Genomic DNA, 57671 nt, shown 5'->3' on the forward strand with positions numbered 1-57671 from the left:
GGCCCCTCGGACCGCGCTTCGCTAACCATCAATTGCTTGCCCGCAGGGTCCCATATTATAGGCACCTCCAGGTTCGGCGTCGAACCGACCTGCGACATGGCGCCGGTACCTGCATCCATAACATACAGTCCGGACAAGCCTCGACTCAGGCTGAGAACGGCAAACGCAAGCTTGCCGCCGTCCGGAGACCACGCCGGCTGCCGGAGCAGCCGCCCTGTAGTAACAAGCTGGCCGTCCGCGTCCGGCTGCTCCGCAGAGATCATGCTCAGAGCCTCCTCATTCGTGCCCGATTGCTCTGCTACTGCAAGACGCTTCCCGTCCGGAGACAGAGAGAAATCGGCGACGCCGCGGCGCAAGATTATCGAGTCTTGGCCGTCGGCTCCCACCCGCAGCAGCCGCAGCGACGCATCCAAAACAAACATGGTGCCATTTCGCGCTTCCACCTTCCGGATCGGCTCATTCGTTCCGGGGATGTCCATGTACCGGATCGCTCCGTTCACCGCAATCGCTGCCACACCGTAGGTCTGCACTCCATTACGGTTTTGTACGACAGGGGTATAATATTCTGCCTCATCGGCCCAGGAGCCCTGCGTCCCGCTAATCAGGTAAGACAGGCCCCCCTCTCCGACCGTTAGCCGCAATGGAGAAGGAGTATTGCCGGTCAGACCCGCTATCTCGAGCACCCCTGTATCGTAGCGCAAAACGACAGCGTGTCTTGTATCGGGAGACACTTTTATTTCCGCGGCTGCGGCAATGCTCGCAGGCGTCCATTGTCCGGTCTGCACATTGCGCCGGTTCACCACTGTATGGGGACTGAAATTGGCAGCACCAAGCATTTCCTGCTCCGATAGCCAGCCGTATCCGTACCATCCGTCCAGACGGTCTATGCGGTCCAGCTTGATCTGGTCCTGCTTCGACGGGGACGGAGGCTCGATGACCTTCATCGATTTCCCTTGACCTCCGTTGCATGAAGCCAACATCATGACTATGGCCAAGAGCCCGCCGATCCGAACCGCCGTCTGCGCGGCCTTGCTCCTCCTATGCCTCCGCAGAGCATGTTCCTCCTTTCTGTATCGCTCACGACCCAGTATAGCCGCCGATGTTATCGTAAAGATTGCGAATTGTTTCGAACTTGTAAACAATCCTCCCGTTTATGTTACGGGGTTATGCAACGGGAACGAAATCGTGACCACGGTGCCTTGTCCCTCCGCCTCCGCGCTGCCGATCCGGATACGCCCCTCCTGCCGCTCTACCCACTGCCTAACGAGCGTAAGTCCCAGCCCGCTGCCGCCGGATTGCCGCGCGCGGTCTTTATTTACCGTGTAAAACGGCTCGAATACCCGCTCCAGGCTCTCTTGCGGAATGCCTACACCGGTATCCGCAATTTCGATTTCCGCCTGATCTCCTGCGATCCGGCTGGTTACCGTGACGTTGCCCCCGGCCACGTTATATTTAATAGCGTTGTCGATCAAATTCATGACGATGTGTACCATTTGCTCCTTATCCGCCCAAATGCTTACGGGATGCAGCTCCAGGTCCAGCCGGACATGGAATTTTTCCGCTTTTCCCCTTATGCGGGAGACGATGTCTTCGAGCAGCCCCTTCAGGTCCACCTGCTGCGGATGATAATCGAATTCATAGGTGTTGAGGGCTGCAAGCTGCAGCACTTTGTCGACCAGCTCGTATAGCCGGCTGGACTCTTTAGTTATCGCTTCACTGGCGTCGCGAATCAGCCTCGGATCGTCATCGTACATCTGCAGCAGGTCTGCATAAGCTTTAATGGAAGTCAGCGGCGTCTTGAATTCATGGCTAATATTGTTGATAAAATGCTTCTGCTGCTGCTCCAGCGCTTGCACCTTGGCGAGCGAGCCGCTCAGCTTGCCCTGCTCTTCCTTCAGCGCCTCCAAGTGAGAGCGAATGGATTCGCTCATTGAATAAATGCCGCGTCCAAGCTCGCCCAGCTCGTCCTTCCGTCTTAATACAGGCTCCGCCGGATGCTCGCCCTGCCCGATCCGGTCTGCCGCTGCCTTCAGAAGACCGATGGCATTCGCCTGGCGGTTCATATACAGCCACCCCCAGACGAAGCCGATACCCATAACGACGGCACCGCAAATGAGAAACAGACCCAACAGGTTTCGATAGAAAGCATGCTGAGCCTGGAGAGAAGCTTGAAAATGAACGACACCGACCTGGCCTTCCGGACCTTGAAGGGGGCCTAAGTAGTCCATGGCATCCCCTTCCGTTATATAAGCCACTTTGTTGTTCAATGCGTGCCCGAGCGCCTCCGTTACGTCCCGTTTGGCGGCAAGCGGCAGGGAATCGCCTACGGGATTGCCCAACGCATCGTAGACGACCGTTCGCATGCCGCTTGTCGTCCCCAGCTCTACAGCGAGCTTCTGCCCCTGCAGCCTCATGACCTCCCCGGGATCCACGCGCGTCCCCGTCACAAGCAGCTGCGTAACGTACGTATCCGCAGCTCGCAGCTGCTGCTCCAGCGCGCTCTCCGTTTGGGCTTGCTGGTAATCCGCTACTCCCCGGAGCACCAGGACGGTCAACCATCCGACCGTGAACAGAAGCAGGGCGGCTATGAAGCCGGTAAATTTCCATCGCAGGCTGATTCGCGTCACAGGGAATCACCCGCCGCTTTGTAGCCTACCCCATAGACCGTCTGCAGCAAGTGCTGCTGGTCTTTGCCCAGCTTCGACCGCAGCCGTTGAATGTGAATGTCCACCGTCCGCGTCCCTCCGGCATAATCCATGCCCCATACTTGATCGAGCAGCTCTTCCCGTGTAAAAACCCGCTTCCTGTGCGTCAGCAGCAGGGCCAGCAGCTCGAATTCCTTCGGCGTTAGCGGCAGCTCGGTCCCGTCAAGCAGCGCCGCCCGCTGCTCCACCCGGAGCGTCAGCCCGCCGGCGGTTACTGTAGAGCCTTCGCCCGAAGCCTCTTCCTGCTTCTCCATCCGCCTGCACAAAGCTTTGACTCGGGCAACCAGCTCCCTCATATCGAACGGCTTGGTCATATAGTCGTCCGCTCCTAGCTCGAGCCCGACAATTTTATCTACAATGTCGTCTTTGGCCGTGAGCAGCAATATCCCGATATCCTTCCGATGCTCCAGCTTTCGGCACAAATCCAGGCCGCTTAGCTTCGGCATCATTATATCCAGAACCATTACATTAGGGCGGAACGAATCCGACTTGCGAAGCGCCTCCTCGCCGTCACAGGCGACCTCCACCTCGAAGCCTTCCCGTCTCAGCGCATAGGCGACGGCGCTTGAAATCGCCGGTTCATCGTCCGCTACCACCACTTTGAAGCCCATCCTGTACCCTCCCGCGTGAATGCTTTGTTTCCTATTATAGTGCATTACCGGAAGATACCAAAAATAGAGGAGCCTACCGGGCGTTCAAATCAATCGGAACCTCCCAATGCAGCGGAATCCGCTGCTCCAGCGTATCGCATGACAGCTCGAGCCGCTCCGGGATACTCTGAAGCCCACGAACAAATATCCATGTGCGGGAATGGTAGTTTCCTTGCTCATCCTTTTGCAAATGAACGTAGTCGTCCGATTGCAGCTCGTGCCCGCCGCCGTCCACCACCCTCCACGGTCCGAAGTTGATGACGTCCGGCCCGAGCCGGCTCTCGAGCTCGATGAACACGCCCGGCCCCTCGATAGTCGCCGTAGTGTTGGCGAGCGGAATGATTTCGGCGGACGGATCCGACTTGATCCGTACACGGTTGACAGCGATCGTCTTGCCTTCATATGCTGTGCTGACGGGACCCTGTAACAGCCGCTGCGGCTCAACGCTTATCGAAACGTTCGCGGGCTCCTTCGTGTACAGCCCTTTCAGCTCCAGCGTCAGCCTCTTGCTGTCGGTGAACGGGAGAAACACATGCCGGTACATCGAATTGGCTCCTATCTGAATGCCTTTCTCATAATTGTTTACACCGTCCAATCGGAGCATTTTCAGACTCGGCCCATCCCATGCGGCGACCACCTGCCCCCGGTCGTTCTTGATCCGGTAGTACAGCTGGTGATATTTGGCCCTCATATCCCTCTTCGCCGGGAACCGCTCCGCCGTTCGCCGACTCCATGCCTCCGTCTCGGTAATGTCCATATACAGCTCCGCTGCGCTAGGTCCGAGACGAAGCTGCTTCACATCAATGGCAACGCCCTCCGGTGTCGTATATGACCGGTTAATAGCGACGGATCGGGATACGCTCTTCGCCTTCCTCAAGTCGATGGGCACACTCAGGCTCCAGCTTCCCTTCGTTTCGTCAATTTTCAGCAGAGTCATATGGAATACGACCTGATCCGGAATTTCGCTCAGGCTGCGGAACTGTCCGTCCTGCAGAGGGTCCAGCAAAAACAGCTCGAAAAACGAATCCGCCCCGGTACGCGAGGTTTTAAAATCGAACGGTATCTTGTTGCCGGACATATCCGTCACCTCTACCTCATTACGCTCGCCCTTCGGCGCAAGGAACCCGTCCTCGATAGACTCCGCGGGGATCGTCCGGCCGTCTCTTTGCACTCCGTACATGACCGAGATCCGGAACGGATCGGCCAGCACTTCTTTTACCGTCACGGCAATCCCCTGATCTTCGGCCGTGAGATATACCGGCGCCGCGAAACCGGTCTTGGCCGCCTGCTTGGCCCCGGCGTCCCTCTGCACCCACTGGAACAGCGATTTGAGCCCGTCCGCGAACGTCGGGGACACATAGGCTCCAAGCGCAATTGCAATAGCCAGACAAGCTGCAGCAATCGCCGCCTTCTGCCACCGGCTCGCTCTCCAAGCCGCATTGCGGACCGGCTTCTCCGCCTCACGGACTCTGGCGGAAATGCCCGCCATCACATTCAAGGTGAACGATTCGTTCAAAGGAGGCGCAATAACGCCTGCTTCCCCTATTTGATCGAGCAGCATGAAATCGCCCCGGTACCGATCCAGCTCGGTACGGCAAGCGGGACAGCCTAAGAGATGCTCCTCTATTTGCGCAGCTTCCTCCGTTGTCAGTTCTTCATCGAGATAACGCATCATTTGATCAAAGGTCAAGCAGTTCATACTCATTCCCCCTTTCCTCGTTGACAGCCATACTCTCTCGCAGCTTGATCCGCGCGCGATGAAGCCGGACGCGGACCGTATTTTCGGGGATTTCCAAAATTTCGCCGATTTGCTGGCAGCTGAGCTCCTGCGTATGCTTCAGCAGGACAACTGTCCGGTACATTTCGGGCAAAGCAAGAATCGTCTCATGCATCCTCTTCAGCTTTTCTTTTTCCATCAATATCGACTCCGGCGTATTCTCGTCACGGATGGTGATGTCTTCTACGTCGACACTGTGCCCTCTCCGTTTGCGGCGCCGAAACTCGTCCATACATTGGTTGTAGGCAATCCGGTACAGCCATGTCCAGAACTTGCTCGCGCCCGTGTAATTGCGCAGATGGAAGTACGCTTTGATAAATACCTCCTGCGCCACATCCTGCGCGTCCTCCGGCTGTCCCATCATTCCCAATATAAAGGTGTACAGCTTATTTTTATATTTATCGACCAACCGGGCGTATGCCTGATCGTCGCCTTGCAGAGCATGCTCAATCAGGATCAAGTCTTCCTCCATGGATAATCTCCTTCTCTTTCGCCTCTTCTCTTCCGCTTTGTGTGCACACCAGCTTAAACGTTCAGTATACCTATAACGTTACAAGCTTGGGAATTTTTTCACCGCAATATCGGCTGAAAAATAGACAAGTAAATCGTAAATAAAGACAAATCGATCGTAAATTAATCAATCCCATTTGTGCTTGTACCTGTTTATGATTAAGTCAAGAAACGGGAATTTCAGCTTTCACATAGATTGGATGGAGGGTATTATGAAATTCGACAACGGAAAAGTAAAAGACGTCCAGATCGCCTATATCGGCGGCGGCTCGATGTATTGGGCCAAAAATCTGATCGCGGATCTGGCGCTGGACGACCAGCTGTCCGGGACGGTTCGGCTCTATGACCTGAACTACGCCAAAGCCAAAAGCAACGAGAAGCTGGGCAACTCGGTATCCGACTATGCCGAAGCCAAGTCCAAATGGACTTACAAGGCTTATGAAACAATAAAGGAAGCGCTCACCGGTGCCGACTTTGTCTTTATTTCCATTCTTCCGGGCACCTTCAACGAAATGTACTCGGACGTCCACGAGCCGGAGAAATACGGCGTTTATCAATCGGTTGGAGATACGGTAGGTCCCGGCGGCTTGGTACGGGCGCTGCGCACGATTCCGATGTACGTGGAATTCGCCCAAGCCATCGAGCGCTATGCTCCCGATGCATGGGTGTTCAACTATACGAACCCGATGACCTTATGTACGAGAACATTGTACGAGGTATTTCCTAAGATCAAGGCGTTCGGCTGCTGCCATGAAGTATTCGGCACGCAGGGCTTGCTTGCCCGGATGCTAGGTGACTTGGAGGGCATCGAAGGCGTGCACCGCAGCGAGATTAAAGTGAACGTCCTCGGGATCAACCATTTTACATGGCTTGATCATGCCACCTACCAAGGAACGAACCTGTTCCCGCTGTACCGCCAATTTGTAGAGAAATATTATGAAGAAGGCTATGAGAACAAGAAGGATGCGTGGGTAACGAACACGTACACCGCCGCCAACCGGATCAAATTCGATTTGTTCAAACGGTACGGATTAATCGCGGCTGCAGGAGACCGCCATTTGGCCGAGTTCATGCCGCCATGGTATTTGAAAGACCAGGACACGATACGCAAATGGAAATTCAGCATTACGACGGTGCAGAGCCGGATGGACAAGCATGTGGAGACCGAGCAATGGTACAACAAGCTGATTTCCGGCGAAGAGAAGCTCCCGCTGAAGCATTCCGGCGAAGAGGAAGTGCGTCAGCTCAAAGGGCTCATCGGCATTGAGGAATTCGTAACGAACGTCAACCTGCCGAACACCGGACAGATGAAAGGCGTTCCTATGGGCGCAGTAGTCGAGACGAACGCCGTATTCTCCTCCGACAGCCTGCGTCCGGTTATCGCCGGTGAGCTGCCGGTCGAGGTGAACAATCTGGTGCTGCACCACATTTTGAACCAGGAAACGACGCTGAAGGCGGCGCTGAGCAAAGACAAGCATTTGGCGTTCCTCGCCTTCGTGAACGATCCGCTCGTCCGAATCGACCGTGACAGAGCCGAGGAGCTGTTCCACAACATGCTCACCAACACGAAGAACTATCTTCCGGGCTGGAGGCTGTAATCTCACAACTATTGCATGCGGGCATTCTTGTAGCCGAAACGATGGCGATAAGGATGCCTGCTTTCTATTTCCCAAGGATTTAGCGAACGATTTGTGAAGATCGGAACAAATACGCCTGTTTTGCGTTAATAGAGTAGGGGATGGAAACATTTTATCAAAGGGATTCACCCTTCGCTGCCGAATGGTTGATAGACGGCACAAGATGCATGCGAAGGAAAGAAACAGAAGCCGAAGGAGGATACGCAATGTACGCAGTTCAAAGAATGACCAAATATACCGCACTGATCATGATGGCCGTGCTCTTGTGGTGTACGAGCCTTGTGCTGCCGGCGCCCCACGCCTTGGCGTTCAAGTACGGTTTCCAAGGAGCTCCGACGGATACGGTTGGCGTGACCAGACCGACCATCGTATTCTATTTCCAGACGGATATGACTCAAGCGCCGTCAACCTATACGATGTCTTTAAACAATAAGAACGTCAGCGCCGTGTATGATGCAGCCAACGGAACGTTCAAGTATACGCCGGATACCGATTTGCAGCCCGGGGAACACACGGTACGCATGCTGATTACGTACAAGGGCTACGAGCCGATAGAAAAATCATGGTCCTTCACCGTGGCGAAGGATGCCCAAAAGCAATTCGCCTCTGCGGACTCGGCACAGCTGGAGGCGTTCGCCGCATTGAACGATTTCAGGGTGCTGTACGGGCTTCCTTCTGTCAAAATGAACGATCAGCTGAATGCCAGCGCTACGGCACACGCGAAATATTTGGATGCCAACGAAGTCAAGCAAAGCAAAGGAAGCCAGGAGAGCCTCCACCTTCAAACTCCAGGGAAACCGCAATTCATTGGCAAAACCCCTCTGGAGCGCGCCGCCTACTTTGGTTATACAGCTAAAGTGGGAGAAGATGCCGCGTACGTTACCGGCCCGATAAAGGAGGCCATCGATCTGCTGTTCGACGCCCCTTATCACCGGACTCCGTTCCTCGATCCTAATGTGACAGAGGTCGGCTTAGGCAGAGTCGGAGACTATACCATCATCGAATTCGGCTATGCGACCACACCGGTCAACCAGCTCGTCGTTTCTCCGGCAGCCGGTGACCGCTATGTGCCTACTACGTTCGAAGGCAACGAAGACCCGGACCCGCTCCGCATTCATTCCGGTTCGGTGTATCCGGTAGGCTATCCGATTATGGCCCAATATTACGGCTCCGATACAGATAAGGTGAAGCTGGCCAGCGCCGAGGTGACGGACGGCAGCAAGCAGAAGGTTGATACGTTCGTTAATACGCCGGATAACGACGACAGGCTGACGAATGCTTTTATTATTATGCCGAGCAAGCCATTGAAGCCGAATACGACCTACAACGTGAAGCTGAGCTTGCAGGTCACCCATGCTAATGGAACGACATCGACCGAGTCGAAAGAGTGGAACTTCACAACGGAGCCTACGCCGGGACTGGGCAGAATGAAGCTGCACGACAATGCGGCAGCATACAAGAGCTCCGCGCTGACGCCCGTACCATTCCAGCATACGGCTACCTTCGGCTTGGACGACAGCATCTATCGCGTCGATGGCGCGAGCTTCCCTATGAAGCGGAAGCCTGCGATAGACGAGGGCTTCTCGTACTTGTATATCCGCGATCTTGCCGCCGCTCTGGGAGCCGAGGTCGATTGGGACAAAACGAAGCGCGCCGCGATTTATACGAAGGACAACCTGACGGTGACTCTGTACACGGACAAGAGCGAGTACGAAATCAACGGCCAGCTGAAGCAGACCGGCACGCCTGCCCGGCTGATCGGAGAAAACACGATGGTTCCCGTCCGCTTGCTGGCCGAGGTGCTAGGCGCCAAAGTCGACTATATCGATGCGACCCGCACGGTGAAAATAACTTATTGATGTGAGAAAAACGTCTATCGACGTCCTTTCACAGAGGAGCGACCGCGTTAAGAGGTTGTTTTTATCGCCAAATAGAATTTTTACATCCGATGACCTCGGAATCTTATAAATTCTATTGTGGTAAAAAAAACTCCGCCTGCAGCGACTTGCTGCGGACGGAGTTTTTCGTTTGTTCGTCCCGATAGAGCCCGTACTAACCAAATGACGTCCGAGCCCGTTACTGTTATTTGCTGCCATTATACTATCTCCTGCAGTTATTGGGTACTCTTTTATCTCCTTGGCCAATATATTCGCCGCTGCAAATGCTAGAATCCGGGCATATCCTGATAGTACCTTCACCGGGGAGGTGAGCAGCTATGGGCAAAAGAAAACGACAAAAATCCATCAATAACGCGAATGCGGAAATCGATAAAAGCCGAACCAAGTTCAAGTCTAGGCAGAGCGCCAACGCCTCTGTGAACCAAGGCGGCAACGCCTTTGCCATCAACGCCAATGAATTGGGCATTATCCGAATTCGTCCAGGCTCGCACTAATGCTTCGCTAAACCAACGATCCGCCTGCTGCTGAAAAATAAGCCGGGTAAATTGGGCGCTGTGCCGGTTTATCCGGTTTTGCATTGAACTGAGAACAATTATCACTTATCTTCCATTGTAGTATAGCTGAAGTACAGGTTCAATCGGCAAACAGCCGTGCGGGAGGAAATCTTCAGACTCAGGAGAAAACGCCGAAAAACAGCAGGGGAAGGGACGTCGAAGGCACGATCAAATCCAACGGATATGGGTCGCAGATCATAGGACATGCTGTGGATAATTATCTCTGTGGATATGTTGACAAAAGAAGCGCTGCTTATACATAATCCGCTCTTATGGGCTGTGAACACTGTGCATAAACTTGTGGATAAAGGAAAAAAACTCAAAGTCCGGATCCGGTCCGAGACTCTGAGTTTCTTTTTTACTGCTGCGGAGCCGACGTTTTCAGCCGGTTCAGCTGCTCCTCGATCAGCGCGTTGCGGGAGGCTGCAGCCGCCGCTTTCATTGATTCGGCGATTTCGATTTGCGCTTCCTTCTGCAAAATCGTCGCCTCAATACGCTGGAAGCCGCGCGATGCGGAGCCCGTATCTACACCCGAGCTGAGGCTCGGCATTGATGCAGCGGCCTTTGCCTCCGTCTTCCGCGCACGGGCGGCCAGCTCCTCGCGCTTCGCCTGCATCGCTTCGTACTCCGCCTTCGCCTTGTTCAGCTGCTGGGCCAGCTCGCCCGAACGCTGCCTGGACTGCTCGTAGGCTTGTGTGTATTCCGAAGCTTTTTCCAAATAGGTCAGCTTCGCTTCCAACGCTTGACGCGCTTCGACCGAACGGTCGTCCTGTACGGCTTGAGCCGCTTTATGCTCGCTTTGCTCCGCAAGACGGTTGCACTCGGCGATTTGCTGCTCCAATCTCCGTTCTGCGGCCGCTTCTCTAATAAGCGCCTGCTCCACAGAGTGGATTTCTTCCTCCATGCTCCGCAAATAGTGATTCATCATCATGACCGGCTTTTCCAGCTTGTCCAGCGCCTCATTCGCCGCCGCTTTCGATATGTCGAACAATCGTTTCAATACTCCCATAGTTTTTATCCTCCTCATAATTTGGCTATTAAAATGAAATTATAGAACGTAGTAGCGTTTTTCCGTCAGCAGGCTGGCGATGAAATACAGCAGTACGGTAGTCCCGAAGCTGCAAAACGCTGCGATAACCATCAGGATGCGGACCAGTGTGGCGCTGATGCCCAAATATTCGGCCAAGCCTCCGCATAATCCGGTCAACCGGCTGTTCGTCGAGGAACGGTACAATTTTTTCATATGAATCTTCTCCTTTTCATCTATTATCATCATTCGTTGTTAACTTTTTCGTGAGGCTGTTTCTTATGTCGCTTGCTTATGTCCTTATTGTAGTATGCGGGAGCGCCCTGCAAAACGGACCGGCGACGGTATTTGAGCCTAGCCTTTAGACGGGGGACCGTTCTGACCTTGGGCGGGATGTTGGGCAGCGGATGCCAAAACGGCGTCCTGCGACCCGGTCCGAATCTGCATTTAAACGTCCATTATTGTCCGCATGAAGCCCAGCCGAACGCAAAAAAGCCCCTTCTTTGCAGAAAGGGACTTCAAAAAATGTTCTGTTCAAACGAAATGCCGTTCATGCAGGAATCGGTTTTACAAAAATTAATCAAGCCGTCCGGCTGCCCATAGGCATGCCGACAAAATGAGCTTGCGAACCTCGGGATGCTGCAAGGAATTTGCATTATGTCCGGGCATGAGCGATACGATTCGGCCGCGGCCCTCATGACGGACCCATGCCGCGGGATAAGCGACTCCGTCCTGCCGGTATTCCACAATCACCTGCTTCTCCGTACTCTCCAGCATTGCGTATCGATAAGGCTCGTCCTCCGACTCGAACGGCTCCAGCTCCCGTACAATGGGGTGGAGAACGGCGTTACCCTCTTCTACCCGCTGGAAGGAGAGCTTTTGATAAGGCGGGTGGCCGATAAAACGCGCGCCGATCAGCTCATGCAGCTTGTCGTAAATGCTTAGCGAGACGCCGGTATGGAGCACGACCAAGCCTCCGCCGTTCCGTACGAACGAAATCAGCCCTTCCGCCTGTTCCTCCGTTACCGCCGCATCCCATCGGTCCGTATAGGCGACGAGCAGCTCATAGTCGCGACTCCGTTCGGCCAGAAGCACATCATAATCTTCGGTGAACGAAACGTTCAACGGACCGGAGAGCATCGTCTCCAGGTCTTTCTGCACCCTGCTCAAAGGATGGTACTTCATCCTCTCCTCGTCTCCCAATACTACAGCTCTTATTGCCTCAACGTTCGATAATGTCATGGTTACCCTCCTAATTGAATATTTCTGCAATCCGGCCGGTCCCATCCGGCAAACATCATCACACCTATGTATTCCGCAAATCACCGCCATTTTCCTTTGAGAACCAGCCCTTGGCCTTGTACGTTCTTTTCTGGAGTCACCACAACGGCCTCAAGGTGTCCTACGCTGTGGATATCTATTTTTGTGGATATGTTGATAGTGACAGGCAAACTTATGCACACTCTGGTCCCGGAGTCTGTGGAGATTGTGAATAACATTGTGGATAGTAAAAGAGCACATAGGACAATAAATTAGCCTATTGAGCAATTCGCCCGGTTGGTGTAAGATCGTCCCACGAGTGCCGAACGGGCCCAGACTTTTCACCCAGATCCGAGACCTAATCATCGTCCAAAGCGAAAGCGTCTCATGACGCTGCGGCTCTCTCCTGCTATCCGACACGTTTCATAAAAAGAAAGGGAAGTGACCCCATGAGTAAAGAAGCCCGTCCTGCTGTACAAGCGGCCGAGTATGCTCCCTTAGCGGAGCTGACATTGGAGCATGCCGCATTAATTCAATCGATCGGCCAACCGGCCGTGCTTCGGCCCGGAGACGCTCTGCCGGCACTGCGCGTTCGTGCCGCCGCTGCCATAAGCGTCACGGTGGAGCTTGTGCACGCTCCGGCAGAGCGTATCATTGCCCGGCTGCCTGAAATAGCCGTCGCTGAAGGCCAAGATCGCCTGCTGCCGCTCGAAGGCGCTGTCCGGGAACACGGCCTCTACGAGATCCGTGTGCAGCTGGACGCCGCCGGCCGGGCGCCTGCTTACGACAGCTTCATGTTCGCCGTCATGAGCGAAGAGAGTCTGGCCCCGGACCAAAGCCGGCTGGCCTATATGAACGAGAGCGGGAACCTGTCGTACGTTCCCGACTTCAAAGGCAACCGCATTGCCGATTTCTCCAATTGCGGCTATATGGGCGGCGGCGTCCGTCTGCCGGAGGCGCCGGTCCGCCTCGACATCGCGCCCTCGCCTGAAGAGGGCGATGACACCGAGCGCATCCAGCGCGCTATCGACGAAGTGGCCGCCCTGCCGATCGGCCGCGACGGGCTGCGCGGCGCGCTGCTGCTGAAGCGAGGAACGTACCGTATCGCCGGTACGTTGTTCATCCGCGACAGCGGGGTCGTGCTGCGCGGCGAAGGCCAAGGCGAGGACGGAACGGTCCTGCTCGCCACAGGCGCAACCAAGCGCGACCTGCTGCAGGTGACGGGAGGCGGCGCCCCACGCCCGCTGCAGGAGACCGCGACGCCGATCACCGACTTGTACGTTCCAGTCGGAGCAAGGACGTTCCACGTCGCCGATGCCGGCTGTTATTCGATAGGCGATACGGTATCCGTAATCCGGCACGGGAACGCAAGCTGGATTTCCGCGATCGATATGGATACGATCACCCCTCGTCCTAATGCCGGGGGTACGAAGCAGTGGGGCCCGTTCGATCTCGCCTTCGACCGCGTCGTTACCTGTGTTGAAGGGAACCGGGTCACAGTAGACGCTCCGCTAGTTAACTCGGTAGAGCACCGCTGGGGAGGCGGCACTCTCGTCAAATACGAAGCGCCGGACCGCATTGAGCAGGTAGGCATCGAGAACCTGCGCGTCGATTCGGAATTTAATCCGGATATTAAGGACTCGCAGGTGGATGGCAAAGCGGATTTTACGGAGCCTTATTATGCTGATGAAACGCACGCCGTCAACTTTGTCGTACTGAACTACGTTCAGAACGCTTGGGTCCGCGATGTGACCGGGTATCACCTGGAACACTCGCTCGTCACCATCGACCGCTACGCGAAATGGGTGACCGTCCAGGACTGTACCGTCCGCGACATGGTCAGCATCATCACCGGAGGCCGGAGGTACTCGTTCCATGTGACAGGCCAGCTGAATCTCGTGCAGCGCTGCGATACGGAAACCGCCCGTCACGCCTTCGTATTCGACTCGCATGTGTGTGGTCCGAACGTGTTCCTAGACAGCGAATCGCGGATCGATTTCAATGCGAGCGAGCCGCATCACCGCTGGTCTGTCGGAGGCTTGTACGATAACGTCAAGGCGGTGATCTACATTCGCGACAGAGGCTGGATGGGCAGCGGACACGGCTGGGCGGGTGCCAACTACGTCGCCTGGAACACCGAAGGCGATCTGACGCTGCAGCAGCCTCCCACAGCGCAAAATGTTTCGGTCGGACACGTCGGCCCGCAGACGCCTCCGTTCCTGCCGAACAAGCACGATATGCGCCCTCGCCAGGACGGCTTCTGGGATCGCTACGGACAGCACGTCAAGCCGCGCAGCCTGTACCTGCAGCAGCTCGCAGAGCGTCTCGGCGAGCAAGCGTTGCGGCAAATTGCCGATCCGCAGCAATACTGAGCACGCTAAAAAGCACCGTTCCCTGCGTGGGAAACGGTGCTTTTTCTAACTCTGCTGCCGCATGGCTACAGCTTCGCCGACGGCTGCTGCTCTGCATACGGCGGCGCAACCCGGCGAAACGCAGGCTTCCGCCCGTACGTTCCCGCCCTCCAGAGCCACTCTGCCGGCCCCATCCGGTAATGGCGGAACCATACCTTACTTACCGCGATTTGCGCCGCGAAAATGACGATACAGTACATGGTGCCTGCCCACAGCGGAATCTGTCCCGCGTAGCTCCGTACGAACTGCAGCACGATCATCGTAACGATCGTCTGGGTCAAATAATGGGTCAACGCCATTCTACCGACGGAAGCCAAGCCTTGGAAGCGGCTTTCGCTGTACCGGTGAAGCAGCCTCAGCAATGTGCATACATAGAAGACAGCCATCGTCTTGCCGCTCAAATACGTGAAATGGTACATCGCTTCAGGATAATAAGCGTCATACGCTCCAAAATACCGGAGCATCGGAATGAACAGCACAGCCGACACCGCGAGAGCGATCCATTGGACGCGCCGTACGACAGCCGGGTTCCACCGGTCGCGGTCGAACCAGCCCTTTTTGCCGGCATACACCCCGAGCAGAAACAGCCCCAACACCTCGAAGCTCCTCAGCAGCGCATTGGCGATGCCGGCACCGAGCAAATATCGAAGCCGGTCGCCCATATCCGGAAGCTGTGTGAACAAAGGTTTACTGATCTCACCCGAGAGACTGCTCTGATAGACGGACACCGACACGAGGACAATCAGGACAGTAAACAGTGCGAGCAAGGATAAGGCCCAGATCAGAACGGTTTTGGGTGTGCGCTTGTAAAACGGCATCAACAGAAACCCTATGATGGCATACGTATACAGCACGTCCCCGAACCAAAGCAGCACCGCATGCGCGATTCCGAACAACAGCAGAAGCAGCAGCCTGCGGGCAAACAGCCTCTTCGGGCGCAGTCCTTTCCGCTCGGCGCTCTGCATGAACAAATAAAATCCAAGCCCGAACAAGAAAGAGAAGATCGTATAAAATTTCGTCTGAAACAACATGTCGTACAGCAGACGAATGACGGCGTCGAAGCCGGAATGAACCGGGATAAAGGAGCCTCCGCTGCCGATCATTTCAGGAACATTGACGATGAAGATGCCCATGACCGCGAAGCCGCGTATGACATCCAGCGCAACAATCCGCTCTCCGGCGGGCTGCAATGCATTCATCGACCCAACTCCCCTCTCTATCCAGCTTTCCGGCTAAAGCAGCTCCGGATCGGCTTTCTTTCTCTACTTGCTCCTTGTATCTACATCGAGAATATCCAGCATGAAGACAAAGATCGGAATCCCGAGAATTAAGCCCCATACCCCAAGGTAATGCTCGGAGAAAACAAGAACGATGAACGTATAAAACATCGGCAGGTTCATTTTGGCCGACATCAGCTTCGGATTGAGAAGATATCCTTCAAACACATGCAGTATAGCGATCATGGAAACGACATAGATGATCATCACCAAGCCGCCGATATTATAGCCGATGATGCATAATGGAATGAGTGAAATGACAAATCCGACTACGGGAATGAGGCTAAGCAAGAAGATCATAATGGACAGGGCAAACAAGTATGGAAAGCCCAGCACCCACAGTCCGATCACGGTAAATACCGTATTGCAGATCGCTATTAATACTTGAGCTTCGATTACCTTGCCGAACGAGAGAATGAACTTTTTTCCGAAATATTCCAGCTCCTCGTACAGCCAGGAAAGCTTGCTCGTTTTGAAACGGGACGTGAAGGCGACGATTCTCTTTTTTTCGAGAACAAAGACAAGACTCAATATGATGGCGAGCACGAAGGTCGTACCCCAATTGCTGATTCGGAACACATATTCAAAGCCCTGCTTGACGTAGGATTGCAGATTGAGGTCTTTCAAGGTCCGGTAAATATATTGGGAAAATTCATCCTGGGGAACCGGCATCACGGTCAGTCCAACCAGAATATCTTTGATTTGCTTGATCTGAACGAGCACCTTGGGCAAATAGTTGACTATCGAAATGACCAGCGTAGTAATTAAAATCAAATAGAGCAGAATAACGATAACCTTGCTGTTAATCTTTATATATTTATTGATTCGCTTGGTCAGCGCTTCCTGAAGACTGTTCATAATATAAGCGATCAGGAAGGTCAACAGAACCAGGTTAAGCATGTCCCTTATGCTGAACAGCAATAAACATATAATGGCAAGAATAGCAAATCGCCGAACCGTTAAATTAGCAAAAAACCGCCGAACCGTTTCCATCCATTCATCTCCATTTCAAGTAGTCAGCTATTTTGTCCTACCTCCTAGTTTACAGCAATGAAAATGGTCATGGCAATTCCCGCTTTTTCGACAAAAAGAAGAGCCGCCTCCCTCCCGGGCCGATGGCTCTTTAGACCTAGCTCACGGAGCTTCCGAACGTGACTTCGCTTTTGCCTGCGAGAGGAACCTCTATCGTAATCTGCGTTCCGGCGCCTACTTCACTTTCTATCCGCATACTGCCGCCGTAGCTGTCCAGGATTCGTTTGCACACGGCAAGTCCCAAGCCTGTCCCGCTTTTTTTCATAGTGAAGAACGGAGTCAAAATTTTATCCAGCACTTCCGGAGGCATCCCTTTTCCGGTATCTCTTACGAGCAGCAGGGCGGTTCCCTCTACGGCCTCCGAGGCCAAATGCAGCTGACCTCCCGAATCCATCGCTTCCAGCGCATTTTTGACAAGATTCAGCACGATTTGCTTGAAATGGTCTTTGGACACCTTGACCCAAACGGATTCCTCTGTCATTTGAAAAGATAATTGTACGTTATACATATGAGCTTCCGATTCGATGAGAGGAATAATTTCTTTGAGGATTTCGTTCAAATCGTTCGTTTCTTCAATGATTACCGTCGGTTTGCCAACGATCAGCAGCTCGCTTACGATGGTATTTATCCGGTCGACCTCATTCTGGATTAACGAGAAATAATACTGGTCCTTGCTGTCCTTATACTTGGCGCTGAGCAAGGAGATGAACCCTTTGATCCCTGTAAGGGGATTGCGGATCTCATGCGCGGTGCTTGCGGCGATCGTTCCGATCAGCTTCAGCTTTTCCGCCTCATTCTGCTTCAGCTCCTGCGCCAGCTTCTGCTTGCTCCTGTACGATTGGATCAGCATGAATAAAATCGTCGCGACAACAAACGCCGTCAGCAAATGAAACAGGAAAGGGATCATAACCAGCCCTGCGTAATCGAACGAAACGACCGATTTCACTTTCCATGGAACGACTTCCAGCTTCATGTAGGACGCTGCCGACTTGGCCTCGGGTACCAGGTCTTCCGATTGAACCAGGATCAGGTTATTCTCGTCAATCAGCTGTACGAATTCCCCGTTCGACAGATCGTTAATGACGTTCTCCATCTCGTTAAGCTGGACGCTGCCGATCAGAATACCGCTCAGCTCCCCGAAATGATTCCTTACCGGCGTAGCGAGGGAAAAAATATATCTTCCGGTCACTCTCCCGAAATGGGCCTCCGAAATACGGGTTTTCCCCGTTTGGATCGCTTCCTGGACGTAGGGACGGTCTATCAGGTTCACCTTATCCGTCAGCACATTGGAGCTGACAATGATGTCCCCTTCGGTATTCAGCCAGTAAAACCCTGAGAATCTCGCGTCTTTGGTATGCGTTTTATATAAAACTTGTTCAATTAACGATAGGTTGTCTCCCTGATCGCTCATAAGGACCGCCATACTTTCCAGCCGGCCTATCGTCTCGCTTATGAAGCTTTCGATATACAACGCCTGAAAGCTGGAATGGCTGCGCGCTTCCGCCTCCAGCTCGGCATGTACTTGCTTCGATTTGTAGTCTAAATAAAACGGGCTTAGGAGCGCCAAGGGCAATAAGACTATACATACGTACAAGAAGAAATTCCTTTTATTAAAAGCGCGTTTAAGCTGCTTGTGCATAGGGAACAAATCTCCTTAGCTCAGGTAGGGATATGTGTATCATACCATCTGCCCTGGGGTGCAACAATAATATTCGACACGGTCTGTTTTAACTTCTTATCAAATGGAAAAAAAGAAGACCACCGGTCCGAAGACCGATGGTCCTTTGAAGTATGCACTGGGGGTCGCCCCTTATCCGCTGGCAAACGTTCCTATCCGATCGGCTTCCTGCCGGTCAGCGGTCAGGCAACCGTCAAAATGACAGGTGCGCCCCTCGTAATAATGATGGTGTGCTCGTGCTGCGCCGCCAGGCTATGATCGGGCAATCGAAGCGTCCACCCGTCCGGCTGCTCCAGAACATAGTCGGCGCCGGTGGTCAGGAACGGCTCGATGGTGATGACCTGCCCCGCTCTCAAAGTCCGCTGATCCTGCTTGTTATATACGGGAGCGATCTGCGGTGCTTCGTGAACGGAACGTCCGACGCCGTGGCTGCACAGGTTTTCGATGACGGCATACCCTCCGCGCTTCGCCTCGGCCTGGATGATCCTCCCTACCTCGTTCAGCTTCACTCCATGCCGGAGCGCGGAGATCACTTTCATCATCGTATCGTGGGTATGCCGGCACAGCCGCGTGACGTCCTCGCTGTAAGGAGCGACCTGGAACGAGTGGCCCGTATCGGCGACATAGCCGTTCTTTTCGGCGCAGACGTCGATGTTGATCAAATCGCCCGGCTGAATGACCGTATCCCCTGGAATACCGTGCGCGATATCTCGATTGATACTGATACAGGTATGTCCGGGAAAATTAAAGTTGCGCTTCGGTGCCGAGAAGGCGCCGTGGCTTTGAAGAATGCTGCCTCCCAGTTCATCCAGCTCCTTCGTCGTCATTCCCGCTTTGGTATTTCGCTTCATCTCCTGCAGCGTAACCGCTACAATGCGGCCGATGTCCTTTAGCCCGTCTACATCCTGTTGAGAACCGATAGTCATATGCATCCCTCCCGATATTCGCTTGCATATTAGCTTATTCCACAAGCTTCCATATTGCTTCTAGCTTACCGTACGGTAAGTAAAATGTCAAGCGGTGCTTCGTGAATCTTCGAACATAGAGAGAGGATGCAGCGCTTTATGACCGCACCCCATGCCCTGCTCCGCCCTATCCCATAGCTGCAGCAAGACGGGGACGGCTGTTCTCTTCCCCCATATACCAGAACATGCCCTGGTCCGTCATCACGGACGGGTAGCCCATTTGCCGCAGCATGGCCGTAATGTTGCCGCGATGATAGGTGGCGTGGCTGACCACATGCATGACGATTTCGGCATAGCTTGTTTCTCTGATGTAAGCGTAAGGGTTATCCAGGGTGATCGTCCGGTCCATATCCTGCTGCTCTTGAAAAAAGGCTTTGTACTCCTCCGCCAGCTCTGCGTACAATCGTTCCATTTCCTCGATGTTTCGGGCCTCCGTCTCATTTTTAACCGGCCCAATCTCGGCCATGGCTTCCCTTATGCTTCTTCCTTTCATCACGTCTAACCACAAACGATCCGTATTATATACATGAGCCATCACCGTCGAGACGGTAGGGAAGACGCTTTTGACCTCCATTTCGTAAACTTCCTCCGGAAGCTGCTTTACATGCGCGAGCATCGTCTTGTTCGCCCATACATGATAGATATACATATTTACAGCGTTCGTCGTCATTTGGAACACTCTCCTTAGCGGTTTATTGTATATGGGCTGCCTGCCGGCCCTGATCTCTTATCTTGATTTCAGTGTACAAAAAAAAGTATGACAGCTGCGTGTCATACTTCGGAATACCGTTTCATCATATTTTCTATTTTCGCTTTGACGGCTGTCCTCAGCTCCTGCGGCCGTACCACATCTGCGTCCTCGCCAAAGCTGAGAATGGTCGATATCAGCCAATCCGCTTTCGCGGAGCTGTAAATTTTCAATCCCATTGTGAGCGAGCCGTCCTCATGGAACGTCTTCTCCGCATCGAAAAAGAAATCCATCGCCCGTGCCAGGCTGTCCGAGGAAAAATGGAGGACGACTTCGTCCATGTCCTCTGCGCGGGTTTCCCATGAACGCCTGGCTTCCTTCGGAGCCGACTCCTGGTGATAGTCCGCAAAGTACTCGGTCGACGAGACGAGCTCCGCCATCCGGGATATTCTGAATTCCCGGTAGTCCTTGCGTCCCCGGCAAAAGCCGTACAAGTACCAGGAATTGTATTTATACATGAGCCGGATCGGCTCTACCGAACGGCCGGCTCTTTCGTTCTTCGCGTTGATGTATTCGAACCGTACGACGCGACGGTCGGTAATCGCGGTTCGCAGTACACGCAGTATCTCGTTATAAGCGCGCCGGTTGCCGATGTCCATCGACAGGCTCGGCGTCTGGTGATTTTGGATCGTTTGCAGCTTGTTGATCGTTTCCATGGCGCGGTCGTCTTCGAATACGGTGGACATACTGTGCAAAATCGTAATGAGCGAGCCGACGTCGTAGGAGCCGAGCAGGCTTTTGTCCATCTTGTATTCTTCCATGATGCCGTAGCCTCCGTTGACGCCCTGATACGATACGACAGGGATGCCGGCGGCGCATATCGCCTCGATATCGCGGTAAATCGTCCGTTGCGATACGTTATATTTCTCAGCCAGAGCCGAGGCCGACAGCACTTCGTTGTTCAACAGCATGTAGATCATGGAAATAAGCCGTTCTAATTTCATTCCGTTCCCCCTTTTAGATGGATCGGACGGTCAAATCCCGAAACGCTGCTTCGGCCGTGCCCGTCTTGCTATGTGCCGTCACAGCAAGCCCGAGCAATACGTCACGGGAGAGCTGCGTACGGTAAATCGAATACGGCTTCCACTCCGAGCCGTCGGCGCTGTAAAACGATTGCAGGCTGTCCCCGGACCGCTGCAGCCTCAGCCATGTATGCGGATACTGTACGGGGAATGCCGGCGGCTCCGTCGTATAGTCGTCGGGGTAGATGGCAGCGGAGCCGCCTCCGGCTGCTTCGCGGAATTGGAATTCGTAGCCTCCGTTATTTTTGTTGCGGGGGCTGTTGTCGGGAAATACTTGAAAGAACGCATGCGCACTGTCGGCCACGAGCGACTCCCGAACCATAATGCCCGCCTTCGTATACAGGTCGGCGCTGCTTAAGCTCTCCAGCCGAACGGTCACTTCGAAATCGCCGCTGGCCTCGGTGTATGCATAATGAAATTGATCCGATTTGCCCCATATGTCCTTCCCGCCCGCAACCACGTTGCAGCCGCCCGGCACCTCAACGGTAGAGCCTTGAAACTCCGGCTCGCCGATATCTTGTCCTGTAAGCTTGGCTATGCTCATTGCTATCCCCACTCTTCCCATACAGATTGGAAAACTATTTCAAATTATAGCAGACAGCTCGAGGGGCAACAATGCAGCAATCGGGAGCGAACAGCCCAAAAAAAATAGCATCCCTATGAAGGGATGCTTAAACTCTATACTTGGCCGGATGTCTCCAGCCGGATTCCTTTTCCAAGCCGCTCCGCTTCGCGCATATAATAAGAAGCGACGCCGATATCGAACACCGACAAGCCCATCGGGTTGAAGAACACCGTCTCCTCGCGATCGTATTGTTCCAGCGCCTGGCGGCATACGACATCGTTAATCGTGATTACATCCGATTCGTTCAAGCCGCAGCGCAAATGCATTTGCTCGATATCGGTGTTCTCCCGGCATATCTCCTGCCAATCGTCTACTACGATAGCGCGCAGACTAGCCGCACACTCCGGCTTGTAGTCTCTGAGCGACACGTTCAATAGCAGCGATCCGGGGGCAGGCGCCTCGTCAATATAGCGTTCCGCAGCAACGGTGCATGTCGCCATGACGTTGGATTGACGGTACACCGAACGCCAGTCGTCGGCAACCATCGTTATCGATCGGACCCCTTCCGGTATCGCTGTCCGGTCGACTCCTTTCATGTCGTACAGAATGACCTGCTCGAGCTGCTCGCGCCATAAGGAGGAGAACATCTCCAGATGGAGCCGTCCGATCGGCCCCCACCCGATTATGCCGAGTCGGATGCCGGTCTCCGGTCTGGCCGCCATATAGGCGCGGGTCATAACCCCGCTGACCGCTGCGGTCCGCAAGCCGTTCAACAATCCGCTTTGAAAAAAGGCAAGCGGTGCACCGGTAGCGGAGTCGTTCAAAATAATCGTATTATGAGCACGCGGAAGCCCGTGGATATAGTTGTTCGGGAAGCCGGCAATCCACTTGATTCCCGCCATGTCGACGGAGCCTCCGACGTAAGCAGGCATGGCTATAATCCGGTTGATCGGATCGCGAAAACGCAAATAAGGCTTCAGTGGATGAACGCAGTCCCCTTCTTCTTTAATCCGGATTACCGTTTCAATGACGTCGACCAGCTTCCGCCAATCCGTTCCGATCTCGCGCAAATGGCCATCGTGCAAGTAAATCATAGTTCGCCTCCCAGAGATGAACGCGGGTCGAAGCCAATTTCCTGTCGTACCCATTCGTCGTTATATACCGTGCTAAGATATCGTTCTCCGCGATCCGCCAATATCGCAGCGCATACCGCCCCTTCCGGCAGCATAGGACTCATCCCGCGAATGGCCGCAATTACGCCGCCAGACGATGCGCCCGCCAAGATCGACTCGTACCGGACCAAATCCCGGCAGCCCTCCACGCAGTCTCTGTCGGACACATAGACGACTTCGTCTGCCATATCCGGCATGAATAGCCCCGGCACCATACCGGCTCCGAGCCCCGGAAATTTGCGCGGGCCCTTCTCCCCGCCGAAAATAACACTGCCTGCCGCATCGACCGCCACAATCTTGGTGGACCACTGGCGCTCCCGGATATATTCCATACATCCGCGTATCGTCCCGCAGGAGCTAACCCCGCAAAACAAATAATCGATAGGCCCGAGCTGCTCCCCAATCTCGGTCATCGTCGTCCGCGCGTGGGCCAAATAATTGTCAGGATTGCCGTACTGATTAGTCCAGTAAGCATTGGGAATGGTGCGGACCAGCTCGCCTACTCGGCGGATCCGTGCCGTTAAAAATTCTCCTGTTACGGGGTCCGGTTGATCTACTAAATCAATTTCCCCGTGAAAGCTGCGAATGATCTGCTTATGCTGCTCCGTCGTCCGGGGGTCGACGACACATATAAAACGAATGCCCAAATACCGGCATAATTGGGCGAGACTGATTGCCAGGTTGCCCGAGCTTGATTCAATAACGACGGTATTGCTAGTGACTTCTCCGCGACGTACCGCCTCTCTGAGCATATACAGCGCGGGTCTGTCTTTGGCGCTGCCGCCCGGATTCATCCACTCCAGCTTGCCGTATACCTGAAACGGCGCATCCTTGAACAACTGCTGGAGCCTGATTAATGGAGTCTTGCCAATGGCCTCGACGATGCCTCCCTCAAGCTTCACCTTCATTCCTCCTCCATGCTCTCCCAAGCTTTAGAGAAACCGTTACTCATAGCTAATTTTCTTATTTTTTACCGAGCTCCGATGGACTGCATCGTCGAAGCTCTCACCGATGACCTGGATTCCGCCCAATATTCCCGCCTGGATCATCATGCCGATTTCGGGAATCCGGTTTTCTACATCATGACGAATGCTCTCGAGCACCGCTTCCGGCACATTATCCCCATGCACATGGACGCACAGCGCATTCCCCGCTACCTTTACCCGAACCGCCGCCTGCTGCAAATGACGGTAGACGACGTCCTCGATGTCGTAGATGCTAATTTTTTCCCCATGCTTCAAATCCGGGCCAATTCGTTTGACAATACTTTGGAAGCTTTGCTGCAGACGGCCGTCTACCGTTATCGGACGAAGGTCGCGAACGACGTCGTAGGTAACATAGCGCAGCGCGGGAAAAGCTTCCCTCACCTCGGAGGTAAGCACAAGCACCTGCTCCTCCGGATCCGACAAGGGCTCCAGCCCGTCCCCTATCGACTCAGCGCTAACCCCTTCCGCGATGATTCCCTCCGCAAATAAATAACGCTCATGCTCGTGCGAATAATACGCGATAGTCCCTATCTCAATGGACCCGTACGTATCCGTAATATCGCGAGCATCGATCCCTAACCGTTTGGCCGTTTGAGAACGCCAGCCCGGGGAGGCGATTTCTCCTACCAGAACGACACGGCGGATACCGTAAGCCGCCGGATCCTCCGATGCAAGGAGAATGCGGTCCAAGATGGAAGGCATCGTATACAGCACTTCAGGCCTGAAGGCGGACAGCTTCTCAATATGCTGCTCAATGGGAGAACGGAACGATATGGATTCGACTTCCATGCCCAGTCGCCGAAATACATCCACCGCTGTCGCTTCCGCATGTCCTGTGCCCATGTCGGCCAACGCCGACCGGTATACCTCGCTTCCCAGCACCGCCCGGAATACATCGAGCTTAATCCGGACGTATTCCTCTTCATCCCGCTCCGTGTAATAAATCGCTTTCCTGCGCCCAGAGCTTGTACCCGATGTTTGATACTTATAGAGGTCAGTTCGCAAAGCCAGCCGGTTATCGGCCGAATAATAATGAGCTTCCAGCATCGAAGCGTTCACAAGCGGCAGCTGCTCCAAAGCGGAAGGCGGCCCCTTGCTCGTTAGTTGGGAGGCAAGGTTGTGCGCATACCAAGGGAATTGTCCGGTCATGCGATCCACGATAAGCTGAAGCCGTTCCGGCAAACTCATCTGCTCTTCTTCCTTTCCCTTCAATGTTAGCCTATATCTTGTACTACATAGGACTGTATAGCATATGTGACTGACTCCCTTTGCGTTCTGCATTTTGGGGCAAGTCGGCCAACTATGGGTGACAACCTAACACGCAACGAATGCCTGCTTCGTATGATGTATGGCTAGTATGACCATATGCTCTGAGGAAAGAGGTTGCATGAATGAAAAATAACCGGATTCTCATATCAAGCAAGCTGAAGAAAACGCGCGTCGTTTTGCGGGATCACCGCTTGGCTCGCTATGTCCCGTCCACCCGAACTTACAGCAAGGCTCGCCTGCGGAAAATGCTGGATCGTTATCATCTCGTCTATATGAAGCCGAATCGGGGATCGCTCGGAGTCGGGGTTATGCGGGTGGAGAAACGAGGAGGTACTTACAAGTACCAGGCCGGCACGAAGAAGCGTACCTTCTCTTCCTTCCGTGCTATGGTTTCATCGCTCCAGCAACGGGTCAGAGGCAAATCGTATTTGGTGCAAAAAGGGATCCGGGTGCTGAAACGCAACCGGCGCCCCTTCGACTTCCGGGTTGTCATTCAGAAAAACCACCATGGTGTATGGGAGCCTACAGGTGCGGCCGGTCGTGTTGCCCATCCACGCAAGGCGGTGACGAACGGCAGTCAAGGCGGAACGATCTTCTCCGTGCAGAAGCTGCTCAGGCCCCACGCCGGATCGTACCGAAGCTACAAGCTGATGAAGAAAATGAATCGGATCGCAAGGCTTACAGCCACCCAATTCAGCAGAGCTTATCCGGCCGTGCACGAGCTCGGGCTCGATATTGCTGTCGACCGCAATCTGTATCCATGGATATTGGAGGTTAACACGAGTCCAGATCCCTGCCCGTTCACAAAGCTCCGCGACAAGTCGATGATTCGGAAAATTGTAGCCTACGGCCGCGCTAACGGCAGAAGATACAGTCTGCACTGCAGCAGAGCCAAATCCGGCCGCTAACAGGTACGGGAACAAAACCTCTCCGCCGTTTGGCGGTCATTAAAGGGCAATTGGCACGAAGCTGACAATAAATGGGCAAGCACCTTTTGGGCGCATCGGTAATACGATATGTTATGTCACTAGACATTAGCCCAGACAGAAAGGTGTGTCTGATCATGAAGGGAACTACCCGGAACTATTATGCAGGCGGCAACACCGCCCGCGGCTTTACGAGCCTTTTTGAAAGCTCACTGCAAGGATTGGATCGGATTTTTATATTAAAAGGGGGACCGGGCACCGGCAAATCGACCTTGATCCGTTCCATCGCCGATGATTTGGTCAATAGGGGCTATGATATTGAATTGATTCATTGCGCCTCGGACAACGGCTCTTTGGACGGCGTCATCGTGCCGGAGCTGAAGGTAGGCATTGTCGACGGCACCGCCCCTCACGTGATAGAGCCCCGGCTGCCGGGCGCTGTAGAGCAGTATGTCAACTTGGGGGAAGCATGGGATTCCGCCCGTCTGGGTGCTCACCGCTCTACCATCGAACGATTGAACGGGGAAATAAGCCAGGCTTACGAATTCGCCTATGCCGGCTTTGCCGAGGCGCTGCGCATTCATGACGAATGGGAAGCCTTTTATATCGATAACATGGATTATCAAGCAGCCGATGAGCTGACCGACGAATGCAGAAGCCTGTTGTTCGGCGACGGCAAGCTGGATAAGGCGAGCCGGGTGGATCACCGTTTTCTGGGAGCGGCTACGCCGGCAGGGGCGGTTGATTTCGTCCCGAACTTGACCGAAGGGCTGTCCCGGCGTTATTTCATCAAAGGCCGTCCCGGATCGGGCAAATCGACCATGCTGAAGAAGCTCGCTTCGACCGCCATCGAGCGCGGGTTCGATGTGGAAATATACCACTGCGGCTTTGACCCTAACAGCCTGGACATGGTCATTGTGCGGGAGCTCGGCTTCGCCATCTTCGACAGCACGGCTCCTCACGAATATTTCCCGGACCGCGAAGGCGACGAGATTATTGACACCTATGTCCGCTGTATTAAGCCCGGAACGGATGAAGCGCACGCAGATGCCCTGGACGATATCAAGCAGCGTTATTCCGCTCAGATGAAGCAGTCGACGCGGTATTTGGCGCAAGCGAAGTCGCTGCACGACGAATTGGAGCGCATTTATATTTCGGCCATCGATTTTCGCATTGTGGACCGGATAAGGGAGCAAATCCGCGCCGAAATTACCAGCCTGATCGCGGTGGAAGGGTAATCGCACGGAAACCATTGGATAGCGCGGTCTGAATGTCCGCAACAAAAAAGAGCTCTGTGACCGCTTCCCGGTGACTGGAGCTCTTTTCCATTAATCACACCCCGGCCGATACGCCGGAATTGCGTACGGCTTCCTCCAGCCGGTCTTTTTGCAGCGGCTTGACTACGAAATCGATGGCCCCGCTGCGCATAGCCTCAAGCACCATATCCTTTTGCCCCATGGCCGAGCACATAATCACCTTCGCTTTGGAGTCCATCCGCTTAATTTGCTTCAGGGCTTCTATGCCGTCCATTTCGGGCATCGTAATGTCCATCGTCACCAGATCCGGCCTTACCTTCTCGTATAAATTCACAGCTTCCAGACCGTTGCGGGCTTCAGCCACTACATTCATTCCTAATTGCTCCATCAATCCGCGCATCACCATGCGCATGAACGCGGTATCGTCCACTACCATGACCGCCGCCATCCCTCGTCCCCCTTCAGCGCTGGAATTCCTTAAGCATCCAGTTTTTCAAAAACTTATTTTAATTTTAACAATGGCCTCTGAACAAAAAATGAACAAATCGCCATGCTGCGGCTCGCTGCAGAGTCCCTCCGCTTGTCTGTTCAGAAATTGTTTAGTTCCACGCGTTATAATGTAATTTTATAGAAACCTTTTCCGTCGCCATCGTCTCCGCGCTGCTTGTTATTCTAAAACCTGTCGCTTTTGAGGAGTGTTTAGATTATGCCAGTCGAAGGATGTACTATATACCATAGCTTGGCCCTCTCCGCCCCTGTCATTGTCCTGGGCTTGTATCATGCCTTCCAGAGCCCCTCGCCTTACCACGGTCACAGACACAAGCTGCTTCTGGGTACAGGGATGACGGTTATCGGCTCCATTATGCAGATCTATCCTTATTGGACCGGACTAGCCCCATTCCTGCTTTTTGGCGGAGCCTGTATGGTTGTCTTCCCTTTGCTCCTGATATGGAGAGCCCTGTTAACCGACCGGCGCCAGCTGGAGAGGATGGCCTATACGGACACGATGACCGGACTGCCTAACCGCAATAAAATGAATATGGATTTGGCCTCCCGCAAAGGCCGGGATACCATTGCCATTCTGTTTGTCGATTTGGACCATTTCAAAGCGATCAACGACACGTTCGGGCATCATATAGGCGATCGGCTCGTTCAGGAGGCAGGGGCTCGACTGCGCAGATTCGTCTCGGCAAAGCAGCAGGTTTATCGTATCGGCGGAGACGAGTTCGCATTCATTCTCATCGATTGCTGCGAGGAGCAGGCGGAGAGACTGGCGGATCGGATCGTACGTCAAATGAAAGAACCCTATTATCTTATGGAGCAAGAGCTTCATATTACGGCCAGTATTGGAGTCAGCATCGGTTCGGAGCAGAGCGCCGACAGGTCGCTTCTTATCCAACAGTCGGACCGTGCCATGTACAAGGCCAAGAGTATGGGCGGAAACCGGTACTGCATGAACAACGGCCCAATTTCCCCTTAATGGGCCTGAATCCGCCCGCCCTATCTCCATAAGGCTCAAGGCCTGGGCCGTAACCCGCGTTTCTCCTATATGCCTCCTCTACCCTTCGGACGAGAAGGAATCCTGTTCGATTTTGTCGAATTTCTCCATTATGAAGAAACGTACTCTGAAAACAACCCTTATCGTCGTCGCCTTTCTGATGGTGCTCGCTGGTGTCCGGATCGTTTGGAACAGCCAGCTTGCTATTCCGGATCACCCTCATGCCGCCCAGGGCGTGCTCGATTTGCGCAGCTGGGACTTTAGAGCGCATCCTATTGTCAAGCTGGACGGCCAGTGGGAATTTTACCCCGGTCATTTCGTACCGCCCGGACAGCCTTCCATCGCCAACAGGCCGGGTAAGCAGTATATACAGGTCCCTGGAAGCTGGACATCGGCTTTTCCGAATCCGGAAGCCTCGTACCGCTACGGAACGTACCGTCTGCAGGTTCTCGTTCCAGACGGCATGGAAACCTCCTTCGGCATCCGCACCACTTCTATCCGTTCGGCATCGAAGCTGTTCGTCAACGGGCACCTGGTCGGGCAAGCGGGGAATCCGGCGGCTGACGAAGCACAATATGTATTCAGGAACATTCCTTATTCCGGCGCTTTTACGCATGATGGGACTACGCTGGACATCGTCCTGCATACAGCTAATCCCGACTTTGTCGGAGAAGGAGGCATCCTTCAATCGATCCGGTTCGGGGAAGCTTCAGCCGTAAGCGGCTATGCAAGATTTTTTACAGGCTCTCAGCTCGCGGTCTGTCTCATTTTTCTCATCCACGCCATCTATGCGGTGCTGCTGTATTTTATCGTCCCGAAGCAAAAGCTCTCTCTTTCCTTCGCCCTGCTGCTCGTAAGTGCCGCGGTCTCCATCCTTGTCGACGACGAGAAGCCGCTGCTGACGTGGTTTCCGTTTAGCTACGAATGGTCGGTGCGGTTGATTTATTTGTCCTATACAAGCATCGCTGTCTGCTTGCTCCAATTGGGTAACCAATTGTTTCCCCTGCATCCCGGATACAGAATCTTTCGTCTATTGCAGCTTGCAGGTGCTGTCTATATTGCATTTATTATGATCGCACCGGCATCGCTTGTCTCGAAATCGATTCTCTTCCTGCTGGGGTTCGGTCTGTTAACGGATTTTATTTTTGGTGCGCTTATGCTGCATATGGTTATGAGGAATAAAGAGGACTCCATCTTCCTGCTGCTCGGAATTACGGCCGTTGTGTCCAGCGTACTCTGGGGCTGTATGAAAAATATATTCGCCATGGACGTCGGGCACTATCCGTTCGATATGGTCGCCGCCTTAATGGCTTTTGCATCGTACTGGTTCAAGCGGTATTTCCGGGCATCCACCCGTACCGAATCGCTCGCTATCCGGCTCCAAAGGGAGGATAAGCGCAAGGACGAATTCCTAGCCAACACGTCGCATGAACTGCGCAACCCGCTTCACGGCATTTTGAATATTGCACAAACCGTTCTCACCAACGAACAAGACCGCATGCAGGAGAGCAACAAAAAGCATCTGGAGCTGCTGATTACCGTAAGCCGTCGCATGTCCTACTTGCTGAACGACCTGTTAGATATGACGAGGTTAAAAGAAGGCCGCATCCGGCTGCACCTTCGGGACGTCGATGTCCGGTCCGTTGCCTCCGGGACCCTGGACATGCTCCGGTTTATGACCGACGGCAAGCCGATTCAGCTCCGTCTCGAGATACCGGACGCCTTCCCGTATGTAATGGCCGATGAGAACCGGCTGGTGCAAATGGTGTTCAATCTCGTTCATAACGCGATCAAGTTCACGAACGAAGGCAGCATCACAATCGGGGCGTATACCAAGAACCGACAGGCCTTCATCTATGTAGCGGATACCGGGAGAGGTATCGATCAGGACGCTATCGGCAGCATGTTCCAGCCGTACGAGCAGGCGGAAGAGGTCGTAGCGGCAACGGGAGGCGGTCTTGGGCTCGGGCTGAGCATATGCAAGCAGCTGGTCGAGCTGCACGGAGGGACGCTTACGGCAAGCTCCGTGCCGGGGCAGGGCAGCGTATTTACGTTCAGCCTGCCGCTTGGCGCCGGCATCCCGGCGGACGAGCTCTCGCACGCTCCCGAGGCTACTGCGACGGCACTGGCGATGGCAGAGCCACCGCAGCCGTACACGGGGTTCACCGAAGCCGCTCCGGCTGCGGCGCCGTCTTCGGCATCGTCCGGTCTGCAAGAATCTGCTGCTGCCGGCTCCGAGGGTCCTAATCTGCTGGTCGTTGACGACGACCCCGTCAATTTGAAAATACTGGAGGGCATGCTGTCCTCCGAGGGGTACAGCATTCACACCGCGGCGAACGGCACTGAAGCATTGTCTCTGCTGCGCCAAGGCAGCTGGAATCTGGTCATCGCCGACGTCATGATGCCGCAAATGTCCGGCTACGAGTTGACCCGCACCCTTCGTGCGCGCTACTCTTTGTCCGAGCTGCCGATTCTCCTGCTAACGGCTCGCAGCAATCCGGAGGATATAACGACCGGCTTCATGGCAGGGGCTAACGATTATGTGATCAAGCCGGTAGAATCGTACGACCTGCAAGCGCGGGTACGGTCGCTGCTCGATTTGAAGCTGTCCATTGAGGAAAGGTTGCAGATGGAAGCCGCATGGCTCCAGGCGCAGATCAAACCACATTTTTTCTTTAATACGATCAATTCGATATCCGTTTTGAGCGACCTGGACACGGAGCAAATGAAACGGCTGCTGGAGACGTTCGCCGATTACTTGCAGCAAAGCTTCGACTTCCGCAACTCCCGGCAGCTTGTCCCGCTGCGGCACGAGCTCGATTTGGTCCAGTCATACTTATCCATTGAGAGCGTGCGCTTCGGACCGAGGCTTGCGATTCGGTGGGAAGTGGAGGAGAGCCTGGACTTCCGGCTCCCTCCCCTGTCGATACAGCCTCTGGTAGAAAATGCGCTCGTCCATGGCATCCTGCAGAGTCCGCAGGGAGGAACCGTAATAATCCGGATCACAAGTAATCAGGACTATGCCGAAGTGGAAATTACGGATAACGGACCGGGGATGAGCAAGGAGCAGCTGGCCTCCATTCTCGATGGTCCGCTCGGCAAAGAACGGGGCATCGGATTGTTTAATACGAACCGCCGTTTGAAGCATCTGTACGGGGAAGGATTGTCTGTCCGGAGCATTCCCGGCGAAGGAACGGGCGTGATGTTTCGAGTATATCCGCTTGCTCTGCAGGACTCCTAGTCCTCTTTGCAGCGGGAAATGAAAAAGCACCGGCCTTCACGGACCGGTGCTTTTTCAGGCTATACATCATATTGCAGCTGCTTCTTCGCCTGCACGATGAAATCGAGCGGCGTCGGGATCGTCTCGCGATTGTACTCGATGGCGCCGATCTTCAGCACCAGCTCCACTCTGTACTTCTCTGCATATTCCCCCTGGTTCAATTCATCTACTCTTTTTCTTAACCGTTCGATGACGAAATCCGCACCGGGCCTGTCCGTGAACAAGAGCATGCCCCAGGTCGGGGTGTCTTTATTGAACAAATATAAAGCATCGTTCGTCCGAATGCTCGTCTGGCTCACCTTCGAAATTTCATGCACCGCTTCCATCAAGTGCTCCTCGCTGATCATCCGCCTGATTTCGTCCCAATATTTTACACCGATGACCAGCAGGGTAAGCGGGATGTTGTAGCGGACCGAAAGAGCCATGAAAATCTTCGCGTCGTTTTGAAAGGACAGGCTGTTTTTCAAATTCGTCCTCTCATCCATCGTAGCGAGCGATGCATTGGCCTTCTTCAGCTGCTCGTTCTCTAGCTGAAGCTGCCTGCTGGCGGATGTGAACATCCAGGTCAGCAGAGTGAAGATTGGGGTCATAACCAGCCAAAAGTAGCTTTGCGTACTGATAGAACCGCCTTGAACGACGGTCTGGTACAAGGTGAACGTACCGTAACCGAACACGAACAAAATATTCAGAATCAGACCTGTCGTCACCGTCGTAAAATAAGTCACCACGGCGATCAGAAACGCCACGTTCAAGAAGATGATGTTCTGAATGTAGCGGTTAGGGTCCGCCGCCATGAATACGATGGTAATAAAGCATGCGATGAACAGCAGCAGGAAAGCGCCGTCCGAAACGAGACTGCCTGGATATCGCCTCATTGCTCTTTCCCCCGCTTCTTCCTGTATTTGCGAACCATAAGAATCAGCGATAAGAGAACCAATACGATCACCAGTATTACGGCAACCATGAAGCCCAGGACATCACGCCGTTCCAAAATATTGCCGATCGTCGACGGCCCTTCCGGCTCAGCCTGCTTCTTGAACCGGAACGCCTGCACGTTGCCGTCCTTGTCTGCAACGACCCCGTCGCCGAACACCTTCCAGAGCGTTCCTTCCCCGGCCAGCATTTTGGAGGCCAAATACGTATATTCCGCCCCGCTGCCCGTTACCGCCAACAGACCGCTGCCCGCTTCATAGGGGGAATCGATCAGCTGCAGCGTCCCGATCCGTTTCCCGTAATCGGCGTCGATGCTCATCTTCTCATTGGAGACGAATCCCCCGCCGTTCGGATCGTACTTGAAATACAGCTTATCGTTGTTGTCTCGTATGATCTTATTGTCGCGGTAGCTCCCGATGGCAATAACCTGCCTGGCCTTCAAATTGTCGGCGCTCACCGCGTCGTCGAAGAAGCGGACCTCCCCCGTGTTCGTCTGCGCATATTGGCCGAGCAGGTTGAACAGGTTCGTCAAGGTAGCGTACGTATACGATTCCCGTTCCTTCGGCAGGACAACGGCAACCTGATTGTAGCTGCCGTCCCGAAGAAGCGGATACGGATAATTATTGAGCAGCAGCTCGGCACGGTCTTTGGTATTCAGCTGCAGCATCGATTTTTTGTCGATAAATGCCCATGGCATTTGATCCTGCGTATCGATACATCCCGCATCCTCCAGCTCCAGGTCGAACGCGACCGTGACGGAGAAATTGCCGGAAATATTCAAGTCTTTCGGTATCGTCATTTCCATATGGTCGCCGTTGGCCAGCTCGGTAGACAGCTTTTTGCTGCCGATCGGCGTCTTGTCTATTAAGACGGTGACCATGGAACGGCTAAAGTCCAAGTTCCGCGCATAGCGGAAATCAAGGCTCAGCTTGCTGGCGTCGGCGATAGAGCGGTTGCCCGGCAGCGCGATGAAATACGTTTTTTCCCGGTGCAGCGCCCCGGTCAGCTTGTCGCCCGCCTCCGTCAAAGTTACGTTACGGCTCACATCCACCTGCGGTGTGGCGACCTCCGTGGTCGAGTCGACCACCTTCGTATCGGCATCGAGCTGGCCCAGCAGCGATTGATTGGCCACGAGCCGCCCGGCCTTGATCAATAAGCCGGGGTCGCTCGACGTTATGACCAGCGTCGGCTGATCCGCCAGCCGGACCAGCTGGATCAGCGCCTTGTCCTGCACATCCGATCGGCTGAGCAGCGGCTTAAGAGACGGGGACAAGTTGTCATACAGCGCTATCGCTACGACGGCCTGCTTCCCTTTCAACGTCTCCTCACTGTAAGGCACCAGAGGGATGACCTTGTCTTTGACCGGGCTTGCTTTGGCCAAGCCGGACAAGGCATAGACGGCCGCCTCCAGCTCGGCAGGATGCCCTTTCTCGGACACGGCGACGGCATTTAATCCGTCGTTGGTCGTATCTGCCCCGATGAAGTGCCGGTTGAAGTCGCGAATGCTATTCTTCATCGCTTCATTGCTATGCTTTACGTTGATGGCCGAGCTATCCAGAATATGCAGCCAGTTATCCCTATTGGTCGTCGGCAAGCACACGAGATTCGGGTTCGGAACCGTCGTTTCGAGGTGCCCTTGAATCGATAATGTATTTACCCCCGGCACAATCAATGCGGCTGGAACGGTTACGTTCAAGCGCTGCATGTCCGCATCGCCGACGGTCATCCGGAACGAGTGGAACGGGCTTCCGTTAATGAGTAACGTTACGCTGGAACGCTCCGTCTGCGTCAACGTCGACGTTTTATAATCGAGCTGAAGCATTACCGAATCGACCTTCCAATAGTCTTCGACCCGGAAAAATTGCTCCGTCGATGTGAAGCCGCCCGATAAGGAGGTGTCGGATAGAACCGTTCCATAGTTTTTCACAAGGGGGGCGGAGCCGTCTGCCGCTTCGGCGGCCAAAGCCATTTGCGGAACCAGCAAGGACAAGCAGACGCTTGTTATCAATAGCAGTCGTTTCATCTAAAATGTTCCCTTCCCGCGCTAGAAGCGTTCGGTTTTATACCATTTTGCCTCTCGCTTAAATACCAAGTCCTTCAGGTACGTAAAGAAGCCGTAAGCAGCGACAACCATCCATAACTGACAGTACGACACATACATGAGCAAAATAATCCAGACATTGGATAGCCTCATTTCTCCCTTTTCCGTAACGAGAGTGATGAAGGTCCCAACGACAAACAGCGTTATAGCCAGCATCCACAAGAAGGAGCTGAAGCTGGCGATCGTCGTCGTAACATAGCCCAGTGCATTTAGAATAAGCAGCATATCGGACATGATCAACGAGGTTAGCAGCAAGAAATAAATCGATAGAAAATATAAAATATCAAAGCGTACCTTCGACGCCGAACGGTCAAACAGGAGGGGGATGTTTTTCACGATGACGTAAATGTTTCCCTTGGCCCACCTCGTCCGCTGCTTGAACCACACTTTGACCGTCTGGGGCTCCTGCTCCCAAGTGACGGCCTTCGGCTGAAACTTGATCCGGTAGCCCATCATATAAATGCGGAAGCTGATCTCCGTATCCTCGGCGATCGCCTTAACATCCCAGCCGCCTATATGCTCAACGATTTCGCGCCTCATGATAAAATTCGTTCCGGGGATCGTGCACAGCTTGAACAGCTTCCAGCGCCCCGCCTGCGCCATCCATTGGAACGATAGCGTCTCCACGTTAATGAACCGCGTTAACATATTGACATCCCGGTTTCGCGTCCGGAATTTGCCGATAACCGCCCCTAGCGAGGCATCGTGCATGATTTCCGATACAAGATAGAGCAGCGCCTTTCTCTCCGGCGTATTATCGGCGTCGTAAATCGCAATCAGCTCGCCCCGGCTTTGCGCGAAGCCCAAATTCAAAGCGTTCGACTTCCCTTTGCCCCCTGTCACCGCATCCGTATTCAGGACGATCATATTGCGTCCGGGATGCTTCGACTGCAGATTAGATAGCAGGACGCTGCTGTTATCGGAGGAGTTGTCGTTAATGACAATAATCTCATAACGGTCATGAGGGTATTCGAGCCCCAGCAGCGATTCGACGGTCTGAATAATGACCTTGGCTTCGTTATGGGCGGGCACCATAATAGAGACGAAGGGCATTTCCCCTTCCCAGAGCGGCACCGGCTTCTCTTCAATCTGAATGTAGTACAGGTAGCCTGCTACAATCAGAACCACGTTCACCAGCAGAAGCGACCAAATGCATAGAACGGAAATCAGCATAAGAATATCGGCAATGGTCACAACGATCTCTCCTGGTTTGTGTATTTGCGCCGGTACAGCCGGTGCCCGATTATCAGAAAGCCGGCGAAGATTAGAAGCGTAAGCAAGATGAGCGCGATAAAAATGTTATTTTGCAAAGTGAAGACGGCGGCAAACGCTTTGGGCCCTTCTTGAATGTATACGTGCTGCGAATCGACGGCTTTGACCGCCTTGTTCAGTACAGGCGTCTGTCCGTTGATCTGCAGCTGCCCTTGCCGGGAGACTGCCTCGTTCGCTCCCGTCCGAACCGTATGCGCCGCCATTTTGTAATCCGCATAGGTCGTCCAATCCGAAGTGAGAGCTTGCAGCGTTTGCTCGAACTGCTTCCCGTCTTCCGGGAAGTCGTATACAAGAGCGGTGTCCATAGGAAACGGCTCCCTGACCTTGCCTTGCTGCTCGAACTTATTCAGCTCGCCGGCCTTCAGGGTGTATACGGAAGAAGAGAACGCCTTCGACGTATCGGTCTGCGCCCGGTGCATGATGCGCTCGTTCGGGAACGTGACGATGGAGTCAAAATAGGACATGCCTCGCGCCGTATAATGCTGATCGTAGGTCCAGTACATTTCGGCGCCTATGCCGAGCGGTGCGATCCCGTATTCGGCCAGCGCGTTAATAAAAGAAGCCATCTGGTCGCTTAATGTCGTAATATCCTGACTTATCGTCGATGCTACGACCGGCGCGTTCACGAGGATGCTGCCGTTTCGCGACTGCACATATTTCAGCGCTTCGAGATACCGCTTCATCGCCGGATAATCCGTATTGCTGAACACCGGCATAGCACTTACGATGAAAGGAATGCCGGATTCGTACAACCGGTCGGCCAGCCGCTGCATCTGTTCCAGATTGGAGAACGGATATACGGGCTTGAACAGCACGTAGTTTTGGCTCTGTCTCTTCACGCCCAGCCAATCCTTGACTATATAGGCGATAGCCAGCTCGCTCAAATTTCCTTTTTCGAAATAAGGAACGTAAGCCATCCGCTCTCTCATGACACCGTACGGAGAAACGGCATGGGAGCTGTCCGAAACAAGAGTTCCGTATGCAAATGCAGTCCCTTCCGTCTGTACAATGTACGGCATCCGGTTAACCGGAATGGCGGACTGAGCGTACGAGCCTATCGATAATCGAATCGTATCTCTGCTTCGCTCCTCCACCTGCAAGCCCAGCGCTTGCCGCGTCTTATCGGGAAGCTGCGATCCAATGTGCAAGTACGCCCCCTGATACGAGGCAAAATCGTTCCTGTATTCCGCCTTGAGCTCAGTAAGATCGTCTGCGTTGCGCACCCCGATGACTTGCTGATACTTGTCCAATGTCCCTTGCTTGTAACGGTCGAAGCTCGTCACCGTAACCTCGACTCCGAACGAAGCGAGCACCCGCTTCAAAGCCTCGATATTCCCTTCCTTCGGCGTGCCGAGTGCCAGGCTGTCATAGACTACCAGCACGCGGGCCGGTTCGGCATAAGCCCGTTGAACGAAACCATAGGGGAGCAAGAGAAGAAGGCATAGCGTCACCATCCATAGCTTCCATGTTGTTGTTCCAGCCATCCTTCTCTCCCCCTTCATCATTACGCTTGCAGCGTTAGCCCCTTCTGCTCCGGTACGCTCGGCTGCATTTCAGGCGCTTGAGCCGGCTCCTGCTCGACCGCCCACAGCCTGCGGCCGAGGATATCCGCGACGGCAAGAAACGATACCAGATCGAACGTCGCCGTGAATAAAAATTCATGCTTGGACAAGTCGGCATCCCCCGCCCCGATAATAGAAACCGCAATGCCGGATATCCCGATGAGCATCATCATCACAACAAGCGGTAACCGGAAGCAGCGCCTCATCTCCCGTAATTTCCAGGCGGTAACGAAAGACGGCGTGTACAGACCGATCACGATAATCATCCAAATGACGACAAATCCGAACGTTTTGGGCGCCAGCGCGTCTTTCATCAAGCTGTACCCGGAGAAAAACTTCGTCTGGGCGCCAAACGGCTTTCCTACCGATTTCTCGTAGTTCCCCATGGCCGGAGGACGAATGGTGAAGCCGCTTTTGGCAGCCAGATTCAGCATTTTTCCCGCCTGATCCGGATGGGTGATGTAATAGTCCAGAATGGAGCCGAAACCATACCGGCTGTAAAATTCGTTCTCCAGCAGCTCCGAATCTACATCTACGGTGGTATAAGGGTTGTAATAGATGCTCTGATTCAAGATCGCAAACTGCTTGTCGATACCGAACGATTCCAGCGTTTTTTCCGGATTGACCGAATCCATCAGTACGCCCCGCGTCATGGCATGGTATTTGTTAATGTTGACGAATTCCTTAGGAATCAGCACATAGGTACCTACACCTACAGCGAACAGCAGCACGAGAAGCGAAGCCGTGATCGCGCGAAACGTCCTCTCCCGACGGATCAGCACGAGAAATACGCCCAGCATGGAGATCAGAATGCCGACCGGTGCGTTTTGCTGTTTACTCGTCGTTAGAATGATCGTGCTTATGAAGAACAATCCCAGAAGAACATAGTCATTGTATCGTTTCCGATAAAGCAGCAATCCTGAGGCGAATACGAGCATGGATGTTATGAGAACGACGCTTTCGCTGAAAAAGGAGTTGAAGTACGCGGTATACCCTGTATCGCCGAATAGGAAAATAGCTATTCCCGCAATGATATACCCTCGCTTTGCGGGGAGCCTCCACGTAATGCCTTCTATCAGCAAGTAAACGGCCATCGTATACAGTACCGTGTAAATAGCGGCTTGAAATCGGATATCGAACAACTGGGGATGATATAGCAGCTGGTTAAGCCATATTGCTAACTTAATAAACAGCGATTGCGAAGAAAATAGGGCTGCACCATTCTCGTTGTAGTATTGAAAAATCCCATAGTTTTTGACGAAGTAACCCAAGTACTGGCTGTTATAATCGGGAGCATTGAAGTAGAGCCCATTTCCGTATAAGCTGCGAAAGTAGTCCCCGTTATCCGCCATCCCGATATAAGGCGGGACGAACAGTGCGAATAAAGTAATCAGAAACACTCCAGCAGCCGCCATTACCGCAGGGGAAGCGTAACGGATCCAAACACGTTCAGGCCGGGCTTCCTGCATTGGCTTAGCCTTCTTTCTTGTTAATATACGTAAGCTAGTAAAGCGTTCAGATTATCGAAGGAATAGGCTTGCATGGACGCTGTATCTCCGAAGCCTCCGTCCAGCACGCTGCCGGTATTCCGTATCTGAAATTCGTTCATTCTGCGGATGCTCGCTTCATAGAGCTCCTTATCTCCAAGCTCGGAGCCTATCATAGCCGCAATGGCATAAATCGCCGTCGATCGAATATCGTTGGCCGGCTTCCCGTCCCTTGTATACTGGCCGAACAAAGTGCCGGCCAGCACCTGCTTTTTCAAAAACCGGATGCTCTCGGGCTGATGCTGCCGCACTTCCGCCAAGGACAAAATCGTCAGCAGCGATTCCACGGTGTTGATCCCTTCCGAGCTGTAGGCTTGGGCGCCGTAATCATACCGCGTTTCGTAGAACGGAAAATCGTCCGATATGTATCCTTTCTTCACCGTCTTCAGCATGTTCGCCAGCAGTGCGTCCTTCTGCCTGCTTTCAATATCGAGCATGCCAAGCGTCTTCAGATCGATGTAACATAGCGTAATAAACCGGTTCGTCGTCTTGTACGTTTCGTCGTAAAAATCATACAAATAACCGTCTTTTACATTATGCTCGTAAAAACGGCTGCCGTACGTCTTCGCTTGATTCGTATAGCCTTCATCCTTGAAGGTTTGTCCCGCTTCGTACAAAGCGCGGATGATCCGAAGATCGTCCACGGCCGCATTGAGCGTATACCGCTTATTGAGCACAGGACTGTATCTATAGCTGAACCCGGTTGCAAGATCGAATGTCTGCTTCGCTTTGGCCCATTCCGCGTCGAAGCCGCTCCGCTGGCCGGCTATAGCGTAGTAGCGCAGCATAAGGCCCGCCGACTCGCTCAGCACCTCGTGACCGCTGGCAGCCTCCGACGATTGCGCGGAATCCCGCAGATTCGTATATATTCCGTTAATACCCGTAAGGTGCTCCGTAATAAACTTGTACAGCGCATCCCGTTTCTCTGTCATGTGCAGTGAATCCCCGTAGGATTGCGTGTGCGCCAGCGGCACGGGAGCAGGCATGGATGAATTCGGCGTCTCGCAAGCCGTAAGCAGCAAGAATAGCAGCAAGCTGTTCAACCCCAGAAGCATCCTTTTGCTCATACCTTTCTATCTCCCTTTCACTGCTATCCATCTTGGAATACGGGAACTATTTTTCAACATTATTTTACAATGTTTTCACGTATTATGTCGAATTGTCGTTTTTTATCAAATTTTCTTTATATGATAAATTAGTTTACCATATCGCCTTGGGACCATTAGAAGGTAAGTATTGGCATGATGATTTGGTGGCGGTCCGATACCCTCTTTATTAACTTAAACAAAAAAAGGCTCCTCCAAACGAGTGGAGAGCCTTAAGCTTGTTGAAAAAACCAGGATAACCTTCGCAGCGTGCAGTATATCCCGATGAGGTTCCTCCCTTAGGTTAAACCTCTAACCTACTGCAGCCTTGTTATGCAGTCCATAACCGGTTATGCTTCGCCTTACAGCTTGCAGCTGTTGATCCCAAGAAGCCGGTTGATGGCACATTTCTGAGTCAGCCCCGTAAAGAGCAATGGAACGCTGATTATCCCAAGCCATTTCCATGCCCCCGGCAGAAAATAAACCAGCGAAGCAAACGCTAGTCCTGTAATAATCCGTATGGCTCGATCGGCCCCTCCGACATTTCTTTTCATATAGAAAGTCATCTCCTTATATGATAGTGGTTATTTCCTGGTTCCTATCATACAAGGAGCGGCGCCGGCGTTCCGTAACTTCATCACCAAACTATTCGACAAGCTCTAGCAAAGATTCCCTGTGAAGAACAGTGATTTTTCCCCGCGACAACTGGAGCCGCCCTTCCTGCTCCATCGTCTTCAGCGTACGGCTTATGACCTCCCGGGCGGAGCCCAGTTCCACCGCCAATTGATCATGGGTCATGGTTACGGCAGGCTGATCCGGAGCGGTTTCCCGCAGCAAATATTCAGCAATACGAGAGCGGACCGATTTAAAGTGGATGCTGTCCAATAAATTCGACATGATCAGCAACCGCTCGGCGAACACTTTAAAAATATACTGCCGGAAGCTTTTGTACCGGTCGATCCAATCGCGAAATACCGCTATAGGAATAATCAGGACGGTGGAAGGCACTTCAATGCAAGCCGATGCCTCGTACTGGGTCTCTCCCAATATGCTCGTAATCATAAGCGGACAGCATTCCCCGTCATGAATCCGGTATAAGGTGACTTCCCTGCCGCTCCCGCTCACTTTATACACTCTCACGGTCCCATCCAGCATGAGGGCGGCGTGCTCCAATAAATGCCCTTCATGCAGCACTTGATTGGGAGGCAAGGCCCAGACCGAGATGCCGTTCGTCTCCCAGTCTTCCTTGGCTATATCCGATAAGCTCGGAAATTTGGATACAATGCAATCGATTTGCTGCGGCAGCATGGCTTCACACTCCACCCCCGGATTTAGGCTAACCGAATTTCGCATTCCTGCTTTCGTTCAAATACAACAAACGCAATGTAACTAATTCGCCGGAATCCGCGTACCATCCTTTTTCTGGTGTTACGATAAACCTCCGTGTAAAGCTCCCAGCACGAGAAATGAAACCAGATGCTCGCCTGCTGCAATCGCATATACTTTGCTTGACATGAGGCCGAAGGCCGCATTTTTTAAATAGACGAGAGCAACAAGAATACCAACGATGAAACCCAGGATGAGTCCGGAAACGAGATTGCCCGCACCCGCCGCCTGTACCAGAACAGCAACCAGGAACGAGCTGAGAAATGCTACCCCGGTGGAGGCAACATAAATGAGCGGATTGCTCATATGTCCTTCTTTGACCTTATTGAGTCTCGTCCATTGACTGCCGAACAAGACCGGGGAATAATAGAGCGCTCCGAAGATCATATAAAAGATAGCTCCTGCAAGTACAGCCCAATAATTCAATTGTGCCAAATCCATGTTCATTCAATACGACCCCCAATCACATAGTCGGCGGGCGTCTCCCCTAGCATTTCGGTAAACAGCCTGTGAAAATGCGACGGAGAATACGTAGACCATTTTGGCCAAATGCTCCAGCGTTAACGTCTGGTCCAGGTGGTTTTCAATGTATTCCAACGCTTTATGAATGCGTGCGCGCTGTTCATTGTCGAGCTCAGCCATCTATGTTACCGCTCCCTGTTCCAGTATTGCCTTGATATTCTTCAAATCCTTCTTGTTCGCGCTCCGCATCATGAACGACATAAACGGGGCGAATATGGCGGAAAAACCGCTCGGATTGCCTCTGTTGCGCAGCGTCATCCGGGCTGCATGGCTGCCGGCGGCTTCCCATGTATAGGTCGTTTCCATAGGAAAAGGACCGTCCGCCGTCCTCATGACCAGCTTTTGACCAGGAACATAATCCGCTATTTCATATATGTAGGCAAGCTCCTTGCCGAGAAAATCCGCTTTAAAAGCAATTTGCGTCCCGACAGTTAACGGTTTGGGAGTCCGCCACTCCGCTGAACGGATATTGACGTACCATTCGGGTGCATTGTCCGGGTTTGCGGCATAGGCAGCCACCTCGTCCCGGGGACGGTTAATGATGATTTCGGTCAAAACATCTACCATGGCGAATGCTCCTTATCGTATTGTTTGCAAGTTATACACCCCTATGGATACATGCTTACAAGGTCAGAATATAGCAAGACGGAATCATGTGCAAGTTTTGTTTAAGTTGACACTTAATTAAGTATGTGCTAAATTAATGCCATGATAGATAAAGCCATTCACGCCTTAGCGGAACCGAGGCGCCGGGATATCTTATATCTCGTCCGTGATGGAGAGCTGCCCTCCAGCGCCATAGCATCGCATTTTGATATATCGGCACCAGCCATATCGCAGCATCTCAAAGTGTTGGAGGAAGCCGGGCTCGTCGTTGTCCGGCGCGCGGGCACCAAACGATTTTACGGGATTAGGAGGGAAGGGTTCGCCGAATTGAAGCAATATATTGAGAGCTTCTGGGATGACAGCTTGCTGCGCTTGAAAGAAGCCGCGGAAGAAGAAGAGAGGAGAAAGAATAATGCCAATGAACAGCAATGACACGATTGTGAAAGAGATTTTCATAGAATGCCGTCCAGAGACGTTGTTCACGTTTTTTACCGATTCCGACAAGCTGGTGCGCTGGATGGGACGCCACGTCTTGCTCGATCCCAGCATCGGCGGCAAATACCGCATCGACGTGAATGGCAGCGATATCGCCATGGGGGAATATAAGGAAATCATCCCGAACGAGAAGATCGTTATGTCCTGGGGCTGGGAAAAGTCGAAGCTTGTGCCTCCAGGCTCCAGCACCGTCGAGTTCAAGCTGACGGCGCAAGATAACGGTACCCTCTTGACGCTGACTCACTACGATCTGCCGGCCTCCGAGATCGCTTCGCATCAGCAAGGCTGGTCGCATTACATGCCGCGTATTCAGCAGTTGGCGCAAGGTCAAGACCCTGGCGTCGATCCTTGGTCCGAGCAAGCGATGCATGACAATAAATAAATGGTGAAGAACACGGATGTGCTGCCGTGGGGTCTGGGAGAAAAGCGAAAGAAGCAGCAACGGCTGCTTCTTTTTTATAACTCGTGTATAGCTGAAACCACAACCGTACGACCTGTCACATCAATATACGATTCAGTACCGTTGAGCTGTACTTTGGCCAATCCATTGTAAAACTCACTCGCCTTGTCGTATATGGGCGGGATGACCCAATCACCATGCTTGTCGATATATCCCATGTTGCCTGGGCCCGACAACGACTTCACCGGTGCAATTCCTTGCCGGAAACTCCCCGCATATCCGAACTGCGGCTGGATGACCATGCTCCCCTTGGCATCGATGTATCCCCAGCCATTGCTATCCGGAAGCTGCACAGGAGCGAGTCCTTCCGAAAATTCAAGAGCTGCCTTGTACTTCGGCTCAATCTGTGTTGTTCCATTCCGATCGATATACCCATATAAGCCGGCAGGAGTCTGATCCTTCGTCACTGCAGCCAATCCTTCACTAAACGCCCTTGCACGGTCAAAAACAAAGGGAATCCGTTCCTTCCCTGCGGTATCGATATACCCCCACCGAGCGCCGCCTCTCGTGACCGCAAATAACCCTTCGCCATAAGGCGTTCCTGCAAATATATCATGCTTAAATTGAGGGGCGGCAATAAAGTTACCCTCTCGATCTATCAAGCCTTTCTTGAGATCGGTTAACGAATGGTCGTCGGACGTAGATACAACGGCAATTTGATCTTCAAAAGGCTCAGCAAAAGTAAACATGCCAGGAAACAACGGCTTCCCCTGTTTATCGATGTATTGGGCGAACAGCCCGCCTTGGCTTTTCATCGTCACAGGTGCTGCTCCGGATTGAAAGGAGCCTGCAGCGTCATACTGCGGTTCTAGAACGATATTGCCTTTCAAACCGATATAGCCGTATTTCATGTGATTGTCCTTTCGCACCCCCACGACGGCCAAGTCATCGGAGAACGGTTCGGCGCTATCATATTGTGCAGGGACAATCATCGTACCGTACCGATCAATGTATCCGTATTTTCCATTCACATTCAGAGGGAAGAGCGGCCGCGGTACAGTCACATTGTACCTGCCAAGCATGTCGACTATGGTTAGGATTCGCTCTTGAGCCGCAGTATCGTTCCCCGCTTCTTGACTTATCTCGACCGCCAGCTCTAGCGGCGCCCGTCCTTTGGCATCCTGTACGCCGGCATCGGCCTTGGCATCCAGCAGCATTTGGAGAAGAACCGTGTCGTGCTTCTTCACCGCTTGATGCAGAGGATAATCCCCTTGAGCATTTCTTGAGTTGGTTTCCGCTCCCGCTTTTAACAAAGCTTCAGTCACAGCGGGAGAAATCGTCACGGCTAGCTCCAGCAAAGACTGCTGCGCTGCATCCGTATAGTTCGGGTACGCACCTTCGTCAAGAAGGGCTAGAACCTGCTTCTCATCGCCGTTCACAATGGCCCGTCGCAGCTTCTCCTCGTCGGTCGTCCCTAACCGGATCGTACGGGTCGGTTCATTCCACTCGACATCGCCTTCAAGACTCTCTCCGACGAAACGAAGCGGTACGAACGTTACCCCGTCGCTGATAGCCGGAGCCGCATCAAGCTCGACCGGCTTTTCATTAACGAGCGCTTCCCTTTGCCCCACTCTCAATGTGATAGTCGTCTTATGGTTTTTACCTTGGATAGTTTGTGCAGACTCATCCCATTGTACTGTCAATCCAATCCGTTCGAAAATCGGACGAAACGGCACCAGCGTCGTTCCGTTCTCGATAAAAGGAGGCTGCTCAAAGACCGCAGCTTGTCCGTTGACTATGACCGTGATGTCCTTCGGACTTTCGGCGAATAACCGCCCTCCAGGCAGCAGCAAAGCGGCGCAATATAGGGAAATGATTGTTTTTTTCAGCATAGATAGACTCCATCTTTGTCTTTGTAAAATTAAATGCTCATCTGTATCAAGCAATTCGACAAAAACCTATACATTTCCTTCCATTCCGACAGAATGGATAGAGCCAACGGTTAGAGAACAATCAAAGGCGAATTCGTTACGGCAAGCAGGAACAATCAAAAAAAAGCACCGGCCGCAAGAGCCGATGCTTCTTGTACTATATGAACTTCACTTACTTCCGTACCGCGCTCCGGTACATCAGCATCAGCAAATAAGGCGTTCCGAGCAGAGCCACGACAATGCCCGCCGGAATTTCCTTCGGGGCAATGACCGTTTTGCCGATCAGATCGGCTGCGACAAGCAGCACGGCGCCGACCAGCGCAGACAGCACGACCGATCTGCGATGATGATGGCCGACCATCAACCGGACCGCGTGAGGGGCAAGCAGCCCGATAAAGCCGATGGAGCCGACACTAGAGGCTGCCGTTGCCGCCAGCGCTACGGCGATCACCGTCGCAATCAGGCGCATCCGCTCGAGCCTTAGCCCGAGGCCCAGCGAGACATGATCCCCGAAGGCCAGCAAATCCATTCTGCGGCCGAGCCACCAGGCAACCGGTCCCAATACGCCTGTGACGACGAGAAGCCGGAGAAACTCATCATAGCCACGCGCATATGTGCTGCCTGCAAGCCATGCCAACGCCGGTGCTGCGGCAATGCCGGACTTGATGACGAGGAACTGGATCCCTGCCGTTCCTATCGCTGATACGCCGATTCCCACCAAAATGAGCGCGACGGGGTTGAAGCCTTTGCGCCAGGAGAATAGGTAGACGCATGCCGCCGCCGCGGCTGCTCCGACGATGGCGCCCACCGGCAGCATCGCGGCCGGAGCCTGCGGCCATAGCACAAGGACCGCGAGCGCTCCGAATCCCGCTCCGGAGGTCACGCCAATGACGGAAGGGTCGGCCAGCGGATTCCGCACGGCTCCCTGCATCATCGATCCGGCGATCGCCAGCGCCGCGCCGGCAAAAGCCGCTACCAAGATGCGGGGAAGACGCAAATCGACGACAACGTTCCGCGCGAAGTCCTCGCCTCCGCCGAGTAACGTAAGCCAAACCTCGCTTACGGACAGCTTCAGCGTTCCCGACATGAGACCGACGACCATGAGAGCGATTAATACAACCAGCATCCCGGCTACAAGCAGCGGATAAGGCGCGCGCTTCTGAATCGCGCCGACGCTCATCGAGGAGCCGCTGTCCTGGGATTCGCGTCCTTTCATGACGCGGATCACGAGCCATATGAGCCACGGCGCGCCGATCGCCGCCGTGACCGCTCCGGCCGGCAGCTCGCCGACCGAGCTGCGGAACATGCGGGCGATCGTATCCGCTCCGACCAGGATGACGGCGCCCCATAAGGCGCTTGCTGGCAGCAGGAGCAGATGGCGGCGCATGCCCAAGAGCCGCATCAAATGCGGCGCGATCAGCCCTACAAAGCCGATCGGGCCGACGACGCTAACCGTTACGCCCGCCAGCAGGACCGCTACCGCCATGCCCGAGAACCGGGCGGCGTCGACCTTTTGGCCGAGCGAGCGGGCGGTCTCGTCACCGAGCTCCAGCATGTCGAACATCCGTGCATAGACCATCACGTAGACGATTCCGGCGGCGATCCAAGGCCAGGCATAGCTAACGCCGCTCCAGTCGTTCTGCACGAGCGAGCCGGCTCCCCAGGCTAACAGCTGTGACGCCTGGGTTTCGAACAGCAGCTGGAGCGCGCTCGTGAAGGCTGCCAGCACAAGGCCGACGATCATCCCCCCGACGGCCATCCGTACCGGCGTGCTTCGTTTGCCGCCGGCGATCCAGTATGTCATGGCCGCAGCCCCGAGCGCTCCGGCCAAGCCAAGCAGCAGCGGTGCTTCCGCCTTTAGGGCCGGGAAGAAGATCGCGGCCGCCATAATAACAAAGTAAGCGCCGGCATTGAGTCCGAACGTAGATGCCGATGCGAGCGGATTGCGCGTGACTGTCTGCAGTAGCGCGCCGCACACAGCGAGCGCAGCACCGGCAAGAAGTCCCATAACCGCTCTAGGCAGACGGACTCCCCGAATCATATGATGGGCAGGGTTATCCTGCGGATTCGTGATCGCCCCGATCACATCCTGCAACGTAATGTCCGCTTCCCCGTACATTAAGCTTACAAAAAGGAGAGCAGCCAGCAAAACAAGGCCGCCCCCAAATACGAATGCCGTCCTGCCGCTTATGCGGACTGCATCTCTCGTCAAAGTATTCACTCTCATTGTTGTCATTTGGTCAGTGCGTTCGTAACGAGATCGACGATGGATTTGGCCGACAATGCCCCGCCGAACGTCCAAGTATTACCCGGCAGCTTAAAGGTCCGCTTTTCCTTCACGAACGTAAGTCCGTTCCACACCGCGTTATCCTTCAGCTGCTTCTCAAAAATATTATCGTTGTCCTGCACGATATAAATAAAGTTGGCGTTCTGAACAGCCGGCAGAGCCTCTACGCTGGTTGTTGCAAAGCCGTTGGATTCGAACTTATCCGATTTGAAGCTGTTTTTCAATCCCATCCGCTGCATAATTTGAATCAGCATCGAGTTATCGGTGAACATGCGCAGAACAGCGGCATTTTGCTGGGAGAAGGCTTGCGTCACGGCAACCTCCGCGCCTTCCTTGCCTTTCGCCTTCAGCTTGGCCTTAGCTTCATCGAACGATTTTTGCAAATCGCTCATCACCTTATCGGCTTCCGCTTTTTTGCCTACCAATTCAGCTACGGTTCTAAACGTTTTTTCCATTTCATCGAACTGATTGCCCGCTCCTTCGGCAGGATACGGATTGAAGGCGATCGTTGGAGCAATTTTGCTTAACGCCTCATAGCTGGATTTGATCCGGAAATCCGGTGCGATAATCAGGTCCGGCTTCAACGCGGCGATCGCTTCCAAGCTCGGTTCTGTACGCGTTCCTACGTCTGCTACGCTTGCATCAAGCTGCGGCGGGATGTTGACCCAGGTTTTATAGCCTTTGATGTCCGCTATTCCTACAGGTTGAACGCCTACCGCCAGCAAATGCTCTACATGGGACCATTCCAGCGCCACGACGCGCTTCGCCGTCCCTTTCACCTCGGTCGTCCCGAGCGCATGCTTAATTGTCTTGCTGCCCGACGAAGTCTCTTGATTCGCACTTGGCGCAGCAGGCGCGGTTCCCTGGCTCGTGTTGGTCTTGGCCCCGCATGCGGTTAAAAACATAAGCACAAGAGACAAGATGATGATTAACGGTTTGCCAATCGCTCTCATAAAGTGAATCCCCCTAAGAAATATGTATAAAGTCATGCAAATCATAACAGAAAGCATCGTGAGCAGATAACCACCATATGATAATGATTATCATTACCCAATTGAAAATGATAATCGTTATCATATAATTTGTCAATAGTTTCGCAGCGATTTGTCCGCTGGATTTCGCAATAAAATTTATGGTCATGGGCACAATAATAGCTGAACTTTTATTTCCATTAGCGGAGGGCTTACTTGTGAAATGTAATGTGGGAAGGACGGAGCAGGCGATCCGAATCGCCGTTGGCTCAGGAATCGTTGCGGCTGGGATCGTGAACAAAAGCTGGTGGGGCTTATTGGGAGTAGCGCCTATCATTACGGGGGCCACCCGTTATTGCCCGCTTAATGCCGCATTAGGGATGAATCATTGCAAAGATTCCAAAGAAACCGATTCTCAGCTGGTAAGCAGCTAAACGTGCAACAGTGATGGTCAACAGACAGAATGGGGCATGCAGCTAAGCCCGCACAAAACAAAAGCACCGACCAAAGGTCCGTGCTTTTTGTTTTTATGAAATTGAACTTACTTGCTCTCGCTGATTTCCGATACGAATTGCTCCGTCGATCGTACTTTGCCTATTCTGGGGAAAATATATTTGCACGAGGCTTCATGCTCTTCCATGCTCATTGCAGTCATTGCGTCCGTGATAAGGATTTGGTGATAGCCCAGCTGAAAAGCTTCTCTCGCCGTACTTTCCACTCCGATATTGGTGGCAATGCCGCACAGTACAATCGTATCTATGCCCCTGCGGCGCAGCTGAAGATCCAGATCCGTTCCGAAAAAAGCCCCCCATTGACGCTTCGTGACAATATGATCATTGGCGGTCACTTCAAGCTGGGGATCCAGCTCGGCCCAGTCAGCAGGGCGCTGCATCGCTTGAACCGGGAGATCCGTCGCCGGCTTCAATGCATCCTTTCCATCGAGGAAATCGACTTTGACGAAAGAGATGAACCCTCCTTTTTGACGAAAAAGCTTCACGAGCCGGCCTGCCTTCTCGACAACCTCCTGACAGCCGGGCCGGCTTACGATGCCTTTTTGCAAATCGATAATGACTAGTGCCGTTTTCTGAAAATCGATGTTTAGCGGATTCATTAGGTTCCCTCCGTATTGTGCGATGATTTCAGCTGTTTCCGTCGTTCGATCGACCGGTTCAGCCTTGCCAGCAGCTGCGAAAAAAGCTCAAGCTCCTGATCCGTCCAATCCTCCAGCAGCTCGCTGTAGGCATCCAAACGGGCAAGCTTGGCGACGATAAGAGCTTCTTTCCCTGAGTCGGTAATTTCAACTACATTAACCCTCGCATCCTCGGAATCGGAGTAACGCCGCGCCCAGCCCTTGGCTTCCAAAGCGGCTATTTGCCTGCTGACCGTCGAGTTGTCCAATTGAAACGCCTCGGATATTGCTCCATTAGCCGATGAGCCCTCCCGATCCAGCCATTTCAGCAGCAGGTATGCCGACCTGTCCATGGAATGGGCCGCCCCGTCGAGCGTCCGTTTGAAATCAGCCCGCCGGAGCAGCAAGACGACTTCGTGCTCAATATGTTCATAGAAATCGTTTCTCATACTTTTCCTTCCCAATGAACTATAAAATGCTTTCTTCTCATCAAGATATCTGTATTATACAACGTTTTATCTGTATGATACAAATAGTTTGCTATCCTAATAAAAGAGCACCGATTCCTATTGGAACGGTGCCTTGTAAACTTTGCGTTTTGATGCGCTAGCCTGCCGATAGACTGCACATTTTATCGAATCGTAATTTCACGTCCGCCGCGGTTGATATCGGACTCATTTACCGTCTCAGTCTGTGCCGTGCCGTTCTCCGAATAGCTGATCGAGATAGGCGTGACCAATCGGGCCATATACGTGCCTGTAGGAACTTGTCGGCCGTTCAGATCCTTTTGATTCCAATAGGCTCGCAGCGTTTTGGAGCTTCCTGCGCCGTCAAATGCGCCTTCAAGGCCTGGAAGGGTCGTTCTCCATACCACTTCCTGATTACCGGTATCATAGAGTGAGACGCCATCCGGCACTCTGCGAACCTCCAGCTCCAAGGATACCGGCTTATTTAAGGATATCCGCTGCTCTCTGATATTCGTTGCAGTGAAGCCGAACACCATCGTATGGCCTTTGTTAAAAAACGCAGTGCCGCTTTCCGTAACGGTTGCGTTCGTATAATCCACACCCCAGTGCACATTGAGCGGGTCGCCATAAATACGAGTCCCCACTTCGAGCTGGACATCATTCCATTGGTTGTCTTGCTTCCATGTACCGATCTTCAATCCGGACATCGCATCCCATTGGGTATCGATATGAAATGTGTCGTGAGTGAATCTCCAGGTCATCGGGAAGTAAGTAATTCCTCTGAAATTAAAGACCGGATATTCCTCCTGAGCATTCTCAATCCGCATGCCGTTCACTGCAATAGGATAGGAGGGAAGCACAGCCTGATACTCCTTAGCGAAATCGTTGTTTCCCGACGGATCCTGACTCCAGCTGCCGGGGGTAGTCTTATTGATCTCCAGCCCCTTGACCGAATCCCATTGGATGGCAAGACCTAACGCTTTGGTATAGTCCCAAGTCATAGGGAAATACGTAATATCTTTATACATCAGCAATGGATACGCAGCATGCTTGTTGTCGATGATGCTCCCGTTCACTTCCACGGGAAACGTTGGGATTTTGACCCTTATATCCGCCTTGCTTTCCGCATGAACGGCTCCGGGAATCGGTATAACCTGCAGGGCGACAAGTGCTATCAGGAATGCTGGCAACCATCTTTTTTTCATAGAGACCTCCCGCTGATCGGTGAATGAATTTCACTATCCATTAAACAGTAGAGGATAGAGATGAATCTGTACATGGCCGATTATTTCCTGGTTCGGAACCATTCCATTCAGTTGACCGGGATGCTTACTTGTCTGCAAAAGTCCGCAGCCTCCGGAGCTGCGGGAATAGATACATCCACATTCCGGCGATCACTATGGTTCCAACGCCTCCTACGACAGTAGCGTTAACAGCTCCGATAAATCCTGCCAGCGTACCGGACTCGAATTCGCCCAATTGATTGGAGGTTCCTACGAAAAGCGAATTGACAGCACTCACTCGGCCGCGCATTTCATTCGGCGTGTTCAGCTGCACGAGAGTAGAACGAATGACGACGCTGATGACGTCCGAAGCACCTAGGAAGAACAAGGCTGCCAACGATACGTACAGGCTTGTCGACAAGGCAAAGACGATAGTGGCTAATCCAAAAACGCCCAGCGCCCCGAACAAAATAGGTCCAAGCGCACGGGTTAGCGGATAGTGGGCCAGCACAAGCGACATCAATAAGGCGCCGACCGCCGGTGCGGACCTCAGAAGTCCCAGCCCCCAAGGTCCCGTATGTAAAATATCCTGCGCAAAGATCGGCAATAGCGCCGTCGCACCGCCGAGCAGTACCGCGAAGAGATCGAGCGAAATGGTGCCTAATATCACTTTATGACGGAACACAAAGACGAGACCCGAGAAAATGGAACGGACTGTCAGCGGCTCCAGACTGCGGGCGCTCCGCTCTTTGCGGATCATAAAAATAAGAACGGCGGCGGACAGCAGCGCCACGGCCGATGTGCTGTACACGAACGCAGGGCCTATCGAGTACAGCAAGCCGCCCAGCGACGGCCCCAATATTTGTGCCGTTTGACCGGCCGAGGCCGACCAGGCGGACGCTTGCGGGAGCATCTCCTTCGATACGAGCTCCGGGATGAGCGCGGTAAGCGTAGGCCCTTCAAAAGCCCGGCAAGCGCCGATCAAGGCCGCAGCCAGCAGGATTTGCTCGCGGCCGATCCAGCCCGCATGATTTCCATAAACAAGCAGCACAGCGACTATCCCTTCAAAGATCATGCACAAGACAACGATGTTCCGGCGATCGAACCGGTCCGCAACTTGACCGACGATCAATGTGAGCAGCATCATCGGCACAAACTGTGCCAGACCCACCAGGCCGAGACTGAAGGCGTCGTTGGTCAGCGCGTACATCTGCCACCCGATGGCAACGGAAAGCATCTGGAACGAGGTCGTCGATAAGATGCGGGCCGCCCATGCTTTCGCGAAGGACGGCTGCCTCATGACAGACGGATTGGATTGCGACAAAGCGCGACTCACGACCTTTCCTATACAAGTACAATAAATGATAGCATATTATGCGGCTTGTAGAGTCTGCGGTGTAAAAAATAAAGTTGGGCTGCTGGCTCGGTAAAACACAGCAAAAAGCACCGACCTGTGTGAGTCGGTGCCCTCTTGGTTAGCACTTTCACGGCGGCTCGATCCTTGATCCCTTCTGCCGTGTACCTTTCTTGCCGGGAAGCTATAGTCCGTTATGGCTGCTTCATGTCGCCGCGACCCTGATTATTTCCGCCTTGCCCGTTAGGTCTTGCGCCTCCGCCGGGACCGCCGCCTGGACCTCCTCCGAGCCCTCCAGGTCCGCCGCTTCTGGCAGTGGTAACCCCCGACTCATTCAGCCAAGTCGTTATATTGGCAACGGTGAACTCCACCGTCTTCGTTCCTCCGGTATACAGCGAGTAGGCAGCATCCTTCTTGAGCTCCGGAGAACCAATGACGACGGTCTGGAAGCTTTTATCCGGCGTCAGGCTTGCAATGGTTTTGCCGTCCTTGTCTTTGAGCTCGACAACGGTTCCCGCCTTTTGCGACTGGGAGTACGTCATCAGAATGGAATGCTGTGACGATGTATCCGACGGCGCTTGAGCCATGCCCGAGCTTCCGGCTGCCATCAGCAGGCCGCCCGTCAATTCGAAGGTGCCGTCATAATCCAATGCACCGTTGCCATTCTCTGTCGGTCCGCTCACTACTACGTTACCGCCCGACATAACGATGGAGCCGTTCGAATCCAGTCCGTCGCCGGTGGAATTTACGTACAAGCTGCCGCCGGTAATCGTGAGCTTGTTGTTGGAGGACGCAGCGCTGAAATTGTTTTGCCCTGGACGTCCGTTCGTCGACGAACCGTCCGCCCCTCCGGCAACATTAATGCCGTCATCGCTTGCCGTCACCTTGATATCTCCGCCCGAGATCGTAATGTTTGAGCCCTCGATCCCCTCATAGCTCTTGGCAATCTGAATGGTGCCGCCGCTGATTACAACCGAGGAATCGGCGTGGATGCCATCGTCGCCGGAAGTGACGGCAAACTCTCCGCCGGCAATGGTGACACTGTTATTGCTGTGAATCGCATCGTCGGCGGAATCCATTGTGAACGTCCCCTTCGCAATGGTAATAGCCGTGCCTGCTTTGATCGCTTTGCCGCTCGTCGACTCCGCAGATTCTGTTGATTGTGTCGGCTGTGTCGATGGTGCCGTTGGCGCTGCAGCCTGATTATCCATCTGTCTTCCCCCCGAACCTCTCATCCCGCCGTTCATTTCACTCGGCTTGGCAACGGCGTTCGCGCTGCCGCCGCCGGACGAGATTGTATAGGAGCCTCCGTTCATCTGCACATGGGTTACGGCCTGGATTCCGTCCTTCCCTGCTTTGATAGAGAATGTACCGGCATCGATAGCTATTAGCCCTTTAGAAGCATCCGTATCGTTGGTCGATTTGATGCCGTCACCCGCAGCTTCGATTGTGAGGGTGCCATCTTTGATCGCTACCAAATCCCTTCCCATCACACCATCATCAGCCGCATGGACCGTGATGGAGCCTCCGGTCATTTTCAGATCATCCTTACTGGTTATGCCATTGTTATAGTTCCCTTGAACGGTCAGAGCACCGCTCCCATTGAACGTCAGATCGTCTTTACTGAAAATCGCCGCATTAGGCTCGCCGCTGTCTGCGTCCACCGTTGTATATTGAGCCGCATCGGCCACATCGTTCTTCGTGCCTTCCTGAAGCGTAATGATCGCTTTATCCGCTTGCTTCACATAGATCGCCGAACCTTCATTGCTGTGAATGCTGACTCCGTTCAGCACGAGCCTTACCTTGGCCTCCTTCGGAGCATCGACGACAACCTGCCCCTGCTCCCATTGGCCGCTTAATACATAGGTGCCTGCGGCCGTGATGGTTACGGTCCGATCCTTCGCCTCGGCTCCCTGCCCCTTGATTGCGGCGCCGGATTCGCTGAGCTCAATATAGATGGGATTGGCTGCCTTCCAATCGGTATACTCGTCATTCTCGCTGAAAGTGACAGGCGTTGGCGCCGCGGATGCTTGAACCGCTGCAGTCGATGCCGAAGCCGAAGCCGCGGTGTTCTGGGCAGCGGCTGCATTATTTGCGGTGGACGCCGCATCTTGGCAGGCTGGCAGCATCATGGCGGACAAAAGCGCCAGGAACAAAAATTTGCTTTTATGCTTATTGTACTTAGTCATAGGGAGTCCTCCATTTACTTTGAGATTAATAGTCCGCTGCTTCCGGACTCATCGATAAGGTAATATTCAGATTTCCGTTTCTGCATCGTAAAGCGTCGATCAGTTCCTTTTGGCTCGTATTCGGGTTCATCGTGACCACATAAACGAGCTCGAAGAGACTGCCCAGCTCGGTTGTTTTCACCTTTTTCAGCTCGTGGCTGACTGCAAACTTTTGAAACACTTCCTGGAACGCTTCCTCATAGCCCAAATCCTCGGGCACCGTTATTTTCAATAGCTTTTGCGAGCTTCGCTTCTCGCCGAATTTGAACTTGTGCAGCACTACCATCAGCACGCACAAAACAATAGTGAACAGCACCGCATAGCCGTACATGCCGACGCCGCAGGCGAGACCTGTAGCCATCGTAAACAGCACATAAGCAATATCCTTCGGATCGCCCGGAGCGCTTCGGAAGCGGATAATGGAGAAGGCTCCGGCAAGGCTGAACGCTCTGGCCACATTGTTCCCGATGAGAAGAATGATGACGGCGATAATCGAAGGAATCAGAATCATGGTCAGCGCAAAATTTTGCGAATAAGATTGCTTGCTCGTTTTCATATAAGTGACGCTGATAATGGCCCCCATAAGGAAGGAGATGACTATCGTTAGAATAGCGTTGGTAAAAGTAAGGGTCGAGTCGGCGGTTCCCGCAAAAATAGATTCAAGCATATGCAAGTTCTCCTTTCGTTTGCTGTTGCTGCTTTCGCATTTTCATATATTCATTGCCGTACTTCGAGAAGCTTGTTCGGAACATGCTGTGCTCCGACAGAAGCCGGGCAAGCCAGACCGGAATCGTTTTTTCCGCCTTGACCTCCATGAGCCATTGACCTTCTTCCAGCAGCGGTTCGCCATGATCGCCGCTCTCCAGCAGCAAGTCGTGTCGCCTGGACCGAATATTACGGTCGAACGTAATGCGCAAATCCCGGCTTTCCTTGCAAAACATCGCAATCCGGTCATACGCCAAGTACACCTTCGGCTCCAGCGTATACCGCTGCAAGAAGTATTCAATCTCATTGAGCACCTGATTGTTCATATAGCTTTCAAGCTCCGGCTTGATCCCCGTGCGGACAAATTCGTAGGCTTCGTTCGTCTTGAGAGCGCTTCGCCTTTTATTTACGAGCCCATGCACCTTTTTCTTCAACTCCAGATATACCTTGGAGCCGGGCGCCGGAACGCCGTATGCGCGAAGCCTGAGCTTCTCTTTATACTTCGGTTTCGAAAGCGACTTGCGAATTAAAGCATGGTCTTGCGTATCGAAGTAAATATTAGTGATGGAATAAAACGTATGCTTCCGGTTATACTCATCCAATTCCATATGCTCCAGCAGCTTATCGTGAATCGTCCGGAATGCTGCATCGTCAAGCAAATACTTATTTTCATATCGGTTGAACACCTCGATGGCCATTCTCACCGCCCCTTTCTAAATCTTGTCTCGTTGGATGGCTCTATCTTAGGGCGCTAACCTTTAATGAATCTTAAATGACGGGTTTAAGGTTCATTAAAGGTCCGAAATGCTATAATACCCCTATGACCACAGGCAGCTGGCCGAAAGGAAGAAAACGATGAGAATACTAATAGTAGAAGATGAGGCGCATTTGGCGGAAGCTCTTGCCCAGATTTTGCGAAAGCATCATTATTCCGTCGACGTAGTTCATGACGGCACTTCCGGACTGGACTATGCTCACAGCGGCATTTATGATCTGCTACTGCTGGATATCATGCTTCCCGGCATGAGCGGCCTTTCAATATTACAGACGATTCGCAAAGAAGGAATATCGACTCCGGTGATCTTGCTGACTGCGAGAGGAGAAACCTCCGACAAGGTGTCGGGACTGGATTACGGAGCTGACGACTATATCGCCAAGCCGTTCGTAACCGAAGAATTGCTGGCCCGCATACGCGCGGCGCTTCGGCGCAAAGGCGAGATGGTTACGGAAAATACGCTGCAATACGGCGATATAGAGCTGAATACGGCGACTATGAAGCTGTCATGCGGGGGCAAGGAAATGAAGCTTATCCTGAAGGAAAGCAACCTGCTGGAGCTGTTGATCCTGAGGAAGCAGGCGGTTAC

52 protein-coding genes (2 of these 52 running past the window's edge) are annotated in these 57671 nt (G+C 53.3%); 12 read left to right on the plus strand and 40 right to left on the minus strand.

All coding sequences use genetic code 11. The features are described 5' to 3' along the window. From DVH26_RS35500 to DVH26_RS35520, 5 genes are all read right to left on the minus strand, one after another. On the minus strand, positions 1–1142 hold the 5' portion of the coding sequence (locus tag DVH26_RS35500) for a hypothetical protein (protein WP_239630295.1). Its footprint begins 40 nt before the window's first position; 1142 of the gene's 1182 nt are visible here — the first part of the coding sequence; its start codon is at positions 1140–1142; its stop codon lies off the left edge, out of view. Positions 1143–1151: 9 nt separating this feature from the next. After that, positions 1152–2627, minus strand: a complete 1476-nt coding sequence (locus tag DVH26_RS35505; RefSeq protein ID WP_239630296.1) for a sensor histidine kinase — start codon at positions 2625–2627, stop codon at positions 1152–1154. Continuing rightward, positions 2624–3316 (minus strand): response regulator transcription factor, encoded by a 693-nt coding sequence (locus DVH26_RS35510; RefSeq protein ID WP_239630297.1) that lies wholly within the window; start codon positions 3314–3316, stop codon positions 2624–2626. The genes DVH26_RS35505 and DVH26_RS35510 overlap by 4 nt, the downstream gene beginning before the upstream one ends. A 73-nt stretch (positions 3317–3389) precedes the next feature. After that, on the minus strand, positions 3390–5054 hold the full coding sequence (locus DVH26_RS35515; RefSeq protein WP_239630298.1) for a DUF4179 domain-containing protein: 1665 nt from the start codon (positions 5052–5054) through the stop codon (positions 3390–3392). Beyond that, complete coding sequence (locus DVH26_RS35520; RefSeq protein WP_239630299.1) at positions 5035–5604, minus strand: RNA polymerase sigma factor; 570 nt, start codon at positions 5602–5604, stop codon at positions 5035–5037. Before DVH26_RS35520 ends, DVH26_RS35515 begins: the two co-directional genes overlap by 20 nt. A gap of 250 nt (positions 5605–5854) precedes the next feature. Between DVH26_RS35520 and DVH26_RS35525 the strand changes: the two genes are divergently transcribed. From DVH26_RS35525 to DVH26_RS35535, 3 genes are all read left to right on the plus strand, one after another. Beyond that, positions 5855–7240 carry a family 4 glycosyl hydrolase gene (locus tag DVH26_RS35525; RefSeq protein ID WP_239630300.1) on the plus strand — a complete coding sequence of 462 codons (1386 nt, stop codon included), beginning with the start codon at positions 5855–5857 and terminating at the stop codon, positions 7238–7240. 245 nt (positions 7241–7485) lie between these two features. Beyond that, positions 7486–9138 carry a stalk domain-containing protein gene (locus DVH26_RS35530; RefSeq protein ID WP_239630301.1) on the plus strand — a complete coding sequence of 551 codons (1653 nt, stop codon included), beginning with the start codon at positions 7486–7488 and terminating at the stop codon, positions 9136–9138. A 356-nt stretch (positions 9139–9494) separates the two neighbouring features. Further along, positions 9495–9671, plus strand: a complete 177-nt coding sequence (locus DVH26_RS35535; RefSeq protein WP_239630302.1) for a hypothetical protein — start codon at positions 9495–9497, stop codon at positions 9669–9671. 418 nt (positions 9672–10089) lie between these two features. Here the strand turns inward: DVH26_RS35535 and DVH26_RS35540 are convergent, their stop codons facing one another. From DVH26_RS35540 to DVH26_RS35550, 3 genes are all read right to left on the minus strand, one after another. Beyond that, positions 10090–10740, minus strand: coding sequence for a PspA/IM30 family protein (locus tag DVH26_RS35540; RefSeq protein ID WP_239630303.1), 651 nt, complete (start codon positions 10738–10740; stop codon positions 10090–10092). 39 nt (positions 10741–10779) lie between these two features. Continuing rightward, on the minus strand, positions 10780–10974 hold the full coding sequence (locus tag DVH26_RS35545) for a PspC domain-containing protein (protein WP_239630304.1): 195 nt from the start codon (positions 10972–10974) through the stop codon (positions 10780–10782). A 360-nt stretch (positions 10975–11334) separates the two neighbouring features. Further along, a complete protein-coding gene (locus DVH26_RS35550; protein WP_239630305.1) occupies positions 11335–12000 on the minus strand; it encodes a ThuA domain-containing protein in 666 nt (221 codons plus the stop codon). Between the two features lie 467 nt (positions 12001–12467). On the opposite strand from DVH26_RS35550, the gene DVH26_RS35555 reads away from it, so the two are divergent. Then, a complete protein-coding gene (locus DVH26_RS35555) occupies positions 12468–14390 on the plus strand; it encodes a glycoside hydrolase family 55 protein (RefSeq protein ID WP_239630306.1) in 1923 nt (640 codons plus the stop codon). A 65-nt stretch (positions 14391–14455) separates the two neighbouring features. Here DVH26_RS35555 and DVH26_RS35560 read toward each other — a convergent pair whose 3' ends face one another. From DVH26_RS35560 to DVH26_RS35605, 10 genes are all read right to left on the minus strand, one after another. After that, a complete protein-coding gene (locus DVH26_RS35560; protein WP_239630307.1) occupies positions 14456–15628 on the minus strand; it encodes a DUF418 domain-containing protein in 1173 nt (390 codons plus the stop codon). A 63-nt stretch (positions 15629–15691) separates the two neighbouring features. Beyond that, a complete protein-coding gene (locus DVH26_RS35565) occupies positions 15692–16699 on the minus strand; it encodes an AI-2E family transporter (protein ID WP_239630308.1) in 1008 nt (335 codons plus the stop codon). Between the two features lie 136 nt (positions 16700–16835). Then, the gene (locus DVH26_RS35570; protein ID WP_239630309.1) at positions 16836–18377 is read right to left on the minus strand and encodes an ATP-binding protein; all 1542 of its coding nucleotides are present in this window, start codon (positions 18375–18377) and stop codon (positions 16836–16838) included. A 221-nt stretch (positions 18378–18598) separates the two neighbouring features. After that, on the minus strand, positions 18599–19342 hold the full coding sequence (gene map / locus DVH26_RS35575) for a type I methionyl aminopeptidase (RefSeq protein ID WP_239630310.1): 744 nt from the start codon (positions 19340–19342) through the stop codon (positions 18599–18601). A 166-nt stretch (positions 19343–19508) separates the two neighbouring features. Beyond that, entirely contained in the window at positions 19509–20051 is a 543-nt protein-coding gene (locus DVH26_RS35580; RefSeq protein WP_239630311.1) for a DinB family protein, read from the minus strand. A gap of 101 nt (positions 20052–20152) precedes the next feature. Continuing rightward, complete coding sequence (locus DVH26_RS35585) at positions 20153–21073, minus strand: helix-turn-helix transcriptional regulator (RefSeq protein ID WP_239630312.1); 921 nt, start codon at positions 21071–21073, stop codon at positions 20153–20155. A gap of 13 nt (positions 21074–21086) precedes the next feature. Continuing rightward, positions 21087–21695 (minus strand): DUF1349 domain-containing protein, encoded by a 609-nt coding sequence (locus DVH26_RS35590; RefSeq protein ID WP_239630313.1) that lies wholly within the window; start codon positions 21693–21695, stop codon positions 21087–21089. A gap of 134 nt (positions 21696–21829) precedes the next feature. Then, on the minus strand, positions 21830–22810 hold the full coding sequence (locus DVH26_RS35595; protein WP_239630314.1) for a 2,3-diaminopropionate biosynthesis protein SbnB: 981 nt from the start codon (positions 22808–22810) through the stop codon (positions 21830–21832). Continuing rightward, a complete protein-coding gene (gene sbnA, locus DVH26_RS35600; protein ID WP_239630315.1) occupies positions 22807–23796 on the minus strand; it encodes a 2,3-diaminopropionate biosynthesis protein SbnA in 990 nt (329 codons plus the stop codon). The genes DVH26_RS35595 and sbnA overlap by 4 nt, the downstream gene beginning before the upstream one ends. Before the next feature lie 36 nt (positions 23797–23832). Then, positions 23833–25062: a phenylacetate--CoA ligase family protein gene (locus DVH26_RS35605; RefSeq protein WP_239630316.1), complete on the minus strand. Its 1230-nt coding sequence runs from the start codon at positions 25060–25062 to the stop codon at positions 23833–23835. A gap of 203 nt (positions 25063–25265) precedes the next feature. Between DVH26_RS35605 and DVH26_RS35610 the strand changes: the two genes are divergently transcribed. After that, complete coding sequence (locus DVH26_RS35610) at positions 25266–26051, plus strand: YheC/YheD family protein (RefSeq protein WP_239630317.1); 786 nt, start codon at positions 25266–25268, stop codon at positions 26049–26051. A gap of 155 nt (positions 26052–26206) precedes the next feature. After that, positions 26207–27307 carry a PRK06851 family protein gene (locus DVH26_RS35615; protein ID WP_239630318.1) on the plus strand — a complete coding sequence of 367 codons (1101 nt, stop codon included), beginning with the start codon at positions 26207–26209 and terminating at the stop codon, positions 27305–27307. 94 nt (positions 27308–27401) lie between these two features. Here the strand turns inward: DVH26_RS35615 and DVH26_RS35620 are convergent, their stop codons facing one another. Further along, on the minus strand, positions 27402–27773 hold the full coding sequence (locus tag DVH26_RS35620; RefSeq protein WP_239630319.1) for a response regulator: 372 nt from the start codon (positions 27771–27773) through the stop codon (positions 27402–27404). 258 nt (positions 27774–28031) lie between these two features. Here DVH26_RS35620 and DVH26_RS35625 point away from each other — a divergent pair, with 258 nt between their 5' ends. Both DVH26_RS35625 and DVH26_RS35630 read left to right on the plus strand, forming a co-directional pair. After that, positions 28032–28805 carry a GGDEF domain-containing protein gene (locus tag DVH26_RS35625; RefSeq protein ID WP_239630320.1) on the plus strand — a complete coding sequence of 258 codons (774 nt, stop codon included), beginning with the start codon at positions 28032–28034 and terminating at the stop codon, positions 28803–28805. A 130-nt stretch (positions 28806–28935) separates the two neighbouring features. Further along, a complete protein-coding gene (locus tag DVH26_RS35630) occupies positions 28936–32064 on the plus strand; it encodes a hybrid sensor histidine kinase/response regulator (RefSeq protein ID WP_239630321.1) in 3129 nt (1042 codons plus the stop codon). Positions 32065–32123: 59 nt separating this feature from the next. Here DVH26_RS35630 and DVH26_RS35635 read toward each other — a convergent pair whose 3' ends face one another. The 11 genes from DVH26_RS35635 to DVH26_RS35685 all read right to left on the minus strand — a co-directional run bounded on the left by DVH26_RS35635 (position 32124) and on the right by DVH26_RS35685 (position 43078). Beyond that, on the minus strand, positions 32124–32978 hold the full coding sequence (locus tag DVH26_RS35635) for a GGDEF domain-containing protein (protein WP_239630322.1): 855 nt from the start codon (positions 32976–32978) through the stop codon (positions 32124–32126). Beyond that, positions 32975–35059 (minus strand): cellulose biosynthesis cyclic di-GMP-binding regulatory protein BcsB, encoded by a 2085-nt coding sequence (locus DVH26_RS35640; RefSeq protein ID WP_239630323.1) that lies wholly within the window; start codon positions 35057–35059, stop codon positions 32975–32977. The genes DVH26_RS35635 and DVH26_RS35640 overlap by 4 nt, the downstream gene beginning before the upstream one ends. Positions 35060–35080: 21 nt before the next feature. Further along, the gene (locus tag DVH26_RS35645) at positions 35081–36331 is read right to left on the minus strand and encodes a glycosyltransferase family 2 protein (RefSeq protein ID WP_239630324.1); all 1251 of its coding nucleotides are present in this window, start codon (positions 36329–36331) and stop codon (positions 35081–35083) included. After that, positions 36328–37893 (minus strand): DUF2334 domain-containing protein, encoded by a 1566-nt coding sequence (locus tag DVH26_RS35650; protein ID WP_239630325.1) that lies wholly within the window; start codon positions 37891–37893, stop codon positions 36328–36330. The genes DVH26_RS35645 and DVH26_RS35650 overlap by 4 nt, the downstream gene beginning before the upstream one ends. A 20-nt stretch (positions 37894–37913) precedes the next feature. Beyond that, a complete protein-coding gene (gene wsfD / locus DVH26_RS35655; RefSeq protein ID WP_239630326.1) occupies positions 37914–39440 on the minus strand; it encodes a glycan biosynthesis hexose transferase WsfD in 1527 nt (508 codons plus the stop codon). A 20-nt stretch (positions 39441–39460) separates the two neighbouring features. Beyond that, on the minus strand, positions 39461–40585 hold the full coding sequence (locus DVH26_RS35660; RefSeq protein ID WP_239630327.1) for a hypothetical protein: 1125 nt from the start codon (positions 40583–40585) through the stop codon (positions 39461–39463). 380 nt (positions 40586–40965) lie between these two features. Next, positions 40966–41157: a YgaP family membrane protein gene (locus tag DVH26_RS35665; RefSeq protein WP_239630328.1), complete on the minus strand. Its 192-nt coding sequence runs from the start codon at positions 41155–41157 to the stop codon at positions 40966–40968. 91 nt (positions 41158–41248) lie between these two features. Next, entirely contained in the window at positions 41249–41911 is a 663-nt protein-coding gene (locus DVH26_RS35670; RefSeq protein ID WP_239630329.1) for a Crp/Fnr family transcriptional regulator, read from the minus strand. 120 nt (positions 41912–42031) lie between these two features. After that, entirely contained in the window at positions 42032–42436 is a 405-nt protein-coding gene (locus tag DVH26_RS35675) for a DUF1761 domain-containing protein (RefSeq protein ID WP_239630330.1), read from the minus strand. Then, positions 42437–42631 (minus strand): hypothetical protein, encoded by a 195-nt coding sequence (locus DVH26_RS35680; protein ID WP_239630331.1) that lies wholly within the window; start codon positions 42629–42631, stop codon positions 42437–42439. After that, positions 42632–43078, minus strand: coding sequence for an SRPBCC family protein (locus DVH26_RS35685; protein WP_239630332.1), 447 nt, complete (start codon positions 43076–43078; stop codon positions 42632–42634). Between the two features lie 141 nt (positions 43079–43219). Between DVH26_RS35685 and DVH26_RS35690 the strand changes: the two genes are divergently transcribed. Together DVH26_RS35690 and DVH26_RS35695 are read left to right on the plus strand one after the other, a co-directional pair. Continuing rightward, entirely contained in the window at positions 43220–43549 is a 330-nt protein-coding gene (locus DVH26_RS35690) for an ArsR/SmtB family transcription factor (protein WP_239630333.1), read from the plus strand. Then, positions 43530–43994, plus strand: coding sequence for an SRPBCC family protein (locus DVH26_RS35695; RefSeq protein WP_239630334.1), 465 nt, complete (start codon positions 43530–43532; stop codon positions 43992–43994). The genes DVH26_RS35690 and DVH26_RS35695 overlap by 20 nt, the downstream gene beginning before the upstream one ends. A 74-nt stretch (positions 43995–44068) precedes the next feature. On the opposite strand, the gene DVH26_RS35700 is transcribed toward DVH26_RS35695, so the two are convergent. The 3 genes from DVH26_RS35700 to DVH26_RS35710 form a co-directional block, all read right to left on the minus strand. Beyond that, positions 44069–45904 (minus strand): WG repeat-containing protein, encoded by a 1836-nt coding sequence (locus DVH26_RS35700; RefSeq protein WP_239630335.1) that lies wholly within the window; start codon positions 45902–45904, stop codon positions 44069–44071. A gap of 211 nt (positions 45905–46115) precedes the next feature. After that, the gene (locus DVH26_RS35705; protein WP_481857631.1) at positions 46116–48164 is read right to left on the minus strand and encodes an iron ABC transporter permease; all 2049 of its coding nucleotides are present in this window, start codon (positions 48162–48164) and stop codon (positions 46116–46118) included. A gap of 11 nt (positions 48165–48175) precedes the next feature. Then, positions 48176–49183, minus strand: a complete 1008-nt coding sequence (locus DVH26_RS35710; protein WP_239630336.1) for an ABC transporter substrate-binding protein — start codon at positions 49181–49183, stop codon at positions 48176–48178. Positions 49184–49419: 236 nt separating this feature from the next. Between DVH26_RS35710 and DVH26_RS35715 the strand changes: the two genes are divergently transcribed. Further along, a complete protein-coding gene (locus DVH26_RS35715; protein ID WP_239630337.1) occupies positions 49420–49635 on the plus strand; it encodes a YgaP family membrane protein in 216 nt (71 codons plus the stop codon). Positions 49636–49742: 107 nt separating this feature from the next. Here DVH26_RS35715 and DVH26_RS35720 read toward each other — a convergent pair whose 3' ends face one another. From DVH26_RS35720 to DVH26_RS35750, 7 genes are all read right to left on the minus strand, one after another. Beyond that, a complete protein-coding gene (locus DVH26_RS35720) occupies positions 49743–50312 on the minus strand; it encodes a hydrolase (RefSeq protein ID WP_239630338.1) in 570 nt (189 codons plus the stop codon). Beyond that, complete coding sequence (locus DVH26_RS35725; protein ID WP_239630339.1) at positions 50312–50779, minus strand: MarR family winged helix-turn-helix transcriptional regulator; 468 nt, start codon at positions 50777–50779, stop codon at positions 50312–50314. The genes DVH26_RS35720 and DVH26_RS35725 overlap by 1 nt, the downstream gene beginning before the upstream one ends. Positions 50780–50961: 182 nt before the next feature. Then, positions 50962–52002, minus strand: a complete 1041-nt coding sequence (locus DVH26_RS35730; protein ID WP_239630340.1) for a hypothetical protein — start codon at positions 52000–52002, stop codon at positions 50962–50964. 124 nt (positions 52003–52126) lie between these two features. Beyond that, positions 52127–53356 (minus strand): MFS transporter, encoded by a 1230-nt coding sequence (locus DVH26_RS35735; RefSeq protein WP_239630341.1) that lies wholly within the window; start codon positions 53354–53356, stop codon positions 52127–52129. A gap of 212 nt (positions 53357–53568) precedes the next feature. Continuing rightward, a complete protein-coding gene (locus DVH26_RS35740) occupies positions 53569–55563 on the minus strand; it encodes a carbohydrate-binding domain-containing protein (protein ID WP_239630342.1) in 1995 nt (664 codons plus the stop codon). A 25-nt stretch (positions 55564–55588) separates the two neighbouring features. Beyond that, positions 55589–56269 (minus strand): DUF4956 domain-containing protein, encoded by a 681-nt coding sequence (locus DVH26_RS35745; protein ID WP_239630343.1) that lies wholly within the window; start codon positions 56267–56269, stop codon positions 55589–55591. After that, positions 56262–57005 (minus strand): polyphosphate polymerase domain-containing protein, encoded by a 744-nt coding sequence (locus DVH26_RS35750; protein ID WP_239630344.1) that lies wholly within the window; start codon positions 57003–57005, stop codon positions 56262–56264. Before DVH26_RS35750 ends, DVH26_RS35745 begins: the two co-directional genes overlap by 8 nt. Before the next feature lie 157 nt (positions 57006–57162). Between DVH26_RS35750 and DVH26_RS35755 the strand changes: the two genes are divergently transcribed. Further along, a protein-coding gene (locus DVH26_RS35755; protein ID WP_239630345.1) for a response regulator transcription factor crosses the window boundary here: on the plus strand, positions 57163–57671 show its 5' portion. The gene runs 178 nt beyond the window's last position; 509 of the gene's 687 nt are visible here — the first part of the coding sequence; it begins with the start codon at positions 57163–57165; its stop codon lies beyond the right edge, outside the window.

The organism is Paenibacillus sp. H1-7, assembly GCF_022354825.1.
Lineage (GTDB): Bacteria > Bacillota > Bacilli > Paenibacillales > NBRC-103111 > Paenibacillus_S.

Coding starts and splice junctions, on each gene's coding strand:
- DVH26_RS35510 (WP_239630297.1), bottom strand. CDS start 3,316: ATGGGCTTCAAAGTGGTGGTAGCGGACGATGAACCGGCGATTTCAAGC.
- DVH26_RS35515 (WP_239630298.1), bottom strand. CDS start 5,054: ATGAACTGCTTGACCTTTGATCAAATGATGCGTTATCTCGATGAAGAA.
- DVH26_RS35520 (WP_239630299.1), bottom strand. CDS start 5,604: ATGGAGGAAGACTTGATCCTGATTGAGCATGCTCTGCAAGGCGACGAT.
- DVH26_RS35525 (WP_239630300.1), top strand. CDS start 5,855: ATGAAATTCGACAACGGAAAAGTAAAAGACGTCCAGATCGCCTATATC.
- DVH26_RS35530 (WP_239630301.1), top strand. CDS start 7,486: ATGTACGCAGTTCAAAGAATGACCAAATATACCGCACTGATCATGATG.
- DVH26_RS35535 (WP_239630302.1), top strand. CDS start 9,495: ATGGGCAAAAGAAAACGACAAAAATCCATCAATAACGCGAATGCGGAA.
- DVH26_RS35540 (WP_239630303.1), bottom strand. CDS start 10,740: ATGGGAGTATTGAAACGATTGTTCGACATATCGAAAGCGGCGGCGAAT.
- DVH26_RS35545 (WP_239630304.1), bottom strand. CDS start 10,974: ATGAAAAAATTGTACCGTTCCTCGACGAACAGCCGGTTGACCGGATTA.
- DVH26_RS35550 (WP_239630305.1), bottom strand. CDS start 12,000: ATGACATTATCGAACGTTGAGGCAATAAGAGCTGTAGTATTGGGAGAC.
- DVH26_RS35555 (WP_239630306.1), top strand. CDS start 12,468: ATGAGTAAAGAAGCCCGTCCTGCTGTACAAGCGGCCGAGTATGCTCCC.
- DVH26_RS35560 (WP_239630307.1), bottom strand. CDS start 15,628: ATGAATGCATTGCAGCCCGCCGGAGAGCGGATTGTTGCGCTGGATGTC.
- DVH26_RS35565 (WP_239630308.1), bottom strand. CDS start 16,699: ATGGAAACGGTTCGGCGGTTTTTTGCTAATTTAACGGTTCGGCGATTT.
- DVH26_RS35570 (WP_239630309.1), bottom strand. CDS start 18,377: ATGCACAAGCAGCTTAAACGCGCTTTTAATAAAAGGAATTTCTTCTTG.
- map (WP_239630310.1), bottom strand. CDS start 19,342: ATGACTATCGGTTCTCAACAGGATGTAGACGGGCTAAAGGACATCGGC.
- DVH26_RS35580 (WP_239630311.1), bottom strand. CDS start 20,051: ATGACGACGAACGCTGTAAATATGTATATCTATCATGTATGGGCGAAC.
- DVH26_RS35585 (WP_239630312.1), bottom strand. CDS start 21,073: ATGAAATTAGAACGGCTTATTTCCATGATCTACATGCTGTTGAACAAC.
- DVH26_RS35590 (WP_239630313.1), bottom strand. CDS start 21,695: ATGAGCATAGCCAAGCTTACAGGACAAGATATCGGCGAGCCGGAGTTT.
- DVH26_RS35595 (WP_239630314.1), bottom strand. CDS start 22,810: ATGATTTACTTGCACGATGGCCATTTGCGCGAGATCGGAACGGATTGG.
- sbnA (WP_239630315.1), bottom strand. CDS start 23,796: ATGAAGGTGAAGCTTGAGGGAGGCATCGTCGAGGCCATTGGCAAGACT.
- DVH26_RS35605 (WP_239630316.1), bottom strand. CDS start 25,062: ATGAGTTTGCCGGAACGGCTTCAGCTTATCGTGGATCGCATGACCGGA.
- DVH26_RS35610 (WP_239630317.1), top strand. CDS start 25,266: ATGAAAAATAACCGGATTCTCATATCAAGCAAGCTGAAGAAAACGCGC.
- DVH26_RS35615 (WP_239630318.1), top strand. CDS start 26,207: ATGAAGGGAACTACCCGGAACTATTATGCAGGCGGCAACACCGCCCGC.
- DVH26_RS35620 (WP_239630319.1), bottom strand. CDS start 27,773: ATGGCGGCGGTCATGGTAGTGGACGATACCGCGTTCATGCGCATGGTG.
- DVH26_RS35625 (WP_239630320.1), top strand. CDS start 28,032: ATGCCAGTCGAAGGATGTACTATATACCATAGCTTGGCCCTCTCCGCC.
- DVH26_RS35630 (WP_239630321.1), top strand. CDS start 28,936: ATGAAGAAACGTACTCTGAAAACAACCCTTATCGTCGTCGCCTTTCTG.
- DVH26_RS35635 (WP_239630322.1), bottom strand. CDS start 32,978: ATGAGGCGATATCCAGGCAGTCTCGTTTCGGACGGCGCTTTCCTGCTG.
- DVH26_RS35640 (WP_239630323.1), bottom strand. CDS start 35,059: ATGAAACGACTGCTATTGATAACAAGCGTCTGCTTGTCCTTGCTGGTT.
- DVH26_RS35650 (WP_239630325.1), bottom strand. CDS start 37,893: ATGGCTGGAACAACAACATGGAAGCTATGGATGGTGACGCTATGCCTT.
- wsfD (WP_239630326.1), bottom strand. CDS start 39,440: ATGCAGGAAGCCCGGCCTGAACGTGTTTGGATCCGTTACGCTTCCCCT.
- DVH26_RS35660 (WP_239630327.1), bottom strand. CDS start 40,585: ATGAGCAAAAGGATGCTTCTGGGGTTGAACAGCTTGCTGCTATTCTTG.
- DVH26_RS35665 (WP_239630328.1), bottom strand. CDS start 41,157: ATGAAAAGAAATGTCGGAGGGGCCGATCGAGCCATACGGATTATTACA.
- DVH26_RS35670 (WP_239630329.1), bottom strand. CDS start 41,911: ATGCTGCCGCAGCAAATCGATTGCATTGTATCCAAATTTCCGAGCTTA.
- DVH26_RS35675 (WP_239630330.1), bottom strand. CDS start 42,436: ATGAACATGGATTTGGCACAATTGAATTATTGGGCTGTACTTGCAGGA.
- DVH26_RS35680 (WP_239630331.1), bottom strand. CDS start 42,631: ATGGCTGAGCTCGACAATGAACAGCGCGCACGCATTCATAAAGCGTTG.
- DVH26_RS35685 (WP_239630332.1), bottom strand. CDS start 43,078: ATGGTAGATGTTTTGACCGAAATCATCATTAACCGTCCCCGGGACGAG.
- DVH26_RS35690 (WP_239630333.1), top strand. CDS start 43,220: ATGATAGATAAAGCCATTCACGCCTTAGCGGAACCGAGGCGCCGGGAT.
- DVH26_RS35695 (WP_239630334.1), top strand. CDS start 43,530: ATGCCAATGAACAGCAATGACACGATTGTGAAAGAGATTTTCATAGAA.
- DVH26_RS35700 (WP_239630335.1), bottom strand. CDS start 45,904: ATGCTGAAAAAAACAATCATTTCCCTATATTGCGCCGCTTTGCTGCTG.
- DVH26_RS35710 (WP_239630336.1), bottom strand. CDS start 49,183: ATGAGAGCGATTGGCAAACCGTTAATCATCATCTTGTCTCTTGTGCTT.
- DVH26_RS35720 (WP_239630338.1), bottom strand. CDS start 50,312: ATGAATCCGCTAAACATCGATTTTCAGAAAACGGCACTAGTCATTATC.
- DVH26_RS35725 (WP_239630339.1), bottom strand. CDS start 50,779: ATGAGAAACGATTTCTATGAACATATTGAGCACGAAGTCGTCTTGCTG.
- DVH26_RS35730 (WP_239630340.1), bottom strand. CDS start 52,002: ATGAAAAAAAGATGGTTGCCAGCATTCCTGATAGCACTTGTCGCCCTG.
- DVH26_RS35740 (WP_239630342.1), bottom strand. CDS start 55,563: ATGACTAAGTACAATAAGCATAAAAGCAAATTTTTGTTCCTGGCGCTT.
- DVH26_RS35745 (WP_239630343.1), bottom strand. CDS start 56,269: ATGCTTGAATCTATTTTTGCGGGAACCGCCGACTCGACCCTTACTTTT.
- DVH26_RS35750 (WP_239630344.1), bottom strand. CDS start 57,005: ATGGCCATCGAGGTGTTCAACCGATATGAAAATAAGTATTTGCTTGAC.